This is a genomic window from Rhizobium sp. GR12 (genome assembly GCF_036596185.1).
GTDB lineage: Bacteria > Pseudomonadota > Alphaproteobacteria > Rhizobiales > Rhizobiaceae > Agrobacterium > Agrobacterium nepotum.
The window spans coordinates 1-57,671 of the sequence record NZ_JASXTH010000006.1; the positions used below are offsets into that span (position 1 = coordinate 1).

Annotated in this window: 48 protein-coding genes and 1 riboswitch (1 of these 49 running past the window's edge); of the genes, 30 read left to right on the plus strand and 18 right to left on the minus strand. The window is 59.1% G+C overall.

Features of this window, described 5'->3' with window-relative positions:
* Positions 1-137 precede the first annotated feature (137 nt).
* The 5 genes from QSK43_RS11675 to QSK43_RS11695 all read left to right on the plus strand — a co-directional run bounded on the left by QSK43_RS11675 (position 138) and on the right by QSK43_RS11695 (position 7,877).
* On the plus strand, positions 138-1,088 hold the full coding sequence (locus QSK43_RS11675) for a phosphoribosylaminoimidazolesuccinocarboxamide synthase (protein ID WP_332303578.1): 951 nt from the start codon (positions 138-140) through the stop codon (positions 1,086-1,088).
* A 2-nt stretch (positions 1,089-1,090) separates the two neighbouring features.
* Positions 1,091-1,738 carry a TetR/AcrR family transcriptional regulator gene (locus QSK43_RS11680; RefSeq protein WP_332303579.1) on the plus strand — a complete coding sequence of 216 codons (648 nt, stop codon included), beginning with the start codon at positions 1,091-1,093 and terminating at the stop codon, positions 1,736-1,738.
* Between the two features lie 198 nt (positions 1,739-1,936).
* Positions 1,937-3,139 (plus strand): efflux RND transporter periplasmic adaptor subunit, encoded by a 1,203-nt coding sequence (locus QSK43_RS11685; RefSeq protein WP_332303580.1) that lies wholly within the window; start codon positions 1,937-1,939, stop codon positions 3,137-3,139.
* A 53-nt stretch (positions 3,140-3,192) separates the two neighbouring features.
* Positions 3,193-6,282, plus strand: a complete 3,090-nt coding sequence (locus QSK43_RS11690; RefSeq protein ID WP_045019805.1) for an efflux RND transporter permease subunit — start codon at positions 3,193-3,195, stop codon at positions 6,280-6,282.
* 149 nt (positions 6,283-6,431) lie between these two features.
* Positions 6,432-7,877 (plus strand): efflux transporter outer membrane subunit, encoded by a 1,446-nt coding sequence (locus tag QSK43_RS11695; RefSeq protein ID WP_332303581.1) that lies wholly within the window; start codon positions 6,432-6,434, stop codon positions 7,875-7,877.
* A 108-nt stretch (positions 7,878-7,985) separates the two neighbouring features.
* Here QSK43_RS11695 and efp read toward each other — a convergent pair whose 3' ends face one another.
* Complete coding sequence (efp, locus tag QSK43_RS11700; protein ID WP_045019803.1) at positions 7,986-8,555, minus strand: elongation factor P; 570 nt, start codon at positions 8,553-8,555, stop codon at positions 7,986-7,988.
* 251 nt (positions 8,556-8,806) lie between these two features.
* Between efp and epmA the strand changes: the two genes are divergently transcribed.
* From epmA to QSK43_RS11715, 3 genes are all read left to right on the plus strand, one after another.
* Entirely contained in the window at positions 8,807-9,871 is a 1,065-nt protein-coding gene (gene epmA, locus QSK43_RS11705) for an EF-P lysine aminoacylase EpmA (RefSeq protein WP_332303582.1), read from the plus strand.
* A complete protein-coding gene (locus QSK43_RS11710; RefSeq protein ID WP_332303583.1) occupies positions 9,868-10,932 on the plus strand; it encodes a lysine-2,3-aminomutase-like protein in 1,065 nt (354 codons plus the stop codon). Before epmA ends, QSK43_RS11710 begins: the two co-directional genes overlap by 4 nt.
* A 378-nt stretch (positions 10,933-11,310) precedes the next feature.
* On the plus strand, positions 11,311-11,499 hold the full coding sequence (locus tag QSK43_RS11715; protein ID WP_045019798.1) for a hypothetical protein: 189 nt from the start codon (positions 11,311-11,313) through the stop codon (positions 11,497-11,499).
* A gap of 241 nt (positions 11,500-11,740) precedes the next feature.
* On the opposite strand, the gene QSK43_RS11720 is transcribed toward QSK43_RS11715, so the two are convergent.
* Both QSK43_RS11720 and QSK43_RS11725 read right to left on the minus strand, forming a co-directional pair.
* Positions 11,741-11,977 carry an Lrp/AsnC ligand binding domain-containing protein gene (locus tag QSK43_RS11720; RefSeq protein WP_003516842.1) on the minus strand — a complete coding sequence of 79 codons (237 nt, stop codon included), beginning with the start codon at positions 11,975-11,977 and terminating at the stop codon, positions 11,741-11,743.
* A gap of 116 nt (positions 11,978-12,093) precedes the next feature.
* Positions 12,094-13,005: a LysR family transcriptional regulator gene (locus tag QSK43_RS11725; protein ID WP_332303584.1), complete on the minus strand. Its 912-nt coding sequence runs from the start codon at positions 13,003-13,005 to the stop codon at positions 12,094-12,096.
* 130 nt (positions 13,006-13,135) lie between these two features.
* Between QSK43_RS11725 and QSK43_RS11730 the strand changes: the two genes are divergently transcribed.
* The 4 genes from QSK43_RS11730 to modC all read left to right on the plus strand — a co-directional run bounded on the left by QSK43_RS11730 (position 13,136) and on the right by modC (position 17,368).
* The gene (locus tag QSK43_RS11730; protein ID WP_332303585.1) at positions 13,136-14,419 is read left to right on the plus strand and encodes an NAD(P)/FAD-dependent oxidoreductase; all 1,284 of its coding nucleotides are present in this window, start codon (positions 13,136-13,138) and stop codon (positions 14,417-14,419) included.
* Between the two features lie 322 nt (positions 14,420-14,741).
* Positions 14,742-15,533 (plus strand): molybdate ABC transporter substrate-binding protein, encoded by a 792-nt coding sequence (modA, locus tag QSK43_RS11735; RefSeq protein ID WP_332303586.1) that lies wholly within the window; start codon positions 14,742-14,744, stop codon positions 15,531-15,533.
* Between the two features lie 54 nt (positions 15,534-15,587).
* Positions 15,588-16,295, plus strand: coding sequence for a molybdate ABC transporter permease subunit (gene modB / locus QSK43_RS11740; RefSeq protein ID WP_332303587.1), 708 nt, complete (start codon positions 15,588-15,590; stop codon positions 16,293-16,295).
* Positions 16,292-17,368: a molybdenum ABC transporter ATP-binding protein gene (gene modC, locus QSK43_RS11745; RefSeq protein WP_332303588.1), complete on the plus strand. Its 1,077-nt coding sequence runs from the start codon at positions 16,292-16,294 to the stop codon at positions 17,366-17,368. Before modB ends, modC begins: the two co-directional genes overlap by 4 nt.
* On the opposite strand, the gene QSK43_RS11750 is transcribed toward modC, so the two are convergent.
* The 6 genes from QSK43_RS11750 to thiC are packed head-to-tail and all read right to left on the minus strand — an operon-like array spanning position 17,337 to position 22,574.
* Positions 17,337-17,732 (minus strand): winged helix-turn-helix domain-containing protein, encoded by a 396-nt coding sequence (locus QSK43_RS11750; RefSeq protein ID WP_332303589.1) that lies wholly within the window; start codon positions 17,730-17,732, stop codon positions 17,337-17,339. The two genes, modC and QSK43_RS11750, sit on opposite strands and share 32 nt — an antisense overlap.
* A 3-nt stretch (positions 17,733-17,735) precedes the next feature.
* Entirely contained in the window at positions 17,736-18,740 is a 1,005-nt protein-coding gene (locus QSK43_RS11755) for a P1 family peptidase (RefSeq protein ID WP_332303590.1), read from the minus strand.
* Between the two features lie 60 nt (positions 18,741-18,800).
* On the minus strand, positions 18,801-19,574 hold the full coding sequence (locus QSK43_RS11760) for a thiazole synthase (RefSeq protein WP_332303591.1): 774 nt from the start codon (positions 19,572-19,574) through the stop codon (positions 18,801-18,803).
* 4 nt (positions 19,575-19,578) lie between these two features.
* Positions 19,579-19,776: a sulfur carrier protein ThiS gene (gene thiS, locus QSK43_RS11765; protein WP_332303592.1), complete on the minus strand. Its 198-nt coding sequence runs from the start codon at positions 19,774-19,776 to the stop codon at positions 19,579-19,581.
* Complete coding sequence (gene thiO / locus QSK43_RS11770) at positions 19,745-20,749, minus strand: glycine oxidase ThiO (RefSeq protein WP_332303593.1); 1,005 nt, start codon at positions 20,747-20,749, stop codon at positions 19,745-19,747. The genes thiS and thiO overlap by 32 nt, the downstream gene beginning before the upstream one ends.
* A 1-nt stretch (position 20,750) precedes the next feature.
* Positions 20,751-22,574 carry a phosphomethylpyrimidine synthase ThiC gene (gene thiC / locus QSK43_RS11775; RefSeq protein ID WP_332303594.1) on the minus strand — a complete coding sequence of 608 codons (1,824 nt, stop codon included), beginning with the start codon at positions 22,572-22,574 and terminating at the stop codon, positions 20,751-20,753.
* 95 nt (positions 22,575-22,669) lie between these two features.
* Positions 22,670-22,781, minus strand: a riboswitch (TPP riboswitch).
* A 182-nt stretch (positions 22,782-22,963) separates the two neighbouring features.
* Between thiC and QSK43_RS11780 the strand changes: the two genes are divergently transcribed.
* The 5 genes from QSK43_RS11780 to QSK43_RS11800 are packed head-to-tail and all read left to right on the plus strand — an operon-like array spanning position 22,964 to position 28,758.
* Positions 22,964-23,215 carry an acyl carrier protein gene (locus QSK43_RS11780; protein ID WP_332303595.1) on the plus strand — a complete coding sequence of 84 codons (252 nt, stop codon included), beginning with the start codon at positions 22,964-22,966 and terminating at the stop codon, positions 23,213-23,215.
* On the plus strand, positions 23,215-24,396 hold the full coding sequence (locus tag QSK43_RS11785; protein ID WP_332303596.1) for an acyl-CoA dehydrogenase family protein: 1,182 nt from the start codon (positions 23,215-23,217) through the stop codon (positions 24,394-24,396). Before QSK43_RS11780 ends, QSK43_RS11785 begins: the two co-directional genes overlap by 1 nt.
* A gap of 4 nt (positions 24,397-24,400) precedes the next feature.
* Positions 24,401-25,309, plus strand: coding sequence for an amino acid--[acyl-carrier-protein] ligase (locus tag QSK43_RS11790; protein ID WP_332303597.1), 909 nt, complete (start codon positions 24,401-24,403; stop codon positions 25,307-25,309).
* 6 nt (positions 25,310-25,315) lie between these two features.
* Positions 25,316-26,299: a DUF1839 family protein gene (locus QSK43_RS11795; RefSeq protein WP_332303598.1), complete on the plus strand. Its 984-nt coding sequence runs from the start codon at positions 25,316-25,318 to the stop codon at positions 26,297-26,299.
* Positions 26,296-28,758, plus strand: a complete 2,463-nt coding sequence (locus QSK43_RS11800; protein WP_332303599.1) for a glycoside hydrolase family 2 protein — start codon at positions 26,296-26,298, stop codon at positions 28,756-28,758. Before QSK43_RS11795 ends, QSK43_RS11800 begins: the two co-directional genes overlap by 4 nt.
* Here QSK43_RS11800 and QSK43_RS11805 read toward each other — a convergent pair.
* On the minus strand, positions 28,726-30,546 hold the full coding sequence (locus tag QSK43_RS11805) for a serine aminopeptidase domain-containing protein (RefSeq protein ID WP_332303600.1): 1,821 nt from the start codon (positions 30,544-30,546) through the stop codon (positions 28,726-28,728). The genes QSK43_RS11800 and QSK43_RS11805 overlap by 33 nt on opposite strands.
* Before the next feature lie 345 nt (positions 30,547-30,891).
* Between QSK43_RS11805 and QSK43_RS11810 the strand changes: the two genes are divergently transcribed.
* The 4 genes from QSK43_RS11810 to QSK43_RS11825 all read left to right on the plus strand — a co-directional run bounded on the left by QSK43_RS11810 (position 30,892) and on the right by QSK43_RS11825 (position 37,063).
* Positions 30,892-33,609, plus strand: a complete 2,718-nt coding sequence (locus QSK43_RS11810) for an ABC transporter ATP-binding protein (protein WP_332303601.1) — start codon at positions 30,892-30,894, stop codon at positions 33,607-33,609.
* Between the two features lie 43 nt (positions 33,610-33,652).
* Entirely contained in the window at positions 33,653-34,108 is a 456-nt protein-coding gene (locus tag QSK43_RS11815; protein WP_045019763.1) for a cyclic nucleotide-binding domain-containing protein, read from the plus strand.
* A gap of 190 nt (positions 34,109-34,298) precedes the next feature.
* Positions 34,299-35,159 (plus strand): MBL fold metallo-hydrolase, encoded by an 861-nt coding sequence (locus QSK43_RS11820; protein ID WP_332303602.1) that lies wholly within the window; start codon positions 34,299-34,301, stop codon positions 35,157-35,159.
* A 209-nt stretch (positions 35,160-35,368) separates the two neighbouring features.
* A complete protein-coding gene (locus QSK43_RS11825; RefSeq protein WP_332303603.1) occupies positions 35,369-37,063 on the plus strand; it encodes an adenylate/guanylate cyclase domain-containing protein in 1,695 nt (564 codons plus the stop codon).
* Between the two features lie 37 nt (positions 37,064-37,100).
* On the opposite strand, the gene QSK43_RS11830 is transcribed toward QSK43_RS11825, so the two are convergent.
* A complete protein-coding gene (locus QSK43_RS11830; protein ID WP_332303604.1) occupies positions 37,101-37,583 on the minus strand; it encodes a class I SAM-dependent methyltransferase in 483 nt (160 codons plus the stop codon).
* A 34-nt stretch (positions 37,584-37,617) separates the two neighbouring features.
* Positions 37,618-38,958: a nucleotide sugar dehydrogenase gene (locus QSK43_RS11835; protein WP_332303605.1), complete on the minus strand. Its 1,341-nt coding sequence runs from the start codon at positions 38,956-38,958 to the stop codon at positions 37,618-37,620.
* 127 nt (positions 38,959-39,085) lie between these two features.
* Here QSK43_RS11835 and QSK43_RS11840 point away from each other — a divergent pair, with 127 nt between their 5' ends.
* Positions 39,086-40,183 (plus strand): glycosyltransferase family 4 protein, encoded by a 1,098-nt coding sequence (locus tag QSK43_RS11840; RefSeq protein WP_332303606.1) that lies wholly within the window; start codon positions 39,086-39,088, stop codon positions 40,181-40,183.
* Positions 40,180-40,923 (plus strand): polysaccharide deacetylase family protein, encoded by a 744-nt coding sequence (locus QSK43_RS11845; protein ID WP_045019752.1) that lies wholly within the window; start codon positions 40,180-40,182, stop codon positions 40,921-40,923. Before QSK43_RS11840 ends, QSK43_RS11845 begins: the two co-directional genes overlap by 4 nt.
* On the opposite strand, the gene QSK43_RS11850 is transcribed toward QSK43_RS11845, so the two are convergent.
* Positions 40,915-41,877 (minus strand): glycosyltransferase family 32 protein, encoded by a 963-nt coding sequence (locus QSK43_RS11850; protein ID WP_332303607.1) that lies wholly within the window; start codon positions 41,875-41,877, stop codon positions 40,915-40,917. The genes QSK43_RS11845 and QSK43_RS11850 overlap by 9 nt on opposite strands.
* A 211-nt stretch (positions 41,878-42,088) precedes the next feature.
* Between QSK43_RS11850 and QSK43_RS11855 the strand changes: the two genes are divergently transcribed.
* From QSK43_RS11855 to QSK43_RS11885, 7 genes are all read left to right on the plus strand, one after another.
* On the plus strand, positions 42,089-43,981 hold the full coding sequence (locus tag QSK43_RS11855; protein WP_332303608.1) for an ABC transporter ATP-binding protein: 1,893 nt from the start codon (positions 42,089-42,091) through the stop codon (positions 43,979-43,981).
* Positions 43,978-45,879 carry an ABC transporter substrate-binding protein gene (locus QSK43_RS11860; protein ID WP_332303609.1) on the plus strand — a complete coding sequence of 634 codons (1,902 nt, stop codon included), beginning with the start codon at positions 43,978-43,980 and terminating at the stop codon, positions 45,877-45,879. The genes QSK43_RS11855 and QSK43_RS11860 overlap by 4 nt, the downstream gene beginning before the upstream one ends.
* 1 nt (position 45,880) lies before the next feature.
* Positions 45,881-46,879, plus strand: coding sequence for an ABC transporter permease (locus QSK43_RS11865; protein WP_332303610.1), 999 nt, complete (start codon positions 45,881-45,883; stop codon positions 46,877-46,879).
* Positions 46,876-48,051 carry an ABC transporter permease gene (locus QSK43_RS11870; protein WP_045019744.1) on the plus strand — a complete coding sequence of 392 codons (1,176 nt, stop codon included), beginning with the start codon at positions 46,876-46,878 and terminating at the stop codon, positions 48,049-48,051. The genes QSK43_RS11865 and QSK43_RS11870 overlap by 4 nt, the downstream gene beginning before the upstream one ends.
* A gap of 72 nt (positions 48,052-48,123) precedes the next feature.
* A complete protein-coding gene (locus tag QSK43_RS11875; protein WP_332303611.1) occupies positions 48,124-49,332 on the plus strand; it encodes a glycosyltransferase family protein in 1,209 nt (402 codons plus the stop codon).
* 43 nt (positions 49,333-49,375) lie between these two features.
* Positions 49,376-50,623, plus strand: coding sequence for a glycosyltransferase (locus tag QSK43_RS11880; RefSeq protein WP_332303612.1), 1,248 nt, complete (start codon positions 49,376-49,378; stop codon positions 50,621-50,623).
* Positions 50,620-51,771: a glycosyltransferase family protein gene (locus QSK43_RS11885; RefSeq protein ID WP_332303613.1), complete on the plus strand. Its 1,152-nt coding sequence runs from the start codon at positions 50,620-50,622 to the stop codon at positions 51,769-51,771. The genes QSK43_RS11880 and QSK43_RS11885 overlap by 4 nt, the downstream gene beginning before the upstream one ends.
* Here QSK43_RS11885 and QSK43_RS11890 read toward each other — a convergent pair.
* The 5 genes from QSK43_RS11890 to QSK43_RS11910 all read right to left on the minus strand — a co-directional run.
* Complete coding sequence (locus QSK43_RS11890; protein WP_332303614.1) at positions 51,737-52,477, minus strand: copper homeostasis protein CutC; 741 nt, start codon at positions 52,475-52,477, stop codon at positions 51,737-51,739. The genes QSK43_RS11885 and QSK43_RS11890 overlap by 35 nt on opposite strands.
* Positions 52,478-52,540: 63 nt before the next feature.
* Positions 52,541-53,746 (minus strand): MFS transporter, encoded by a 1,206-nt coding sequence (locus tag QSK43_RS11895; protein WP_332303615.1) that lies wholly within the window; start codon positions 53,744-53,746, stop codon positions 52,541-52,543.
* Between the two features lie 65 nt (positions 53,747-53,811).
* On the minus strand, positions 53,812-55,245 hold the full coding sequence (locus QSK43_RS11900; RefSeq protein ID WP_332303616.1) for a M81 family metallopeptidase: 1,434 nt from the start codon (positions 55,243-55,245) through the stop codon (positions 53,812-53,814).
* Between the two features lie 12 nt (positions 55,246-55,257).
* Positions 55,258-57,177 carry a beta-N-acetylhexosaminidase gene (locus QSK43_RS11905; protein WP_332303617.1) on the minus strand — a complete coding sequence of 640 codons (1,920 nt, stop codon included), beginning with the start codon at positions 57,175-57,177 and terminating at the stop codon, positions 55,258-55,260.
* 45 nt (positions 57,178-57,222) lie between these two features.
* Positions 57,223-57,671, minus strand: partial view of an SDR family oxidoreductase gene (locus QSK43_RS11910; RefSeq protein ID WP_332303618.1) — the 3' portion only. Its footprint extends 334 nt past the window's final position; 449 of the gene's 783 nt are visible here — the last part of the coding sequence; its start codon lies beyond the right edge, outside the window — the gene reads right to left on this strand; it ends in the stop codon at positions 57,223-57,225.

The following is a 57,671-nucleotide window of genomic DNA, read 5'->3' on the forward strand; positions in this document are numbered from 1 at the left end:
TGATCCACAAGGGCCGTGGAGGCCTCCTTTATGTGGCGACTGGTCCTGTTCAGTGAAACATGCAATAGGAACGGACAAGAGTTTCAGAAGACTTGGGGTGTCCGATGCCCCCTATAAAGCCTAGAATTGGAGAACCCGTGCGCATTCTCGATGAAGCCGTCATTCCCGAGCTGCCGAATTATTACCGTGGCAAAGTGCGGGAAAACTACGATCTGCCCGACGGCAACCGTATTATCATATCCACCGATCGCCTCAGTGCATTCGACCGCATCCTTACCTGCGTTCCTTATAAGGGACAGGTATTGACCCAGACGGCGCGCTACTGGTTCGAGCAGACGAAGGACATCTGCCCCAACCATGTGGTCAGCTACCCCGATCCGAATGTCGTCATCGGCAAGAGGCTTGAAATATTGCCGGTAGAGGTGGTGGTTCGCGGATATCTGGCCGGCACTACCGGCACATCCATCCTGACCCTCTATAAGAAGGGTCAGAGACAGATGTACGGCATGAGCCTGCCGGACGGGATGAAGGACAACCAGATCCTGCCCGAAGCCATCATCACGCCAACGAGCAAGGCCTTCGATGGCGGCCACGACGAGCCGCTGACGCCCGCCGAGATCGTCGAGAAGAAACTTCTGACGCAGGAGCAATGGGACACGCTATCCCGCTACGCGCTGGCACTGTTCAGGCGCGGGCAGGAGATTGCCGCAAAGCAGGGCCTCATTCTCGTCGATACGAAATATGAATTCGGGACGGATGAAAACGGCACGATCATTCTGGCCGACGAAATCCACACGCCTGACAGCAGCCGTTACTGGATGGCTGAAACCTATGAAGAGAGCTTCCGCAACGGCGCACGGCCGGCGAGCTTCGACAAGGATTTCGTGAGGGCCTGGGTTGCCGAACGCTGCGACCCCTATAAGGACGAGGTTCCCGAAATTCCGCAGGAACTCGTATTGCAGACGTCCAAGGTGTATATTGATGCATACGAACGCATCACCGGACAAAGCTTCGTTCCCGACGATAGCGGCGAGACGCCGCTCGCAAGAGTACGCCGGAATCTGGAGCAGTTTTTCCCCGGAGTCTGACCTTGAGCAAAACGATCGAACAGGTGAGAAAGAACGACCTTCCCGTCAAGCGCCGGCCTCGCCGTTCCGCCGAAGAGACGCGGCGGGATATTCTCGCCAAAGCCGAAGAGCTTTTTCGGGAGCGCGGGTTCAATGCCGTGGCGATTGCCGATATCGCTGCTGCGCTCGGCATGTCGCCGGCCAACGTCTTCAAGAACTTCAACTCGAAGAACGCGCTCGTCGATGCCATCGGATTCGAGCAGATCGGTGCATTCCAGCGGGAAATCCACCCGCTCGACAAAAGCCATGCACCGCTTTCAAGGTTGCGCCATCTCGCCCGCACCCTGATGGAGCAGCACCATCAGAACCTCAACGACAATCCTTATATATTCGAGATGATCCTGATGACGGCCAAGCAGGACATGAAGTGCGGCGACTACTACAAATTCGTCATCGCGAACCTGTTGGCCGAGATTATTCGCGACGGTGTGGATGAGGGTGTCTACGCCGCCGCCGACATTCCCGTTCTGGCCGAAAACGTGCTCCACGCCCTGACCAGCGTCATCCATCCCGTCCTCATCGCCCGGGAAGATATCGGCAATTTGGCAACACGTTGCGATCAACTGGTCGATTTAATCGAAGCGGGATTGCGCAACCCACTTGCTAAGTGACGATTCTCAACTTACGTCACCTTCTCGCAATTGCTTGCGAAGCGTGAAAGCCTGCGCTTCTATGCGAATGGCGGTCCGAACAGATTGAGCGAAGAAGGTCCCCATTTGGACTTTCGCCTGTCGTCTGTTTCCCGGACGCGCATCCGCCGAGCGATATTGCGCTTATAGTTGAATGCGACCGATACGCAGGGAAGAACAATGAGCCGACGTATTTTACCCCTATTTGCTTCTCTGTGCATGACCGCAGTTCTCGCGGGATGCAGCGATGGCGGCGAGAGCAGCCAGACCGCCGGCCAGAGTGCCGAGCGCCCGCCGTCTCCGGTCAGCATCATTCTGATGAAGACCAGCGAATATCCCCTGACCACCGTTCTTCCCGGCCGCGCCAGCGCGTTCCAGACAGCGGAAATCCGACCGCGCGTCACCGGCATCATCCGCGAAATCCCCTTCAAGGAAGGTAGCGAGGTCAAGCAGGGCGACGTTCTCTACCAGATAGAAGACAACACCTATCTGGCGGAAGTGGCGCAGGCCAAGGCAAGCGTGGCAAAGGCCGAAGCAAGCGTTCCGAGCGCCCAGGCGAACCTTGCCCGTTACCAGCGACTGGTCAACAGCGGCGCAACGCAGATCGAATATGAAAACGCAAAGGTGACGTTGCTTCAGGCCGAAGCCGATGTGGCCCAGACCAAAGCCGCGCTGGAAACGGCTGAAATCAACCTCGATCTCACCAAGGTCCGCGCGCCTTTCGACGGCATCGCCAGCGCAACCGCGTTCAGCATCGGCAACGTGGTGACAGCAAACCAGACGACGGCTTTGACGACGCTGCGCCGTATCGATCCGATCTACATCGATCTGATGGAATCCAGCATCAATCTCCTGCGTCTCAAAAAGGCGATCTCCTCCGGCCAGCTCGGTGGCGACACCAAGGAAACCGGCATTCACCTGACGCTGGAAGACGGCACCGAATACAAGCACGACGGCAAGATCGACATGTCCGACATGGCGGTGAGCGAAACCACGGGCACCTTCTCCATCCGCGCCCTCTTCGACAATCCGGACGACCTGCTGCTTCCCGGCACCTATGTTCGCGCCACACTGACCATCGGCAAGGAAATGGGGTTCCGCATACCGCAGCGCGCGGCGAGCCGGAACGCCAATGGCGAACTGACCGCAAAGTTCGTCTCCGCGGAAAACAAGGTGGAAACACGCACCTTCGCGTCCAGCCAGCAGTCGGGCAACGCCTGGCTGGTGACGGAAAACGTCAAGGATGGCGACAAGCTCATCGTCGACGGCTTCCAGTGGATTGCCGACGGCGCGACGGTCGCGCCAGTGGAAGTGACCATCGACGATCGCGGTATCGTCGTTCTGCCGCAGCAAGCTCCGCCTGCCGCCGCCCCCTCGAAATAAACATGAGCACCAAACCCTTGGTTGAAGCTCGTAAAAGGTAAGGCAGGACTGCCATGGCCCATTTCTTCATCAGGCGCCCCGTTTTTGCATGGGTTATCGCCATCGTCATCATGCTGGGCGGCGCCTTGGCAATCGTGACGCTCTCCATCTCGCAATATCCCGATATTGCGCCGACGACGGTTCGTGTCAGCGCGACCTATAACGGCGCCAGCGCCGAAACGGTCGAAAAATCGGTGACGACCATCATCGAGGACGGTATGACCGGCCTTGACGACCTGACCTATATGACGTCGTCATCCTCGACCGGCAGCGCCGAAGTAACGCTGACCTTCGGCAACAGCATCCTGCCTGATATCGCGCAGGTTCAGGTGCAGAACAAGCTGCAGCTCGTCCAGTCGCAATTGCCCGATACCGTGCAGCAGCGGGGCATCCAGGTCAGCCGTTCGACATCGAGCATTCTGATGGTGGGCGCGCTGATCTCGACCGATGGCAAGCGCAATTCGGCCGACCTCGGCGACGTGTTTTCCTCGCGTGTCGAAGACCAGATCAAACGCCTCGAAGGCGTAGGCAGCATCAACGTCTTCGGTTCCGAATATGCGATGCGCATCTGGCTGGATCCGTTCAAGCTCAACAAATACCAGCTGACCACGGCCGACGTCACCGGCGCCATCGAAAGCCAGAACACCCAGGTTTCGGTCGGCGCCCTCGGCGCAGTACCCGCCGTCAAGGGTCAGCAGCTGAACGTGACGGTGACGGCTCAGAGCCAGCTCACCACTGTTGCCGATTTCGAATCGGTCATTTTGAGAGTCGAGAAGGACGGCGCAACCGTTCGTCTGAGCGACGTGGCGCGCATCGAAATCGGCCAGGAAACCTATGGCGGCGATTCCCGTTCGAACGGCCGTCCCTCGGCCGGTTTTGCGGTCAACCTCGCCACGGGCGCCAATGCGCTCGATACCGCAGCGCGCGTAAAGTCGGCGCTTACCGCCGTCGAAGGCTCGCTGCCCGAAGGCGTCTCGATCGAATATCCCTACGACACGACGCCCTTCGTACAGCTGTCGATCGAGAAAGTCGTACACACGCTGATCGAAGCGATTATCCTCGTCTTCGTCGTTCTGCTGGTGTTCCTGCAGAATCTCAGAGCCACCTTCATTCCGATGATCGCCGTGCCCGTCGTGCTTCTCGGCACGTTCGGCATCCTCGCACTGACAGGATATTCAATTAATACGCTCACCATGTTCGCCATGGTTCTGGCAATCGGCCTTCTTGTCGACGACGCCATCGTCGTCGTCGAAAACGTCGAGCGCATCATGTCGGAAGAGGGTCTGTCGCCGGTCGAGGCAACCGAAAAGTCGATGGGTGAAATCACCGGCGCGATCATCGGCATCGCGCTCGTGTTGACGGCCGTGTTCATTCCGATGGCCTTCTTCGGCGGATCGACCGGCATCATCTATCGCCAGTTCTCGATCACCATCGTTTCGGCCATGCTGCTTTCGGCAGTGGTCGCCATCGTTCTGACACCGGCGCTTTGCGCCACGATGCTGAAGCCCATCGACCATACCAAAAAGCAGCGCGGTCCGGGTGCCTGGTTCAACCGCGGCTTCAGCAACACAACGAACGGCTATGTTTCCTCCATCGGCTACCTGCTGAAGCGGCCCCTGCGCGTGACGATCCTTTTCCTGATCGTCGTCGGCGGCTGCGCCTGGTTCTTTACCAAACTGCCAAGCTCGTTCCTGCCGCAGGAAGACCAGGGCGTGCTTCTGACTATCATTCAGACGCCGACGGGTTCGAATATCGAACGGACCAACGAGGTGGTGAAACAGGTCGAGAACTACTTCCGTGAAAAGGAAGCCGCCAATGTCGAATCGGTTTTCGGCGTGCTTGGCTTCAGCTTCAGCGGTTCCGGCCAGAACAACGCGATCGTCTTCACCAAGCTCAAGGACTTCACCGAGAGAACCGCACCCGATCAGCATGCCGGCGCCATCGTGCAGCGTGCGATGGGTACGTTCTTCGGTTTTCGCGATGCACAGGTGTTTCCGCTTCTGCCGCCTGCAATTCAGGGCATGGGCACATCGAGCGGTTTCTCGATGTATCTCGTGGATAGCGGCCGTAACGGCACCGAGTCACTGACTGCCACCTCCAAGGAACTGATCGCGCTTGCCACGAGCAATCCGAAGATCAGCTCGCTCAGAAGCGACAGCCAGGACAACGAAACGCAGATGAAGATCATTCTCGATCAGGAAAAGATGGGGGCCATGGGCGTCGATCTATCCTCCGTGAACCTGATGTTGTCGACGATCTTTGCCGGACGTGATGTCAATGACTTCACCCTGAACGGCGAACTCAAGCCGGTCTACGTCCAGGGTGATGCGCCCTACCGCATGCAGCCGGACGACCTGAAATATTGGTATGCCCGCAATACCAGCGGCGAGATGGTACCTTTCTCCTCCTTCAGCGAGGTGAAATGGATCAACGCGCCGCCGTCACTGGCACGCTACAACGGCACAGGCGCAATCTCGCTTGAAGGCACCGCCGGCGCAGGCGTGGCTTCCGGCGAAGCTATGGACGAGATGGAACGCCTGACGGCAAGCATGCCGGGCGGTTACACTGTGGCATGGCAGGGCATCTCCTATCAGGAACGCCTTTCCGGCTCGCAGGCGCCGATGCTGTACGCGCTGTCGGTTCTCATCGTGTTCCTTTGCCTGGCTGCCCTTTATGAAAGCTGGTCGATCCCGTTCTCGGTCATTCTGGCCGTCCCGGTGGGTGTCCTCGGCGCATTGACTGCGGCCCATCTCTTCGGCCAGACGAACGACGTCTACTTCAAGGTGGGATTGCTGACGACCATCGGCCTTGCCGCGAAAAACGCGATCCTGATCGTCGAATTCGCCAAGGAGAGGCAGGAGCACGGGTTAAGTCTGGTGGAAGCGGCACTGGAGGCGGCGAAGCTGCGCCTGCGCCCGATCATCATGACCTCGCTCGCCTTCATCCTCGGCGTCGTACCTCTCGCGATAGCAACCGGGGCGGGTTCCGCCGCGCAAAATGCAATCGGTATCGGGGTGCTGGGTGGTATGCTTTCTGCAACACTGCTCGGAATTTTCTTCGTTCCGTCCTTTTTCGTCATCATTCGTCGCCTTTCAAGGCGTTAACAAAACAAAAATGGGCTGTGCCTACCGTTAATACGCTGCTAGAAATGTTGCCGATTTGGTAAATGCACGTTTCTACGGCATATCGACCGCGCAGCCCATTTGTCAGTAAGCCGCGCTCGGTAAGCCAACTAGAGAATTGGGAAAATTACATGCTGTCTATTCGCGCTACTCTTCCCCTGACAATGCTGCTGCTCTCGGGCTGCGTTGTCGGACCCGACCACAAGACGCCGGAAGTTCAATTGCCGGGAAAGTTCGCGGAAGCCGGAAAAACCAGTAATGGCGACATGAGCACCGTCGCATGGTGGACAGCCTTTAACGACAGCCGCCTGAACGGTTACGTTTCCACCGGTCTGACCCAGAACCTGACGGTGATGCAGGCGATCGAGCGCATCAATCAGGCCGAGGCCCAGGTTGTTTCGGCCGGTGCAGGCTCCCTGCCGAGCCTGACGGCCAGCGGCAGCCACACGACAAGCGAAACCAAGGGCAGCTATCGTGACGTTCCGGTCACCAACGCGTCTTCCGGCAGCCTCAGCGTTTCCTGGCTGCTCGATCTCTTTGGTCGTTACCGCCGAGCCACGGAAAGCGCCAACGCATCGCTCGATGCCGCTTACTCCACCGTCGATGTCCAGCGCCTGACGCTGATTTCTTCGGTAGCCGCAGCCTATATCGACGTGCGTTATTATCAGGAGCGTCTGGCGATTGCCCGCCAGAACCTCAGCTCCCGCCGCGAAACGCTGGATCTGACCAAGCTGCAGCTTGAAGCAGGTGCGGCCTCGCGTCTCGATGTCGTTCAGTCCGAAGGTCTGGTCAATTCGACGCTGTCCGACATACCCGGCCTCGAAACCAACTTCCGCAAGGCGGCGCATCGCATTGCAACGCTGCTTGGCATGCCGGCTTCGTCGCTCATTGCCGAACTGCAGAAGGGCGCGCGCCAGCCTGTCGCCCGCAGCATTCCGCGCACCGGTATTCCGGCCGACCTCGTTCGCAACCGCCCGGACATCCGTGTCGCCGAGCGTGAACTTGCAGCAGCCGTTGCAAAGATCGGCGTTGCCGAAGCTCAGCTTTATCCGAGCATCGAGCTTGGCGGTGCGATCACGCCTAGCTACAACTTCGTCAGCGGCGGCGGCAGGGGCTCGGCAAACGGCTGGTCCTTCGGTCCGAGCCTCGTTCTTCCCATCCTCGATGGCGGCAGCATCCGCGCCAATATCGATCTTGCCAACTCCCAGGCGCGTGAAGAATATCTCGTCTGGAAGCAGACGGTTCTGACAGCCGTGGAAGAAGTCGAAAACGCTCTGGCCGCCGTCAATCGCGACCAGCGCACGGCCGACGCCTTGCGCAGGACCGTGGCATCCTATCAGGAAGCCCTGCAGCTTTCGACCGCCAGCTATCGCGACGGCGCGTCCTCGCTGCTCGACGTTCTCGATGCGCAGCGCCAGGTGTCCACCGCACAGGCAAACCTTGCACAGGCCGTGCAGCAGACGGCGCAGGACTATGTCTCCCTGAACGTCGCTCTCGGTGGCGGTTATGCCGTTGGCCAGACCACTGTTCCGAAGAAGCCGGCAGGCCCGGTCCGGACCGCTGCAAAGAGCATGTAAGCCACAAGACAAATGAAAAAGCCCGCGTCTCGACGCGGGCTTTTTATTGTTACAGGCACAAAAAAAGCACCGGTCATCCGGTGCTTTTTGTTTAACCAGCCATCAGGCTCAGTTCTTGGCGCGCTCGACGTAGGAATTGTCTTCCGTCGCGATGACCACGCGGACGCCAGCGTCAACATGCGGCGGCACCATGGTACGGATGCCGTTGGAGAGAATTGCCGGCTTGTAGGAAGAAGAAGCCGTCTGACCCTTCACAACCGGTTCCGTTTCCACGATTTCCAGCGTCACGTGGCGCGGCAGTTCGACAGCCAGCGGATTGCCTTCGTGAATGGAAAGAACGCAGGTCATGCCTTCCTGGAGGTAGGCTTTCTGATCGCCCATCGTATCGACATCGACCACAACCTGATCGTAGTTTGCCGGGTTCATGAAATGGAAGCCTTCGCCGTCCTGATAGAGGAACTGGAAGTTCAGGTCTTCGACGAAAGCGCGCTCGACCTGCTCGGTGGTGCGCCAGCGCTCGGAAACCTTCGTGCCGTCAACGATGCGGCGCATATCCACCTGCGTGACCGGCGTGCCCTTGCCCGGGTGAAAGTTCTGCGCGGTAAGAACGACGTAAAGCTTGCCGTCCACGTCGAGAACATTGCCCTTGCGGACGGATGAGGCGATAACCTTGACCATATGACTTCCTTGTAACTCGATGAAATGCGTCGTAAAGGACTGCGCGGCAGCACCGGCCCCGGCAGACGTTTTGTCTTTTTTCTGGGGCGCAACTACCTTAAATCCACGCGAATTGCCAGCCTTCTACAGCAATTCGCGGAAGAGTGCCTAGCGGTTTTCCGCCCGGAATTGCTTTAAATGATGCGATCAGGCGTTTTGCGGGCCGTTTATCCGCGAGAAGCGCCGCAGGTGAGACGGAAAAGAAAAGAGAGATGGGCTCAAGCAACGAGACAATGTCGCCATGGTGGACGCCCGATGTCCATGCCGACCGCCGCCCTTTCCTGCTTGGACGCAATGCGATCCAGTCGGCGTTCCGCGGACATTTTGCGCGCGCCGATTTTCTAGAAGTCGACACCGCCACGTTACAGGTTTCTCCCGGTAACGAGGCACATCTGCACGCCTTCGCCACGCAGGGCCTGACGCCGGCCGGCGACGCCGCCCCGCTCTATCTCCACACCTCACCCGAATTCGCCTGCAAGAAGCTGCTCGCGGCCGGTGAAGAACGCATTTTCTGTTTCGCCCATGTTTACAGAAACCGGGAAAGAGGCCCGCTGCATCACCCGGAATTCACCATGCTGGAATGGTATCGGGTCGGTGAGACCTACGAGACCCTGATGAAGGACAGCGCCGATCTTCTGGCGCTCGCCGCTGAAACGGCCAAGACGAAGAACTTCACCTATCGCGGCCGCAGCGTTGATCCGTTCCTGGAGCCGGAACGCCTGAGCGTCGCGGAAGCCTTCGAGCGTTATGCGGGAATTGACCTTCTGGCGAGCATCGGCCGAAACGGTGAAACGGACGAGCGGCATCTCGCCGCCAGCCTCACCAATGCCGGCATCCGCGTGGCCGATGACGACACCTGGGCAGATATGTTCAGCCGCGTCATCGTGGAGCGGGTGGAACCCGAACTCGGCTTCGGCCGCGCAACCATTCTCGACGAATATCCGACCAGCGAAGCGGCCCTTGCCCGCAAGTCGCCGCGAGATGCGCGGGTGGCGGAACGTTTTGAGCTTTATGCCTGCGGCGTGGAACTTGCCAATGCCTTCGGCGAGTTGACCGACGCCGCCGAGCAGAGACGACGTTTCGAAATGGAGATGGCCGAGAAGCAGCGGGTTTACGGCGAGACCTATCCGCTGGATGAGGATTTTCTGGCGGCACTGGCGATCATGCCTTCGGCAAGCGGCATAGCGCTCGGCTTCGACCGGCTGGTGATGCTGGCAACCGGCGCTCCTCGCATTGATCTCGTCATGTGGGCGCCCGTCGCGGAATATGGCCGATGACAAGGCTTGAAACCATCAAGACACCCGAAGCGCTTCTCGAGGCAGGTCTGATCGAGGCCGAGGCGCTCGAGGAGCTGCGCGCAGTCACGCAACGTTATGCGCTCGCCATCACCCCAGCAGTTGCCGGCCTGATGGACAACCGCGATCCGCAGGACCCCATCGCCCGGCAATTCGTGCCGGACCCGGCAGAACTCGTCCATCTCCCTGAAGAGCGGGACGATCCGATTGGCGATGACGCCCACAGTCCCGTGCACGGCATCGTTCACCGTTATCCGGACCGGGTTCTTTTGAAGGCGGTGCATGTCTGCCCGGTTTATTGCCGTTTCTGTTTCCGCCGCGAAATGGTCGGGCCGCAGGGCAACGGCATGATGAGCCCGGAAGAGCTGGACGCCGCATTCGATTATATAAAAGCCAACCCGGCCATCTGGGAGGTCATCCTCACCGGCGGCGATCCGCTGGTGCTCTCGGCGCGGCGACTGTCCGACCTGATGAAGCGGCTGCAAGACATACCGCACGTCAAGATCGTTCGCTTCCACACCCGCGTGCCGGTCGTCGACCCCGATCGTATCGACGGACCGCTGATCGAGGCGCTGAAGGCCAGCGGCAAGACTACCTATGTCGCCCTGCACGCAAATCACGCCCGGGAACTGAGCGAAGAAGCCAGAAGCGCCTGTGCGCGATTGATCGACGCCGGTATCGCCATGGTCAGCCAGACCGTGCTTTTGAAGGGTATCAATGACGATCCGGCAATTCTCGCCGAGTTGATGCGCGCCTTTGTCGAGAACCGTATCAAGCCCTATTACCTGCACCATCCCGATCTTGCGCCTGGAACAAGCCATTTCCGGCTGACGATTGAAGAAGGGCAGCGAATCGTCTCCGCCTTGCGGGGACATGTCTCCGGTCTTTGCCAGCCGAACTATGTCCTCGACATACCGGGCGGTCACGGCAAGGCCATGATCGGCAGAAATGCGGCCGAAAAAACCCGTGATGGCTGTTACTCCGTCTCCGACTTCAACGGAAACGATCATATTTACCCGCCGCCAGCATCTGACGACGATTAAAAGAAGCGTAAAAAGCCTGATGCGTCGGGCTTTTCGAGGCGGCCTCGCACAAAAACAAAAATTTCACATTTCCGCCCCTCTCCTGTCATCATACAGAAAAATATTCTACCTATAACAATCAGCATTGATTTTAGTGGTGGTCTGGATTATCAGTGTGGAACTGGAGAGCGATTCTCCTGATTCTGGGCCAACACCAATACAGGGAGTGTGTCATGTCAAAATATATTCGCATCAACGCAACCCTAGGTCTTGAGTCCTGGAATGCTGGATTTAAATCCATGTGTTCCCGCTGCTGTCGAATGTGACCTGACGGTCTCAATTTTCTGAAAATCAGTTCGACAATATGCTGTGTTAATTAGCCACAGCGGGAGTATATCTATGCAAAAGCAAGTTATTGAATTCGCTGGCGAACCCGTCGGCATCGTCATACCGGACAACGACCGGCTGAAGTTCATCGCGGTGAAGTTCCACGTTCACGATCTGGACGAACAGAAGTTCGACAGCGCCGATGATGTGCGGATTGCAATTCGCGATCTCGTGCGCAACCGGAACCTGGCCGCGGCCTGATGCGGGAAACCCATCACCCGCTCACAGACCCGTCAAAACCAAAGCGCGCCGAATATTGCAACCCGAACACCGGGTCGATGGCGCGCTTTTCTCTTGCCTGACAATCCTTCCAGCGGATGACATAAGTCATCCATGACGCAAGACGCGCTGAGCTGAAAAAGCGCCTCCGAAGCACCCTCCCCAACCACCAAATAAGACGTCTCGATTGGCCGGATGCGCGGTCGAAGGCTCGAAATGTGCGTCAGAACGCGGTGAAGGTCAGCGTCGTCAGCGAGCGGACGATGCCCGGAATGTTGACGATGTTCTGGTTGATGAACTTGCCGATATCCTCTTCCTGCGGAAGATAGATTTTCAGCATCAGATCATATTCGCCGCTGGTGGAATAAAGCTCCGAAACCAGTTCGGTTTTGTAGATGGCGTCGGCGACATCGTAGGTCTTGCCGGGCTCGCATTGAAGCTGAACAAAAATGGGCTTCATGGACATCTCCCGTATTGGAACTTGCGGTGTGTGGCGCTGCGCCACACGTCATGGCGCACTATTGGCTGAGCCGTGCCGGTCTTGCAAGACCGGCCACCGGTTTACGCCGAAAAGTCTCATCCGTTACCACCTGTCCGAATAGCGGCCTGAGAAACGATCCAGCTTCGGAAACTTTCAAGCGGAGCATAACCGGCACGATCAGGCATGCAGGCGAGATAATAGGCCTCTTCGCTCTCCACCTCCCCCGTGACCGCCGCCACAAGCCGACCGCTTCGCAACTCCTCCTCGATCATGAAGGATGGAATGAGCGATGCCCCTACCCCGGCGCTCGCCGCCTCGGCAATCGTCGTGAACTGATCGAAAAGCATGCCGTGTACGTTGTCGAAACGCACATCATGGCTGCGAAACCATTGTTCCCAGGCATCCGGCCGGGTCGTCATATGCAGCAGCGGCACATGCAGCAAATCGCCCGGCTGCGAAAGTCCGTACCGCTCCTTGAAAGCCGGGTTGCACACCGGAACGACTTTTTCATGCATCAGAAACACAAGCTCGGTTCCGGGCCAATGCGGCAATCCGAAATGGATCGCCGCATCGACGGTATCGGTGCGGAAATCAAACAGCGACGAACGGGTCAGAAGATTGACCGAAATGCCCGGATGTCGGGCGATGAAATCGGGAAGGCGCGGCACAAGCCAGCGCGCACCGAAGCTTGGCAGAACACCGAGATTGAGCGTGCCACCATCGGGATTGGCGCGCAGATTGAGCGACGCCGTCGATATGCGCCGCAACGCCTCACGGATTTCCCGCGCATAGCCCTCTCCAGCCCGGGTCAGCCGGATCGTCTGCCGCTCGCGCAGAAACAGTGCCACACCAAGCTGCTCTTCAAGCGCAAGTATCTGTCGGCTGACAGCCCCCTGCGTCAGCCCCAGTTCTTTTGCAGCGGCTGTCACGCTGCCCGCGCGCGAGGCGGCTTCGAAAGCCGCAAGCAGAGACAGCGAAGGTAAAAAACGGCGAGGCGGAAGAACCATATTCCCTCACGGAATGAACTCTTGACGATATGTCGATATTCAACAGGCACGGCCGCTTGTAAAGTCTCATAAACAAGGGCTTGTCACTCATACGAAAAACAAATGAACTCGCCCGGAACATGGTGGAACGATGTATAACGACCCCCGCTCGCACGGCCTCTGGGAAAAGACCGCGCCGCAGCTGCCTGCAACGCCGGCGCTGGAGGGTGCTGCGGTCGCCGATGTGGTGATTGTCGGCGGCGGTTTTACCGGACAATCCGCCGCCCTTCATCTTGCCGAAAAGGGCGTGGACGTCGTTCTTCTCGAAGCAAAGGAGATCGGCTTCGGCGGCGCAGGCCGCAATGTCGGTCTCATCAATGGCGGCATGTGGGTCATGCCGAAGGAGCTGCCCGGCGTGCTGGGTGAGACTTACGGTGAACGGCTTCTCGACCTTCTGGGCGACGCGCCGCTTCTCGTGCGTGAGCTGGTCGAAAAACACGAAATCCCCTGCGAGATCGAAAAAAACGGCACGCTGCATTGCGCCGTCGGTGAAAAGGGCCTCGCCGAAATTCGCGAACGCTGCGAACAATGGGCTGCGCGGCGCGCGCCCGTCCGCGTTCTCGATGCCGACGAAACGGCAAGACGCATCGGCAGCACCGGCTATTCCGGCGCGCTTTTCGACACGCGCGCCGGCACACTCCAGCCGCTTGCCTATGTTCGCGGTCTGGCCGCCACCGCGCAAAAGGCGGGCGCGCGTTTGCACACCGCAAGCCCTGTCGTGGCGACCGAACGCGTCGGCGGAAAATGGGTGGTCAAGACGCCGCAGGGATCAGTGACCGCCAACTGGATCGTCGTCGCCACGGAAGCCTACAGCACCGGGCCATGGCAAATTGTCCGCGATGAGCAGACCTACCTGCCCTATTTCAACTTCGCCACCAGACCGCTCAGCGACAACCTGCAAAAGAGCATTCTGCCGGGCCGCGAAGGCTGTTGGGATACGAAAGAAATCCTATCGTCGTTCCGCATGGACAAGGCAGGCCGGCTGGTCTTCGGCAGTGTCGGCGCCTTGCGCGGTCCGGGTGCCGCCATTCACCGGGCCTGGGCGAAACGGTCGCTGAGGCGGCTTTTCCCGCAACTCGGCGAAACGGAATTCGAATGTGAATGGTACGGCCAGATCGGCATGACCGACAATGCCGTGCCGCGTTTCCATAAATTCGCAGAAAATGTCGTCGGTTTTTCAGGCTATAACGGCCGAGGCATCGCGCCCGGCACGGCCTTCGGCAAGGTGATTGCGCACCATATTCTCGGCGATATCGCTGAAAACGAGTTGCCTCTGCCCCTGACGGAACCAAAAGCCCAGGCCTTCCGTGCAGTGAAGGAAGCCTATTATGAGGCGGGCGCGCAGATTGCGCATTTCGCCGGTGAACGCTTCTGATCAGAAACGCAGAAACTACCATCGAAGACGCTTAAGTTAGTGGTGTGGACGGAAAAGCTCCCTCCGTCATACCGGGCTCGACCCGGCATCCAGCCATGGCGCGTCTGCGCCATGAAAAGAGTCTCACGCGATCAGGACTTGGTCGCGCTGGACCCCGGATCTAGTCCGGGGTGACGGAACCTGAATTCAGCGGCTTCGCACAAGTTGATCCGCCCATAGGCCTCTGCTTTTTCCAAGCACATCGATATATTCTTGAAAATATAATGATTGCTCTATAGGCATCGATATATTCATCAGAATATCTCGAACCGGGGGACACACCATGAGACTCTTGCGTCGCACCTTCTTCAAAACCATCGCCGCGGCTACATCCTTCTGGGTGGCGGCGTCCCTCGCGGCCGTTCCCGCCCATGCCGCCGAAAAAATCACGATCTTTGCCGCCGCGAGCATGAAAAACGCGCTTGATGCCATCAATGCCGAATGGGCAAAGGAAAGCGGCAATGATGCAACCGTGTCCTACGCCGCAAGCTCCGCCCTCGCCAAACAGATCGAGCAGGGTGCGCCGGCGGATATCTTCATTTCCGCCGACCTCGCCTGGATGGACTATGTTGCCGACAAGAAACTGATCGAGGCTGAAAGCCGCTCCAATCTGCTCGGCAACCGCATCGTTCTCGTCGCCCCGGCCGACAAGGCGAAACCGGTCGACATTAAAAAGGGCTTCGATCTTGCCGGGCTGGTGGGCGACGGTCGCCTCGCCATGGGCGCGGTCGATTCCGTTCCCGCCGGCAAATACGGCAAGGCGGCGCTGGAGAAATTGGGCATCTGGCCCTCCGTAGAGAAGAAAGTCGCCGGCGCGGAAAGCGTGCGCGCCGCCCTGCTGCTCGTATCGCGCGGCGAAGCACCCTATGGCATCGTCTATCAGACCGACGCCGCTGCCGATCCCGGCGTCAAGATCGTCGGCACCTTCCCGGAAGACAGCCATCCGCCGATCATCTATCCGGTCGCCATTCTCTCCGAGGCGAAATCGCCGGCGGCAAAATCCTATCTGGACTTTCTGAAGTCCGAAAAGGCGGCCCCCTTCTTTGAAAAGCAAGGCTTTACCGTTTTGAAATAAACTGCGCATCGCGGGCCTCCGATCTGGGGCCGAAAGAGATGACGATAGCGAGATATGGCTTTGCATTGGTGGACACTCAGCCCTGAAGAATGGATGGCAATCAGGCTCAGCCTGTGGGTGTCCTCCATTGCCATGCTCTTCAGCCTGCCCTTCGGCATTCTGGTGGCCATGGCGCTGGCACGCGGCCGCTTCTGGGGCAAGTCGTTGCTCAATGGCATCGTCCACCTGCCGCTCATCCTGCCGCCCGTCGTCACCGGCTTTCTGCTGCTCGTCCTCTTCGGCCGCAGGGGCGCTATCGGCCAATTTCTCGATAGCTGGTTCGGCATCGTCTTTTCCTTTCGCTGGACAGGGGCCGCGCTCGCCTGCGCCGTCATGGCGTTTCCCCTGATGGTCCGCTCCATCCGCCTCTCCATCGAAGCGGTGGACCGCAAGCTCGAAGAAGCGGCGGGAACGTTGGGCGCAAGCCCGCTATGGGTGTTCTTGACCGTCACCCTGCCCCTGGCCCTGCCCGGCATCATCGCGGGCATGATCCTCGCTTTCGCCAAGGCCATGGGCGAATTCGGTGCGACCATCACTTTCGTGTCCAATATTCCCGGCGAGACCCAGACGCTGTCCGCCGCCATCTACACCTTCACACAGGTTCCCGGCGGCGATGCCGGTGCATTGCGGCTGACCATCGTTTCCGTCGTGATTTCCATGCTCGCTTTGCTCGTCTCGGAGTTTCTGGCCCGCATCATCGGAAAACGGGTGAGCATGGAATGACGCTTTCAGTCACCACCCGCCACCGCCTCGGCCCCTTCGAACTCGATGCATCCTTTACCTCCGAAGGTGGCGTCACAGCACTTTTCGGACGCTCCGGATCCGGCAAGACCTCGATGATCCGCATCATCGCGGGTCTGTTGCGACCGGATGAAGGACAGGTCTCGCTGGATGGCAAATTGCTGGCCGATAGCCAAAAACGACTATTCCTGCCCGCACATAAACGCTATTTCGGCTATGTTTTTCAGGAAGCGCGGCTGTTTCCCCATCTCAGCGTGGCCCAGAACCTGAACTACGGCAAATGGTTCGCCATGGAAAAGGCGGCAGGAGCGGATGAAAACCGCATCGTCGACATGCTGGGCATTGGCCATCTTTTGCAACGTCGCCCCGACAAGCTTTCCGGCGGAGAAAAACAGCGCGTCGCCATCGGCCGCGCACTTCTGTCTTCACCCAGGCTGCTCTTGATGGATGAACCGCTCGCCTCGCTGGACGAGGAACGAAAGGCCGAGATCATTCCCTATCTCGAACGGCTGCGCGACGAGACGAAAATCCCGATTGTCTATGTCAGCCACTCCATTCAGGAAGTAGCCCGCCTCGCCGACCGCATCGTGGTGATGAAGGACGGCAAGGTGGAGGCGCAGGGAAAGGCGGCCGACGTGCTGTCGCGGCCGGACTTCAGCGGCCATCTCGAACGGCGCGAAGCGGGCAGCATCCTTTCCGGCCACATCGAAAGCTTCGATGAACGGCACGGGCTTGCCGCCGTAAGGCTCAGCTCGGCACTGCTGCAGGTTCCGGCAAAAAAAGCAGCGCCCGGCACACCCGCGCGCGTGCTGATACCGGCGCGCGATGTCATGCTCGCCACGACAAAGCCGGAAGGCCTGAGCGCGCTCAATATTCTCGAAGGTCATATTGCCGGCATCTCAGCCAGCGCAGATGGGATGGTCATCATTCAGGTGGATTGCGGCGGCGATCTCATCCAGTCGCGCATCACCGATCTGTCGCGCGAACGTCTTCAGCTGGAGCCCGGAAGGCCGGTGCATGCGATCATAAAGTCGGCGGCTCTCGATCCCTATTGAAGGCGGCATCCGGATTACGGTTGGCCTCCAGCCAGTCGATATCCTGACGCAGGACCTCGTTCATCCGCCTTTCCATGCCGCGATAACGTTCCAGCAATTCAATGCCGAATGTCGTTAGCGCAGCGCCGCCACCCTGCTTGCCGCCCCGCTGCGATTCGATCACCGGCTGCCTGAACATATGGTTCAGCGCATCCACGAGCAGCCATGCACGACGATAGGACATGTCCATCGCCCGCCCGGCGGCCGAGATCGATCCGGTCTCGACTATCAGTTCCATCAATTCGATCTTGCCGTGCCCGAGACGCTCTCCGGGTGGAAAATCGATACGGAGAACCGGGTTCAGTGGCGGACGTGTCTCGCTCATCGTTCAAAGGCCCCGGCCATGAAGATCACGATAGGCCTTCTGCGCACCTTCCACCGGCAGGGCCGTCGCCTCGTAGACGCCACGCGCCACCGCGCGCGCCATCACGATGGTGGCGAGATGGCAGAGTTCCGCGAAATGAACGCCGCCCTCAAGCGGCTTCTCGCCGGTCGCAGCCGCAAACATGGTGTCGCCGTCGCTCGGCAAGTGGGCCGGCAGCACGGCGCGCGCCAACCCGTCATGCGCCATGATGGAAAGGCGATGCGCCTGTGCTTTGGTGAGGACTGCATCTGTCACCACCGCACCGATGGTCGTCGCCGTCAGGGTCACGCCCTTCAGACGTAGCGCCGTATCATCCGCCGTGAAACGGGCGGGAAAACCGCAACCACCGAACTCGCTCTGCATTTCAAAAGGCGCGGACCAGAAATGGCGGCTGGTTCCGACAGTTGCGGAACCGAGCGCATTGACGGCGACGATGGCCGCCACCTTGTAGCCGCCGGAGCTGACAGCGCTTGCCGAACCGAGCCCGCCCTTGAAGGTGGCGGTCGTCGCCCCCGTTCCCGCACCGACCGTTCCAAGCTCGAAAGGCTCGGCACGCGCCGCCCTGAAAGCCGCATATCCCATCTCGCGATAGGGGGAATGCAGACCCCAGTCCTTATCGCCGCCATTCAACAGATCCATCAGGATCGCCTGCGGCACGATGGGGACGCGGGTGGAACCGACTTGCAGGCCGCGCCCGATTTCGCGAAGCCCAGCCTGAACGCCGCCCGCCGCATCCAGCCCGAAGGCCGAACCGCCTGACAGTACGAATGCATCCACCGTTTCCACCGTCATTGCCGGATCAAGCAGGCCGGTATCACGACCGCCGGGCGCCCCGCCGAGGACCGAGCCGGAGGCGACAGCGGGCTTTTCGAAAACGATTGTCGTGACGCCGGAGCCGAGTGCGAGATCGGTCACATTGCCAACCGAAACGCCGTCGATATCCGTCAGAAGATTGTTGCGTGCCGCCATGCCGTTCCCCTTTCTTCCGGTATCCCGCCGCCACCGGGTACTGTCAACGCAAAAGGTGAATCACGAAAACACCGCCGTGCCAATCACTGGTGTAGAGGGAATGGCCATATCCCTCGGTTCCAGTGGTCCGGCCTGATAAGCCTGATGACCAGCCTCTATGGCACGGGCGAAAGCCTCCGCCATGCCGACCGGGTCGCCCGCGCCGGCAACCGCCGTGTTGAGCAGAACGGCATCGTAACCAAGCTCCATCACTGTCACCGCATGCGAGGGCCGGCCGATACCGGCATCGACGATCAGCGGCACGTCAGGAAAACGCGCCCGCATCGATTTCAGCGCCGTCAGGTTGAGCGGCCCCATGGCGCTGCCGATCGGCGCGCACCAGGGCATCAGCACCTTACAGCCGGCATCCAGCAGCTTTTCAGCGACGACAAGATCGTCCGTCGTATAGGGAAAGACCTCGAAACCATCGTCGGTGAGAATTTTCGCCGCCTCGACAAGCGCAAAGACATCGGGCTGCAACGTGTCGTGATGGCCGATGACCTCCAGCTTGATCCAGTTGGTGTGAAAAACCTCACGCGCCATCTTCGCAGTCAGCACCGCTTCTTTCACTGTATGGCAACCGGCCGTATTCGGCAGGATGTAACGATCCAGCTCGCGGATCAGCTCGAAAAACTGGCCGCCCTTCTTGCCGCCCGCCGTTTCCCGGCGCAGCGAAATCGTCAGAATATCCGTATTGCTGGCCCGCACCGCATCGGCAAGCACGGCGGGAGACGGATAACGCGCCGTACCCAGCAGAAGGCGGGACGAAACCTCACGGCCATAAAGCGTCAGCATGGCCTCAACCTCCCTGCATCGGGGAGAGGATTTCGACCCGGTCGAACGCCTTCAATTGATAATCGGCGCGCGCTTCCGAATGCACCAGATCACCATTGACCGCCGTCGCCAGCCAGTCGCCCTCGTAATCGAGGCTGGCGAGCAGGCCCGCCAGTGTCTCGGTGACGAGATCAAGCTCGTCGCCATTCACCAGAAGTTTCATGATCCTGCTCCTTTCCAGAGAGATTTTGGCAGACGATTTCAGCCGCCTGCCGCGCCATAGCCGGCGACAGCAGGAAGCCGTGCCGGTACGCGCCGTTGATGAAGACGTTTCGACCCTCTTGCGTGATTTTCGGCAGATTGTCGGGATAGGCCGGGCGCACGCCCGTTCCGGTTTCGATGATTTCAGCTTCCGCGAAGGCCGGATGCACGGCATAGGCGGCATTCAGAAACTCCATCATCGAGCGGGCGGAAATGGCCCCCGCATCCTCCGTCTCGATCATCGTCGCACCCACCATGAAACGGCCGGGCTCGCGCGGCACGATGTAAAGCGGAATACGCGGATGCAGCAGCCGGACGGGGCGAGACAGGGAAACCTCTGACGTGGCGAGGTAAAGCATTTCTCCCCGCACGCCGCGGAGGTTGGGCACCACACCCACCGCCGCAGGGCCAGTGCAATCCACCACCCGGTCGAAAGGCTGTTCATCCACCGGGACGCCCATATGAAACCGCACACCCATGCCGCAAAGCCGCTCACGCAGCGACTTCAGCGCAAGGCGCGGATCGAGATGCCCCTCGCCCGCAAAATACAGCCCGGAGCGAAACCGCCCGGCAAGATCGGGCTCCAGAGCGGCGATTTCGCACTCATCCACCCAACGGTATCCACTGGTTCTGGATGCGAAACGTGAAAGCTCCGCTCGGTCACGGGCAGGCGCGACAACCAGCGTGCCGTTTCGGACGACAAGGCCGGGTGTCGCTTCGTCCCACCAGTCGAGCGCCGTCTGACCCAGCGTCAAAACCGGCTCTTCCGCGCTTTCACGCTCACACCAGGGCGCCAGCATGCCGCCGGCATAAAAGGATGCGCCGCGCGAGGCTTCGGCATTGCGCTCCGAAACCTCCACAGTCACGCCGCTGCGCGCCAGTTCGAAGGCCGCCGTCAAACCGGCGACCCCCGTTCCCTTGACAAGAACACGCATGCTACTGGCCGTCTGCCGGGGCCGCGAGCGGCATATAAAGCTCGCCACCTTCCTTGAAGCGCGCGGCCATGGCCTCCAGCCCCTCCTTCTGCGCCTCGGCGCGGATATCGTGGGAAATCCGCATCGAGCAGAATTTCGGCCCGCACATGGAGCAGAAATGCGCGACCTTGTGCGCCTCCTTCGGCAGGGTCTCGTCATGGAAGGAGCGCGCCGTCTCTGGATCCAGCGACAGGTTGAACTGGTCCTCCCAACGGAACTCGAAGCGAGCGCGTGACAGCGCATCGTCACGCACCTGTGCGGCGGGATGACCCTTGGCGAGATCGGCCGCATGGGCGGCAATCTTGTAGGTGATGACACCCACCTTCACATCGTTACGATCAGGCAGGCCGAGATGTTCCTTCGGCGTGACGTAGCAGAGCATCGCCGTGCCGAACCAGCCGATCATCGCGGCACCAATGCCGGAGGTGATATGGTCGTAACCCGGCGCGATATCCGTTGTCAGCGGCCCGAGCGTATAGAAGGGCGCCTCGCCGCAGGTCTTCAACTGCTTGTCCATATTCTCCTTGATCTTGTGCATCGGCACGTGGCCGGGGCCTTCGATCATGACTTGGCAGTCTTTTGCCCAGGCAATTTGCGTCAATTCTCCCAAGGTTTCCAATTCCGCAAATTGCGCCGCGTCATTGGCATCGGCAATAGAGCCGGGCCGCAGACCGTCGCCCAGCGAGAAGGAAACGTCATAGGCCCGGCAGATGTCGCAAATCTCCTCGAAATGCTCATAGAGGAAGCTTTCGCGGTGATGATGCAGACACCACTTCGCCATGATCGAACCGCCGCGCGAGACGATGCCGGTGACGCGGTTGACGGTGAGCGGGATGTAATGCAGCCGCACGCCGGCGTGGATGGTGAAATAATCGACGCCCTGCTCCGCCTGTTCGATCAGCGTATCGCGGAACACTTCCCAGTTCAGATCCTCGGCAATGCCGTTGACCTTCTCCAGTGCCTGGTAAAGCGGCACCGTGCCGATCGGCACCGGTGAATTGCGGATGATCCATTCGCGGATATTGTGGATGTTGCGCCCGGTCGAAAGGTCCATGACTGTGTCGGCGCCCCAGCGGATCGCCCAGACCATCTTCTCCACCTCTTCCGCCATGGAGGAGGTGACTGCGGAATTGCCGATATTGGCGTTGATCTTCACCAGGAAATTGCGGCCGATGATCATCGGCTCCAGTTCCGGGTGATTGATGTTGGCGGGGATGATGGCGCGGCCCGATGCGACTTCCTGACGGACGAATTCCGCCGTCACATAGTCGGGAATCTGCGCACCGAAACTCTCGCCATCGCGGATCAGCGTCTCTTTCGCCGCCTCACGCCCGAGATTTTCCCGGATGGCGATGAATTCCATTTCCGGCGTGACGATACCCGCCCGCGCATAGGCAAGCTGGGTCACGGCCTTGCCCGCCGTGGCCTTGAGTGGCTGGTGGCGCACGGAAAATTCGGGCGTCAGGCGCTCGCCGGTCGCAAAGCCGTTATCCTCCGGCTTGACGTGTCGCCCGTCGTAAGCCGCGACATCGCCGCGCGCCACAACCCATGTATGGCGCAGGCGCGGCAGGCCTTTTTCGATCAGAACGTCATGCATGGGATCGGTATAGAGGCCCGACGAATCATAGACCGTCACCGGTGGTTCGCCCGCCGTCGGGTGGACGGCGATTTCGCGCATCGGCACGCGAATATGCGGATGCAATATTCCGGGCTTGTGAATTTTCGTGGAGGCGGGATGCGGCCCGGTTGTGACAGTAAGCGGGATATTCTTGGCAACGATATTCATCATGAGGCTCCAAAGTTTGACAGTGGAGACCCAGTTCGAGCCGGAATGATGGAAAATACCGACGTGTCGACAAGCGCCCGTAACACGCAATCCGACCCTCGGTCTTTGCACCGTCCCTACGCCAGTATGAACTGGATCAGGTTCAACGGGTCACTGCGCATAAAAGCAGAATCTCAGCCCCTTGACGGGACACCCCTGGTGAATGGCCACAGCAAAAAACACCGCCCGACATTTGTCAAGAGCGCCCATGAACTCTTGGCAAAGATGCGCGGATGGCGCATGCTGCCGTTAGTTGTAATTAACCTAATGGTTTAGGCGAATATTATCGTTTGCAACGTAACGATAAGCATAGACCATCCTGATGTGAAATTCGTGGGAGATACGTCGGAATGAATGCGACTATTCGTGAAATACTGGCAAAATTCGGCCAGCTTCCACCCCCTGTCGATACGATTGCAAATGAAGCGGATCTTTATGCGGCAGGCCTTTCTTCCTTTGCTTCGGTGCAATTGATGCTGGGTATCGAGGAAGCTTTCGATATCGAATTCCCGGACAACCTCTTGAACCGTAAGTCCTTTGCAAGCATCAAGGCCATTGAAGACACCGTTAAGCTCATTCTGGATGGTAAAGAGGCAGCCTGATGAATGTGACCGTAGCGCCGCAGGATGAAACGCTGTCCGCGCGCGCAGGCCGTGTCGCGGCTATTGCCGCCAAACACACGGATGAGGTGGATGTTACCGGCCGCTTTCCTGGGGAAGCCGTCAACGCACTGAAACAGGAACGTTTGCTGGGTATCCAAGTCCCGTCCTCCCTTGGCGGCGAAGGCGCATCCATACAGCAAATCGCCGATATCTGCGCCCGGCTTGGCCAGGCCTGTTCGGCAACGGCAATGATTTTCGCCATGCACCACATCAAGGCCTCCAGCCTTGTGGAACATGGCGAGGCGAGCGCATGGCATGCGGGTTTCATGAGCCGCATCGCCAACGAACAGCTTCTGCTCGGCTCGGCCACCACCGAAGGCGGTATCGGCGGCAATCTGCGCAACTCCATCTGCGCGATCGAAGTCGAAGGCGATTTCTGTCGGCTGGAAAAGGACGCTACCGTCATTTCCTATGGCAGCAATGCGGATGCCATTCTCATCACCTCGCGCGCTCACAAGGATGCCGCGCCCGCCGATCAGGTGATGACCGTATTCCTGAAAAATCAATACACGCTCGAAAAAACCCATGTCTGGGACACGCTCGGCATGCGTGGCACCTGTTCGGACGGCTTCCTGTTCCGCGGCGAGGCGCCGGCGGCGCAAATCTTCCCCAAACCATTTGCGGAAATCGCGGCGCAATCCATGCTTGCAAGCTCCCATCTCCTGTGGAGCGCCGTCTGGTACGGCATCGCGTCCGACGCCGTGCTGCGCGCCCAGTCCTTCGTGAGAACAGCGGCACGCAAGTCGCCCGGCGTCGCTCCACCCGGCGCGATCCGACTTGCGGAAGTTTCCACCAAGTTGCAGGTGGTCAAATCCAACATCATCGCCGGCATCAAGGCTTACGAGGACACCAAGAGCGATCCGGACAAGCTGATGTCCATGGCGTTTGCGGTCGCCATGAACAATGTGAAGATCTGCTCTTCGGAAACCATTCTGGAGATTATCGACCATGCCATGCTGATCTGCGGCATCATGGGTTACAAGAACGGTACGCCCTATAGCCTTGGCAGGCACCTTCGCGACGCGCATTCCGCTCGCCTGATGATTTCCAACGATCGCATTCTCGGCAATTCCGCCAATCTCCTGCTGGTTCACAGGCAGGACACCAGCCTTTTGGGATAACACCATGGACATGCAAACATCGTTTCTCGATCGACTGTTCGAAGAAGGCCTGCTGATTGAAACCGGTGTGGATGGTCTTTATGGGCGCAGCGGCCAGTTCGAGGACGTCATCGCCGCATTCGAACGGCTGATCGACCGCACGGGCGGCGCTGACGGCGCCGAAGCGATCCGTTTTCCGCCGGGCATCAACCGTGCCTATTTCGAAAAGAGCGGTTACATGAAAAGCTTCCCGCAACTGGCGGGTACGGTCCACTCATTCTGCGGCTGCGAACTCGATCATGTGAGTCTGTTGAAATCCATGGATGAGGGCGAGGACTGGACCAAGGACCAGAAAGCCACCGACATCGTGCTGACGCCGGCGGCCTGTTACCCGCTTTACCCGACGATTGCCAAACGCGGCGCCCTGCCCGCCGGCGGCGGGCTTTACGATATCCAGTCCTATTGTTTCCGCCATGAACCCTCCAAGGACCCGGCGCGCCAGCAGCTTTTCCGCATGCGCGAATATGTGCGCATGGGCACGGAAGCCGACGTCACCGAATTCCGACAGACATGGATGGACCGCGGCGTGGCGATGATGGAAGCAGTAGGCCTCGAGGTGACGATCGATGTGGCCAACGATCCCTTCTTCGGCCGCGCCGGCAAGATGCTGGCCAACAATCAGCGCGATCAGAATCTGAAGTTCGAGTTGCTGATCCCCGTTACCTCCGCCACCAATCCGACGGCCTGCATGAGTTTCAATTACCATCAGGACGCCTTCGGCCAGAAATGGGACCTGAACCTGGACAATGGCGACGTGGCGCACACCGCCTGCGTCGGCTTCGGCCTTGAGCGCATTGCGCTGGCGCTCTTTGCGCATCACGGTCTGGATGTGAAAAAATGGCCTGCTAAGGCTGTGAAAACGCTCTGGGGCTGACCATTCATGCGGCAGATTTTTCCGGGCCTCGATCCCAAAAACTATGTGCAGCATCCGCTTCATTCGTCCGACAGAATGTGGCCGGAGACCAATTGCTACATCGATTTGTGGATCGAGGTACTCGCCTCGAAAGGGTTGCCGCCGGAAGCCATGTTCGGTTTCACCCTGACGCAGGATTTTGAGGGCGACCAGTTCACCTTCTTCAAGGTGCCGCTGGAAGATCTCGAAGCGCTCTATGGCGTTCGCGCCACGGAGCTTGCGATCTTCGACCGGGTGGAAAACCACATCGAGGCCCAGCTGGAACGCGGCCGTATCTGCCTGATCGAGATGGACAGCTTCCATATGCCCGATACCCATGGGGTGGGCTACCAGAAGGAACATGGCAAGACCACCATCGCCATCAACCGGCTTGATCTGACAAACCGGGAACTCGACTACTTCCACAATGCCGGCTTCTTCCATTTGTCGGGTGAAGACTTTGACGGCCTGTTCCAGCATCATCTGGCGGAAACCGATCCGCCCTTCCTGCCCTATACGGAATTTGCGAAATTCGCAGACGGCAATCCTTCACAGGCGCATATCCGCAAGACGGCCGAACGGCTGCTGAAGTTTCATTTTTCGAGGCGGCCGTCCGCCAACCCGGTCAGGGCTTTTGCAGCCGTATTTCCGGCCCAGGTGGAAAAGGTCGCCGACAGGCCCTTCGGCTTTTTCCATAAATATGCCTTCAACACGCTGCGCCAACTGGGCGCCAATTTCGAGCTGGCGGCAAGCCACCTCGAATGGCTGGACAAAGACGGTTTTTCTGAAGCCAGGGACCACGCGCTGCGCATATCCGAAGTCGCCAAGACCGTGCAGTTTCAGCTTGCCCGCGCCGTCACGCGCCGCAAGTTCGATACGCTCGCCTCCGTGCTCGATCCGGCTGCGGAAGCATGGGATGGCGTGATGGACGCCCTTGCGGCAAAATTGTCGAACGCCAGCGAGGCCGCGTGAGGACTTATCTTCCCGGCGAAAGCGAAAAGTTGCTGAGCGAAGGCTGGACGCTGACATTGACGCCGGCCGATGCCTGCGAGACGCCCTCCGATATTCCCGCAGCCCTTGAAAGTCTTCACGTATCCGTTCCCGGCACGGTGGCGCAGGCCCTGGAACTGGCCGGGAAATTCGACCGTTTCAACCCGACACCCCTTAACGACAGGGATGCCTGGTATCGCCTGACGATGATTTCCGATGCGCGGGAGCGGGCGATCCTGCGCTTCGACGGTCTGTCGACAATTGCGGAAATCTTCTTCAACGGCGAACTGATCGCCGCCAGCCAGAGCATGTTCGAGAGGCTGGAGGTTCCAGTCCAGCTGACAGGCGCGGACGAACTGTCGATCTGCTTCCGGGCGCTTTCGCCAAGGCTCGAAAAAACCGGCCCCCGCGCCCGCTGGCGGCCGCAGATGATGAACACACAGGGGTTGCGAATGATCCGCACCTCGGCACTCGGATATATGCCGGGCTGGTGCCCGGAAATTCATTCTGCCGGTCCATGGCGGCCCATCAGCCTGATAGGGCAGGAAAGCGTGCTTTGCACGGCCCGGTCCTCACTCGACGAAACCGGCACGGGAACGGGAACGGTCAACATCACCCTCGAGACAAGCCGCGACCTCCAATCCGCGCGGCTCACCTGCGCCGGATACAGCGCCGATCTTTCCAGGGACGAAAACGGCAAGCTCTCAGGCAAACTCAACATACCCGGCGTCGAGACCTGGTGGCCGCACACCCACGGCAGACCGGCGCTGCACGAAATCGTCCTGGAACTGGACGGTAAGCAACATCGGCTCGGCCGCACCGGCTTCAGAAATCTGGAGATCGATTATGGCGAAGATGGCAAGGGTTTCGGCCTCAGGGTAAACGGGCAATCCGTTTTCTGTCGCGGTGCGGCCTGGACGACAGCTGACATCGTGCGCCTGCCCGGAACAAGGCCGGACTATGAGCCGTGGCTCAAAAAAGCTGCCGAAGCCGGCATGAACATGATCCGCGTCGGTGGCACCATGGCTTATGAGACGCCGGAGTTCTTCGCGCTTTGCGACGAACTCGGCATCATGGTGTGGCAGGACGCCATGCTCGCCAACTTCGATTATCCGGCAAAAGATGATGCCCTCCGGCAGCATATCGTCACAGAAATCTCGCAGTTCCTCGAGGCGACAGCTCTTTCGCCTTCGCTCGCCATTTTCTGCGGCGGTAGCGAAATGTACCAGCAGGGCGCGATGCTCGGCCTGCCGGAACAGATATGGAAAGGAACGCTCACCGAGGACATTTTGCCGGACGTGCTGGCCGGGAAAAGGCCCGATGCGGTCTACGTGGCAAACTCCCCCTCGGGCGGAACATTGCCCTTTTTCCCCAATGCCGGGATCGGCCATTATTATGGCGTGGGCGCCTATTGCCGGCCGCTGGAAGATGCCCGCCGGGCCGACGTGCGCTTTGCCGCCGAATGCCTCGCCTTCGCCAATATTCCCGAACAGGACACGCTGGACAGACATCTCCCGGCACTGGCGACGCATGATCCGCGATGGAAGGCCCGCACGCCACGCGATCGCGGTGCCTCCTGGGATTTCGAGGACGTTCGCGACCACTATCTGAAGCTGCTTTACGACGTCGAACCGGACGTGTTGCGACGCGAGGATGGCGGCCTCTATCTCGACATGTCCCGGGCCGTTACCGCCGAGGTCATGGAAGCGACCTTCGCCGAATGGCGTCGTGACGGCTCCTCGTGCCGGGGCGCATTGGTCTGGACCCTGCAGGATCTCGTTCCCGGCGCGGGCTGGGGCCTCATCGATGCCACCGGCAGGCCGAAATCGGTCTGGCATGCGCTGAAAAGAGCGTTTCGACCGATACAGGTCAGTCTTTCCGATGAAGGAACCAACGGGCTGGACATTCATCTCGTTAACGAAACCGGCGACGGCCTGGAAACCATGCTGGAACTGACCTGCCTGCGTGACGGCACGCAGCCCGTCGTCCACGCCAAACGGCCGCTGACGCTTTTGCCGCGACAGGGCCAGACAATTGCCGCAACCGAGCTGTTCGGTGCTTTCTTCGATACGACCTATGCCTACCGGTTCGGCCCGCCATCCCATGATGTGACGGTGGCCCGGCTTCGCGAGGTTGCGACCGGGCACGTCATCGCCGACGCATTCCATTTTCCACTCGGCCGGAAAAAGGCGCTGCATGCCGCCAATCTTCAGGTGGGGGTTAGCGAGGAAAAAGGTAACTGGTCGCTAGAGATCGGTACGGACCGGCTGGCGCAATCGGTTCATGTCGCGGCGGAAGGTTACAGCGCCTCGGAAAACTGGTTCCATCTCGTCCCCGGAGAGACCAGAAAAATCAGCCTTCTGCCGGAGACAGCGGCACCCGAAACGCCGCCTTCAGGCGACGTGATGTCACTGGGTTCCAGCCGGCGATTTTCCTTTTAGAGCCAGCCGCATCACCGCATCGATATAGGCTCTTTTCGCTTCGGGCGTCGAAAGATTGTGATCGGCATCGGGAATAATCGTCAGCGATACATTCCGGTAGGCTGATAGCCCCCTGCCATCGGCATCGAAATAATACTGGAAATGTTCGAGCCCGTCGTCATTGTCGCTATAGAGCAGGCTGATGGCTGTACCTTTTGCCTTCAACTTTTCAAAAGCGCTGTAGACGGCACGCCCTTCCTCGCTGCTGCTGCGGAAAAGCCTTGCCGTTTTTGTCGAAAGCTTTTTGAGTGTCGCCTTGGCGATGTTCAGCCCGGCGCTCATCACATCGACATCGCCGCTGAGGAGGCGCTTGAATGTGGCCCCCTGGCGAAAACGTTGGCTGTATTCTCCAAAGGAACGCGGTCGTTTGTGCAGCGCCTCATCGACCGAGCGGCCTTTCCGCCAGTGGAAGACAACCGGGTTGACCGCAACCACAGCGCCGATCCGGTCGTCAGCAAGCGCACTGTTGAAGGCAAGATAGGCGCCGCTGCACCGCCCCGCCGCAATGAAAGGTCCTTTGCCGCGCCGGCCGAGAAAATCAAGCGCGGCGGCCACGTCGTCATTCTGTGCGACATCGTAAAGGACCTGATCGGGTGCGTTTTCGACGGGAGGGCTGTCGGCGATATTGGCCGCGTCGAACCGGAGAGAGGCGACACCCCCACGCGCAAGCGCGCGGGCCGTCTGCACGGAAAGCCTGCCCCAACCCGCATGCCGGTCATAAGCTGCGCCGAGAAGAAGGACCGAAGAGACCGCCTGCCGATCGTCCGGCACGCAGAAAACCCCGAAAAGCCGCCCGCCTTTACCAAACTGCACCGGCTGCTCGAAAAAACCGCGACCGCGCTGCGAGGGATTGATGGTAAAATCTTCCTGTTGATCCACCGCATTCCCGGCACGGGTTTTCGACAGGACCCAGTCATGAAGCCGGTTCACCACATCACCGGATATTTTCGAGAGCGTCGGGCTGGAGACGAGATCGTCATAACCCGAAAACTCCGCCTCCTCCACCTCAACCCCGATCGTGGTGAGACGTTTGGCGAAATCGCTGTCGGTTACCCGGCCCGGTCTCGACAGAACCAGAATGTTGCGCGCTGGAGCGGCATCCAGATTTGCAAGATTGATCTTCTTGATCCCGTCGGCAACATTTGCCGGCATGGCCATGCCCGCAATTGCCCCCGCCTCCGCCATACGCTGGCCGGGGCGAAGACCAAGGCCGTCGTCGATCATGGACGACCACATTGCCAGCTCGCGAAGATAGGCGCGGCCGGAGACGACGGGGGCCAGAAGCGCCATGGAACCGGCAGCCGCCGCATCGGCAAGCGCCTGCACGACGATCGGGCAACCGAGTCCCTGGGCGAGGACCACCACCCCGGAACAACCGGAAAGCCGCTTCAGATAATCGAACGCTGCCCGCGTGTCGGCAAGCCAGTCCGCAGTCCGGCCCACGTCTTCCGGATCGAGTGCATCACCTGCGCCATGATAATCGAACCGCAGGCTGGCGACGCCGGACGCGGCCAGCCGCTCGGCCAGAACCCGCTGGAACTTGCGGCTGCATAGCTCCTCCATACCCCAGGGACTGACGAAAAGAACCGCATGATCCCGCTTGATCTCCATGCGCGCCGGATGGAAAATACCCGTGCACCCCTCAAAAGAAACCGGATGCGCAATCGCTCCATCCGATGCAACGCCGAAAAGCGACAACGTATCTGGAGAAGGTTCACTACTCGCACGCTCTGAAATATCTATCGCCATTGACCTTGCAATCATTCGCCAGTGTCTGGATCAACCATCCAGGGGATCACTATACCGAAGTGTTTTAACGCCTGTTCCATAGTAAAAACAATAACATTAGAGAATTCTAAAAATACCGTCGCGTTTATATCGATTGTAACGCAGGCGCTGTGAAAACAGATGCGGGTGACAGTGGGCAAGCCCTGGCACGGGCGCTATTTTGCTCGAAACCGCTTGAATATACTGATAAATAGCGAGTCACATACCTATTTGCAGGAGGGGACTGCGCCATCCGGCAGCCTGACCGTCTCGACACCGCGCAAACCAACACGCCGGGCCCGGCCCGACAGGTCATAGAAGTTTTATATGGAACAAAGCCTTACGCGTTACATCTGGTCGCATACGAGGCGGCAGCAGCTCTTCATCCTGCTGATCGTCGCCCTGTCCATGATCCCCTATTTCCTTGCCTTCGATCTGCCCAAGCAGATCGTCAACGGACCTATTCAGGGGGACGGTTTCGAAGGCGCGAACGCAACACAGATGTTCATGCATCTCACGGTCGATATTCCCTATTGGGGAACCGTGACGCTCTTCCCCGGCCTCGAACTCAACCGCATGTCGATGCTGATGGCTCTCAGCCTGACATTCCTTGCGCTTGTCGTCATCAACGGGCTTTTCAAATATTACATCAATACCTTCAAGGGCCGCCTTGGCGAGCGGCTTCTCCGGCGCATCCGCTTCGAACTTATCGACAGGATCCTGCGGTTTCCGCCCACGCATTTCAAGCGGGTCAAGGGTGCCGAAATCTCCAGCATGGTGAAGGACGAGGTCGAGCCGCTGGGCGGATTTACCGGTGATGCCTTTGTGCAGCCGGCGCTTCTCGGCGGTCAGGCGCTCTCAGCGCTCTTCTTCATTCTCGTGCAGAATTTCTGGCTGGGCCTGATTGCCGCCTTCATGGCCGCCATACAGGTGGGCATCATCCCCAAAATGCGCCGCCGCCTCATCGAACTGGGCCGGCAGCGGCAGCTAAGCGCGCGCCAGCTTGCCGGACGTATCAGCGAAATGGTTGACGGCATCGGCACCATCCACGCCTATGACACTTCCAATTTCGAACGCGCCGATGCCTCGCACCGGCTCGGCGACATCTTCAAGATCCGTTACGATCTGTACCAGTGGAAGTTTTTGGTCAAATTCATCAACAACTTCCTCGCACAGCTCACGCCATTCTTCTTTTATGCGCTCGGCGGTTATCTCACCCTCAAGGGCAGCCTCGATGTCGGACAGCTGGTCGCCGTCATCAACGCCTATAAGGAACTGCCCGGACCGCTGAAGGAACTGATCGACTGGGATCAGGCGCGTCAGGATGTCCAGGTGAAATACGAACAGGTCTTCGAACAGTTCGATGCGTCGAACATGATCGACGACAAGGTGCAGAAACTGTCACCGGGGTCCGTCGCGGCAATTACCGCACCGATCGTCGTTGCCAATCTGACGCTGGAGGACGATAGCGGCAGCAGGCTTCTGGAGCAGGCATCGCTGAAGATCGAACCGGGCGAGGTGATCGCCATCGTCGGTGGCTCGGGAGCAGAGGCGCTCGCGGACGCAATCGGCCGCACGCTCTGGCCAATCTCCGGCAAGGTTAGCATCAACGACGTCGACATATTGGAACTGCCGGAATCGCTCACCGGACGGCGCATTTCCTATGTGTCCTCGGACAGCTATTTTTTCCACGCCAGCCTCAAGGACAATCTGCTTTACGGACTCAAGCACGCGCCGCTTGTCGAGAAGCAGTACGAAGGTGCGGCGCTGGAACACCGCAAGTGGGAAATCCGGGAAGCCAAGCTGGCGGGCAATCCGACGATCGACATCAACAGCGAATGGATCGACTACGCTTCAAGCCCTGCCGGTGACGGCAAGCCGGAAAACCTTATCAAGGCAATTCTGGCTGTCCTCGACAGCGTAGAACTCTCGCAGGATATTCTGGAATTCGCGCTGCGCTCGTCGATCGACCCCCTGACCGACCTGCATCTTGCCGCCCGCATCGTGGAACTGCGGCATGTCCTGCGCGCCGAACTGGAAAAGGAGAACCTGAGCGGCCTCATCGCGCCTTTCGAGCTGGAGAGCTACAACAGCGAGGCGACCGTGGGCGAGAACCTGTTGTTCGGCACCATGCGGGACTCCACCCAGACGATCAGGACCGTCATCGAAAGCGACTATTTCCGTTCGCTGATGCGCGAGACCGGCCTTGTCAAAACCCTGTTCGAGATGGGGTACACGATTGCCGAAAACATCGTGGAAATCTTCGCCGACCTGCCGGGAGACCACCCCTTCTTCCAGCAGCTCACCTTCATGACGCCCGATGACATTCCGATCTATCAGCAAATGCTGCAACGTCTTCAGAGCCGGAGTTTCGACGAGGCCAATGAAAGCGAAAAGCGCGCGATGCTGCGGCTGAGTTTCTTCTACATCGAACCGCGGCAGCGTTTCGGCCTGCTGTCACCGGAAATCATGAACCGGATCGTCGAAGTCCGGCACATGTTCCACGAAAACCTGCCCGACAGCCTGAAGAACGTGATCGAAATCTACGATCCGACCAAATATATGAGCGCCACCAGCCTTCTGGATAATATTTTGTTCGGCAAGGTCAGCCACCGTTACACCGATGCATCACGGCGCATCACCCGCATCGTCGCCGAGGTCATGCGCAAGCAGGGCGTCTACGAGCGTGTGCTGGCGGTAGGTCTTGATTTCAACCTCGGCGCCGGCGGCAAGCGGCTCGGGCCGCTCCAGCGGCAGAAGCTCAATCTCGCAAGGGCGCTGATCCGCAAATCCGACTATTATGTCTTCAACCGCCCCCTTCCCGGTCTCGATCCCCGACAGCAGGAAGAGATTGTCGAGCGGGTCATCACATTCCTGAAACAGAACAACAATAACCCCTCGATCATATGGGTCCTGTCGAATGCGACGCTCTCGCGCATGTTCGGCCGGGTCATCGTCGTCCATCAGGGCCTCATCACCGCCGACGGAAGTTACGAGACTCTGGCTGAGGAAAACGGTACATTCAAGGATATGGTCGCAACATAACTCCAAGAACGCGACCGAGGTGGAACAATAACAGGGTAAGGCAATGCTGTTTAAAGACGAAATTCAGATGTTGAAAAGGGTTCCGTTTTTTTCGGAAATGGAGCCGTCCAAGCTGAAATTGCTCGCATTCGCGTCCGATCGGGTGTCCTACCACGCTGGCGACGTGCTGTTCCGGCAGGGAGATGTCGGCGATGCGGCCTATGTCCTTCTGACCGGAAAAGTGGATGTTCTGGTCGATTCTCCCTCGGGCACGCTAAGAGTGGCCGAAATGACCGGCAATGCGATCGTCGGCGAAATCGCCATTCTCTGTGATAGCGTCAGGACCGCGACCGTGCGCGCCTCCACCAATGTGGAAGCCCTGCGGATCGGCAAGGAACAGTTCTTCAAGCTCATGTCCGATTTCCCTGACATCACCATCAAGGTCATGCGCGTTCTCGCCGAACGTCTCACGCAGACGACGACGGAACTGAGCAAAGCGCGCACAAGCGCCAGAACATGAGCCGCAATTTCTTGCTGCTTTGATGGGCGATATTGGAAAAATAAATGTCGCACCATTGCAATATAAATGAAATGCTGACTGAATAAGGGTAAGGGCGTCCGCCAGAAAAAGAGCGGATATAAGAAACTGTAGAGACAACGGGCTTCATGGGAGGAAAGCGTGCAAGATTCCGTTGTTATTGGGGTGTGTCATGGCGTTCGATTCCGACACAGTAAGTCGGGAAAGTAATAGAAATTTTCGGGTAAAAATCTGGGGTGCGCGGGGAACGCTTCCTGTTTCAGGTGAAAACTTCCGAAAATACGGCGGCAATACCATCTGCATCGAGGTACGATGCGGAGATCATGTTCTTTTGTTCGACGCGGGTTCGGGGCTGCATCCTGCAGGTCTGGCGTTGCGTGCGGAAGGTATAACCGGCGCAAACCTGTTTTTCTCCCACTGCCATTACGACCACATTGTCGGTTTTCCCTATTTCAAGCCTTTCTACAACAGCTCCAACGATGTCGCCATCTGGTCGGGTCACCTCGCCGGCACCATGACTACACGGGAAATGCTCAGGGATTTCATGAGCCCGCCATGGTTCCCCGTGCCGCTGGAAGTTTGCTGCGCAAAAATTGCGACACGGGACTTTATGCCCGGCGATACTCTTGATGTTCTTCCGGGCCTCTCGGTCAGAACCGGAATGCTCAATCATCCCGGCAATGCGGTCGGATACCGGCTGGACTGGGAAGGAAAATCCCTCGCCATCATCACCGATACCGAGCACGAGCCGGGCAGCATCGATGAAACCGTGCTCGACCTGATCAGGGACGTCGATCTCTTCCTCTACGACGCCATGTTCACCGACGACGAGATGAGCCTTTATCGCGGTTACGGTCATTCCTCCTGGCAACAGGCGATCCGTCTTGCCAAGCAGGCAGGCGCAAAAAATGTCGGCTTCATCCACCACGCCCCAAGCCGCAGCGACGAGGAACTGGATAACATCGAAAAACAGGCGAAAGCCCAGTTCAGCGGCGCATTCGCGGCCATGGACGGCCAGATCATCGAACTTTGATCCGCAACTTCGCTCCGACGAAGGTTTGACCTGTCCGACAGTTTTTCAAAGCCCTGATTTAATCCTTCGCCATGCGGGCATTCGAACACGCACAATTGACCGATGCCGGTCGATTGCTCCACGATATTGCCACGAGATGCCCCGCACTAAAGACGCCACGGTACAATCAATGATGATTCTGCGCCGAATGACCACCTGATGGGATTTGTATGATCCGTTTCTTTTCGGAAACCAACCTGAGACGCGCCCGGATTTTATCCGGCCTCATCATATTTGCTTTCGTATTTTCCCATCTTTTCAATCACTCCCTTGCGCTCATCTCCATCGACACTGCCGAACGGGCACGAAAATGGTTCAGCCTGATCTGGCTCAATCCCGTCAGCAGCCTGCTGTTTTACGGCTCGGTTTTAGTGCATGTCTGTCTTGTTCTGCGTTCGCTTTATCAGCGCAGAACGCTGCGCATGCCGCTTCGCGAGGCGCTTCAAGTCATTTTCGGCCTGTCGATCCCGTTTCTGATCATCAGCCATGCCGTCAATATCCGTGTCTCGCACATGCTCTACGGTATCGACGTGGGCTATTACACGGTCGTTCGCCGGCTCTGGATCAACAGCCCCATGGGAGGAGCGTGGCAAAGTCTCGCCTTGGTTGTCATCTGGATTCACGGATGTATCGGCCTCTATTTCTGGCTGCGTTATCGGGACTGGTATCCGAGAATTGCCGGAATATTCATGACGGTGGCGGTGATGCTGCCGCTGCTAGCGCTTCTGGGTTTCAGCGATGCGGGCCGCTGGCTGGAGGAGGTGGATAGAAAATACGCGCTTCCTCCCGGGCTCGTCGATAACCTCGTACAAAGAGACGACATTCCGCTGCAACGGGAGATGGAGACGCAAATCCGCTTCATCACCCGCGCGACAGAGACGCTTTTCGCGAGCGCGATAATGCTGGTTTTCGTATTGCGCGGTGCGCGCAGTTGGCGGCAGAGATCAACCGCCATCGAAATCCGTTATGAACATGGCGTGCAAGCGCGTGTCCCGGCCGGGCTCAGCATTCTGGAGGCCAGCAGGCTCGCAGGCATTCCGCATTATTCCGTATGCGGCGGCAAAGGGCGCTGTTCAACCTGTCGGGTGAGGGTGGTCGGCAGCAATGGCACGCTTCCGCCTCCCGGAGACATCGAGCAAACTACGCTGCGGCGCATCCATGCCGATTCAGACGTACGGCTCGGCTGTCAGTTACGTCCCACCCACGATATTCAGATTGCGCTTCTCGTCTCGCCACCCCAGCAAAGCGACCTGCCAACGGACGCGCAACCGGCCCGACCCGGCAAGGAAGAGGAAATCGCCATCCTCTTTTGCGATCTGCGCAATTTCACCACGCTTTCCGAAGCCAAGCTGCCTTACGATGTCGTGTTTCTTCTGAACCGCTACTTCACCATCGTCGGCCAGGCCGTTGAACAGGCCGGCGGCCATCTCGACAAATTTATTGGCGACGGCGCCATGGCCCTCTTCGGCCTTGGCGACAACGCGGAAAATGCCTGCCGCAATGCCATGAGGGCGGCCGCAATCATCTTGCGGGAGCTTTCAATCCTGAACGAAGGGCTGGAGAAACAATTCGCCGTGCGGCTGGAAGTGGTGGTCGGAATTCACGCCGGGCCGACGATCGTCGGCGTCATGGGGTATGGCGCGGCGAAAACCCTGACGGCCATAGGCGACACCGTGAACGTGGCAAGCAGGCTGGAAACCAAGGCCAAGGAATTCGGCGCGGCCATCGTCGTTTCCGAACCCGCTATCATTCAGGCGGGGCAGGAGATTGCCGATCTGCGCAGCGAGGAAATCGCCATTCGCGGGCGAAACTCGCAAATGAAGGTTTTCCTGCTCTCGAAGGAAGAGAGCGAACGATATCTGTAAGGCAGTCCCGGCGCGCTTGACGCTGAGCTACCCGGTTTCAAATCTTGCGATAGAGAAAATAGCGGTCGGTCGGTACGCTTTCCGGCACCGGCAGCGGCTTCAACAGGGGATGATCGAGAGGCAGGCCGCTGATAGCCACGCCGCCTTTCGCCAGCATGCCGGCAGCAAGCTGAGGCAGCCATGTCAATGTAATCGCATCCTTCTCCGGATAGCCCGTGCCGATATCGGCATGTACCATGGCCGCTTCCACACCGATGAAGGCCGGAGCGGTTTGCGATATTTCGCCGATCACGAGATCTTCCTGCGGCGGAACGGATGAGGCATGTGCGCCCATGGCCCTGTCGAAGGCAACGATGCGGCGTTCTGGAAACAGTTCCCGCAAATGATTGAACGTGCGCCCGTTTCCAAGGCCGATTTCCATGATCGCGCCTTCGTCAGGCAGATCGAGATCGGCCTCGACATGGTTGAGGATATCCCGCTGCGCGGTCAACCGGCGAATGAAACTGTCCAGTCTGCTCATGTTCCGTCCATTCATGAATGCCTGAAGAAGGCGATCAGGCCTTGATGATGTGTTTTGCGGCAATGTCCCGCCGCGCAAAGACATTTCGTGTGTCGATGATCAGCGGTGACCACTCGCAAAGTGCGGCATAGTCCACATTGTCGTGATCGGTCGCTACGAGAACGGCGTCGAAAGCGCCGATTGTCTGCCTGTCCCATTCCACGGATTTCATGCCCATCAGGTGGCTGTATTCCCGGGTTTTCGGGATTTCGGCCACGTGAGGATCGAAATAGGCCGCTTGGCCGCCTCGTTCGTGAATAAGCTCGATGAGTTTAAGCGAAGGGCTTTCGCGAATATCCGGCACATTTTTCTTGTAGGCGAGACCGACGACCAGCACCTTCGAGCGGCTGAGCGCCTTGCCGGAATGAATGTCGAGCGCTTCCGCCACCCGTCCGATGACATGGCGCGGCATGCCGGTGTTGATTTCACCTGCGAGTTCGATGAACCGCGTCGGCAATTCATACTCCCGCGATTTCCAGGTGAGGTAGAACGGGTCGATCGGTATGCAATGACCGCCGAGGCCCGGACCGGGATAAAACGGCATGAAACCGAACGGCTTGGTTTTAGCCGCGTCGATCACCTCCCAGATGTCGATACCCATGGCCTCGTAGACGACTTTGAGTTCGTTGACGAGCGCGATATTGACGGCGCGGAAGACGTTTTCGGTGATTTTCACGGCCTCAGCCGTGGCATTCGTCGAGACAGGGACGATCTTCTCGACCACCGAACCGTAAAAGGCCGCCATCAGTTTTCCCGCCGCCTCGCCATCGCCGGCGACGACTTTCGGAATGGTCGAGGTCTCGAAATCTCGATTGCCGGGATCTTCCCGCTCGGGCGAAAAGCCGAGGAAGAAATCAGCACCGGACACGAGCCCGGTGCCTTCCAGAATGGTCTTCACCACCCCGTCGGTCGTGCCGGGATAGGTGGTCGATTCCAGAACCACGAGCTGCCCTGGCCGCAGATGCGCGGCAATGTCCCGACAGGTCTTTTCAACATAGGAAAGGTCCGGTTCGCGATATTTCGTCAAAGGCGTCGGCACGCAGATGGCGATCACATCGCATTCGGCCAGTCTGGAAAAATCGGAGGTGGCGACAAAGCCGTCATTGCGCCGGACACTTGAAAGCACCTCGTCCGAGACGGCCTCGATATAACTGCGGCCCGCATCGATCGCGGTAATTTTGCCGGGATCGATATCGAAACCGACAACCTTGAAGCCAGCCTTGGCGATCGTCATGGCGAGCGGCAGGCCGACATAGCCAAGGCCGATCACGCCCGCTTTGGCGCTCTTGTTTTCGATGCTGGAAAGCAATTTCTGGGAGACAACTGGAGAAGTCAAAGCGTGTCACGCTCCGCGCATGTGCAAAAGATGCCTTTCAGTTGGGCAAGAATGGGCGGACTGTCAAGGCTCGGCCCTTTCAAATTCCGGTTGACGCCGGAACAGTCGTCAACGCACAACCGTCGGCATGAAGATCGCCTTTTATTCGCCGCTCAAATCACCCAACCATCCCGTTCCTTCCGGAGACCGGTTGATGGCCCGCCTGCTGATTCAGGCTATGACGATGGGCGACCATGACGTTTCCGTTGCCTCCGAACTGCGCAGCTTTCTGAAACAGGCGGATGATCCGGCTCGCACCTTGCTCGCCGATGCGGCCGAACGCGAGATCGAAACCATCACTGAGCGCTGGCAGCGGCAGGGCGCGCCAGACCTCTGGTTTTGTTATCACCCCTATTACAAGGCCCCGGATTTGCTCGGGCCGGAGCTTTGCGGACGTTTTGATATCCCCTATGTCACCGCCGAAGCGTCCTATTCCCCCAAGCGCAATGGGATGGGCTGGCAGACGGTTCAGGACGCGTTGCTGGCCGCCTTGAACGCCGCGTCGGTCAATATCTGTTTCACCGCGCGGGACCGCGAGGGGCTTTCGCGTGCATCGCCAACCCTTAACCTGACGATGTTGCCACCCTTTATCGATGCCGACGCCTTTCTCAAGAACACACCCCGCTCCACGCCCGGAAAACTCATCACCGTCGCCATGATGCGGGCGGGCGACAAGCTCGACAGCTATCGCGCACTCTCTCAAGCGCTTGCCCTCTTGCCGCAAGATCTGCACTGGACGCTTGATATCGTCGGCGATGGGCCGGAACGCGCGGCCGTGCAAGCCATGTTCAGCTCTTTTCCCGATCACCGCCTCGTCTGGCACGGTGAAAAAACCGCACCAGAGATCGCAACGCTTCTTTCCAGGGCATCGCTTTATGTCTGGCCGGGGCACGGCGAGGCCTATGGTCTTGCCTATCTCGAAGCGCAGGCGGCTGCCCTTCCCGTTATCGCCGAAGAGGTGGCCGGCGTTCCCGAAGTGGTAAAATCCGGAACCACCGGATTACTGACACCAGAAAATGATACAGCCGCCTATGCCGCAGCAATTGAAACGCTGCTCGGCGATGACAGGCGGCGCGAAGAACTGGCGAAAGCGGCCCGCCAGTTCGTCAGGAATGAACGATCTCTGGAAAACGCCGCAAAACAGCTGAACCATATCCTGTTACAAGCAAAGGCACGAACATCATGAGTCTGGAGAAACTCGTTGCGGCACTGGACGAATGCGGACGGCGCGGCGTAACGGCCGATCTCTGGCTGAGAGATGACGATGCGGTGGAGCCGACACCGGCACTCGACACGCTGCTTGATCTTTGCGGCAGCTTTTCCGCTCCGGTCACGCTCGCGGTCATTCCCGAGACGACGACCGACAAGCTCGCGCGGCATCTGGACACGGCCGACATTGCCCAAGTCGCCGTCCATGGCTGGTCGCATACGAATTATGCCAGAGAAAAAGAAAAGAAGCAGGAACTCGGAGCGCACCGCGACCTGCCCATCGTTCTCGACGAGTTGCAATCCGGGCTGGAAAAACTCTACGATCTGCATGGCGCGCGTTTGGTGCCCATGCTGGTTCCGCCGTGGAACCGCATAGATGCCAGCATCCTGGAAGGGTTGACGGGCCTCGGATATCGCGCCCTTTCGGTTTTCGGTCCGGAGAAAGAGACGGCACCGCCTTGCCTGAATACCCATGTCGACGTGATCGACTGGCACGGCAGCCGTGGCGGCCGCGATGACGACATCCTTTTCACAGAGACCGCCGCCCGCATCCTGCGGACTGCGGAGGACGGTGGCACGACCGGCATCCTCAGCCATCATCTCGTGCATGACGACAATGTCTGGCGCTTTCTGAGACGGCTTTTCGAGGTGACCACTGAACATCCCGCCGCCCGCTGGCGTTCCTCGGCGGACCTTATTCTTGAGGTATCACCATGATTTCCAGGCGATCAGCAAACCACCTGTCCCAGTGGCAAGTTCCTGCCTGACAGCCTCCACCTCCTGAAACGACGCGCGATCGGCAAGTGACGCGGCAACAAACGCTGCCGGGGCGAGGCTGATGCTTCCAGCCCGGGCGAGGACGGTAAAGATCAGCGGGCCGGTCGACCACCAGGCGGGCGCACGCGGCATCTCCTCGATGATCCCCGGAAAAGCCTCCAGCATCCTGCGGAACACCGGATGGCCAGCCGGGGCGGCGATGAAGGAGTTGGCGAGAAGCATGCTGCCCTGCCCGGTGTCGCGCGGGGTCTGTTCGTCAAACGCGGTCAGCCCCGTCAATGGCAGGACAGCATCGAAACTCACATCGTCCCGAGCCGGATACCAGTCGCAATCGAGATAGATGCCGCCAAATCGCTCCAGCACGATATAACGGGCCACATCAACAGCGCCGGGATAATCGCCCTTGTCCAGCATCGTCCGGAAGACATCGTTGGCGAACACGCCCTCCCGCTCAAGATCGGCTTCCCGCCAGAGGCGATATTCGTAACCATGTGAGGCGGCATGGGTGGCCCAGGCTTCAACCGACACGGGTGGGGCTTTTTCCCCGATCCATATCTGATGAATGATCCTTGGCACGTCCTCCCTGCTTTTCAGGTTGATCGCGCGGCGTTCTTCCGGGGAAAATTGTGCGTATTTTGCCAGCACCTGTGGTGGCGGAACCAAGGTATATTGATAGCCGATCTTCGCGACCATATCGCCTTCTGCCTTGGCGAGACGCAGCCGCGCCGCATGCAGCCTGCGCGGCATGCCGAGAACCGTTCTCTCACCCATCAGGTGCCCGTCTTTTACTGCAACCAGAGATAGGAGAAGCGCATTCGCTTCCCCATATTGGCCTTCATTTTGCAACTGCCGGGCTCTATCCAGCTGGGCATCGTAATATTTCTTGTCGGACATGAATCCTCACTCGGAAACGCTCCTTAACATATCGCCAAACACGAGCCATCAGGCAAGCCATGGCGTTTTGGAAGCCGGCTTTGAATTTGCTGCACATTTCGATGTTTCAGGAGCGTAGACAGACAACAGACCCTACGATAACGTGCCTTTAAGCCCTCCTGAGAAAATTGTCACAAGGCAACGATAAAGAGACGGCAAGGAACCCTTTGGCATGAGCGTAGGCGCAGATTTGCTCCGTATTGAAAATCTGCGGGTCTCGTTTTCTCTTATGGGTGGCACTATTGATGCCGTAAGGGGTGCCAGTCTTCGCATTCTTCCCGGAAAAGTCACGGCGCTGGTCGGAGAATCCGGCTCCGGGAAATCCGTGATCGGCCAGACGATCATGGGTATCCACCCCAAGACGGCGCGCGTCGACGGTCGCGTGCTGTTCACCGATCCCGCAAATGCCGCCGCCGGTCCCGTCGATCTGCTGCAATTGCCGAAGGACGGCCGGGAAATCCGCTCGATACGCGGAAACCGCATCGGACTGATTTTTCAGGAACCCATGACGTCTTTTTCGCCGCTGCATACGATCGGCAACCAGATCGACGAGGCGCTGAGAATCCACAGCATCCTGTCGCCGGCCGAGCGCACGGAAAAAATGCATGAAACGCTAGACCTCGTAGGGTTTTCCAACCCGAAGAAGGTCGTGAACATGTATCCCTTCGAATTGTCGGGCGGCATGCGCCAGCGCGCGATGATCGCCATGGCGCTGATCTGTCGCCCCGCCCTGCTGATCGCCGACGAGCCGACGACAGCGCTTGATGTGACCATACAGGCGCAAATCCTCAAGCTCCTGCGCGATCTCCAGAGCCGGATGAACATGAGCATGCTGCTCATCACCCACGATCTTGGCGTGGTGGCGAACATCGCCGACGAAGTTGCCGTGATCTATCAGGGCGAGATCATGGAAGCCGGCACGGTCGACGATATATTCAAGTCGCCAAGCCATCCCTACCTCAAGGGCCTGATGGCCGCCGTGCCGCATTTCGATATGAAGCCCGGTGAGAGACTGAAGGCGCTGCGCGAAATCACCGTCGATCACGAAAGCCTCGTCGGCAAAAAAACTGCCGCAGTGATCAAAACCCCCGGCCCGCTTTTGACCGTGGACAATATCAGCAAGACCTTCACGACCCGGAAATCCAGCTGGTTCCGCAGCGGCGACGCCAACGCCACCAAGGCGGTCAACAGCGTCAGTTTTGAAATCCGTCGGGGCGAATGTCTTGGGCTGGTCGGCGAAAGCGGCAGCGGCAAGACGACCGTCAGCAAAATCCTCATGCGCGCCGTTCGCCCGGATGAAGGCTCCGTGACCTTTCACCGGCCGCAGGGCGATATCGATGTCCTCAATGCCAAAGATGGCGATCTGAAAGAATTGCGGTCGAAGATCCAGATGGTCTTTCAGGACCCGATCTCTTCGCTTTCACCGCGCATGACCGTGGGCAATATCCTGAGCGAACCGCTTGAAATCCATGGACGCGGCGACGCGAAATACCGGGCGGAGAAAGTCCGCAATCTCGTCAAGGCCATCGGCCTTGGAGAAAGCGCGCTGAACCGTTATCCGCACAGTTTCTCGGGCGGGCAAAGACAACGTATCGGCATTGCCAGAGCGCTGGCGCTCGGTCCCGAACTGTTGATCTGCGACGAACCAGTTTCCGCCCTCGATGTCTCCGTGCAGGCGCAGATTCTCAACCTGCTCAAGGACTTACAAAAAGACCTCGGGCTTACCTACCTCTTCATCTCGCACAATCTCGCGGTGGTGGATTATATGGCCGACCGCGTGGCCGTGATGTGCGAAGGCCGCATCGTTGAACTGGCACCGCGGGAAGCCATGATGCGGTCTCCGGTGCATCCCTATACCAAATCGCTGCTGGCGGCCGTGCCTTTCCCCGATCTCGACCGTCCACTCGATTTCCGCACCATCGGCAAGATAAGCGCGACGGGCAAATTCGACTGGGGCAAGCAATTCCGCGACGAGGGTAATGGCGAGATGATCTCCGCAGATCTTGGCGAAGGCCATTTCGTTCTTGCGAACGGCAATGCCGACATCCGGGAGCTTCGCCCTTGATCACGCGCCGCACCACCCTTGCCTTGCTGGCTTCCGTTTTTTTGCCGGCCCATGCGCGCGCCGCCTATACCGATCCCGCCTATTTCAAGGAAAAGCGGGAAAAGGGCGAGTTGCCTGATATAGCGGAGCGCCTGCCGAAAAATCCGCGCGTCATGGATATGAAAGCGCTTGGCCGGGAGCCGGGAAAACACGGCGGCTCGGTGCGTATGCTGATCGGCGGCCAGCGTGATATCCGGCTTATGCCCATCAGTAACTATGCCCGTCTTGTCGGTTATGATGAAAAATTCGAGCTTCATCCGGACATTCTGGAAAGCTACGACGTTCAGGAAGAACGCATCTTCACCTTCAAACTGCGCGAGGGCCATAAATGGTCCGATGGCAGCGATTTGACCTCCGAGGATTTCCGGTATTTCTGGGAGGACGTCGCTCTCAACAAGGAAATCCATAAGGGCGGTCCGCCGATCGAGCTTCTGGTCAACAACAAACCGCCTCTGATCGAAGTCATCGACCGGCTGACGGTGCGTTATACCTGGGAAGGTCCAAACCCCGATTTTCTGGCGAAGCTCGCAGCGGCCTCGCCGGCGCGGCTGTTCCTGCCCGCCGCTTATATGAAGCAGTTCCACGCCAAATATCAGACTGCGGAAAACCTCGCCAAGCTCATCAAGAAAAACAAGGCGGATGACTGGAGCGGGCTACATATCAAGATGTCGCGGCAGGTCCGCCCGGAAAATCCCGCTCTGCCGACGCTCGACGCATGGCGAAACACGACTTCGCCGCCGGCCGAACAGTTCGTCTTCGAGCGCAATCCCTATTATCACCGCGTCGACGAAAACGGCTTGCAGCTGCCCTATCTCGATCGGTTCCTGCTGAATGTCACCTCCTCCGACATCATCTCGGCCAAAACGGCGTCGGGTGATAGCGACCTGCAATATTTCGGCCTCGATTTCGCCGACTACACCTTCCTGAAGGACGCCGAAAAGCGCTTCCCCTTGAAGGTGAACCTCTACAAGCGATCCCAGGGGTCGCGCATCGCGCTTTTGCCCAATCTGAATTGTGCCGACCCGGTATGGCGGAGCTGTTTCCAGGACGTGCGCGTACGCCGCGCCCTGTCGCTGGCGATCAACCGGCACGAAGTCAACATGGTCTGCTTTTATGGGCTGGCGAAGGAAAGTGCTGATACCGTCCTGCCGGAAAGTACACTTTACCGGCCGGAATTCGCAGAGGCCTGGAGCGCCTTCGACCGGGCGACGGCCAACAGGCTGCTCGACGAAGTGGGTCTTGAGAAACGCGACAGCGCCGGCATCCGGCTCCTGCCGGACGGCCGACCGGCCTATATCATCGTCGAGACAACAGGCGAAAGCACGCTCGATACCGATGTGATGGAGCTGGTGACGGATCATTGGCAGCATATCGGCATTGCGGTTTCCGTCCGTCCCACCCAGCGCGACGTCTTCCGCAAGCGCGCCATGGGCGGCGAGGTGCTGATGTCGGTCTGGATGGGCATGGACAATGGCGTGCCGACACCGGACATGCTGCCTTCCGGCCTTGCGCCCACCGGCGACGACCAGTTGCAATGGCCGGTCTGGGGCGTGCATTATCTTTCCGGCGGGCGCGAGGGCAAGGAGCCCGATCTGCCGGAGGCGGCGCACCTGCTCGATCTCCTGAAAAAATGGCGCCGAAGCGTCACCGAGGCAGAACGCGAGGCCATCTGGCTGGAGATGCTGGAAATCTACACGCAGCAGGTATTTTCCATCGGCATCGTCAACGGCGCCCTGCAACCCGTCGTCCATGTCAAACGCATGCGAAACGTGCCGGAAAAGGCGCTCTTCGGCTATGAACCCACATCGTATCTCGGTATCTACATGCCGGATGCCTTCTGGTATGACGGAGACGCCTGATATGCTGCGGTATATTCTCAAGCGCATCCTCGTCATGATCCCCACGCTGATCCTGATCTCGATGCTGGTCTTCACCATCATCGAATTGCCGCCGGGCGATTATTTCGAAAGCTACGTCGCCGAACTGCGCGCCATGGGCGAGGCGGCAAACCTTGCCGAAATCGAGGAGTTGCGCGTCCGCTACGGCTTCGACCAGCCGGCGCCGATCCGTTATTTCCGCTGGGCGACCGGCATGCTGGTCGGAGATTTCGGTTATTCTTTCGAATATCAGCTGCCGGTGAACGAGGTGGTGGGAGACCGCCTGTGGCTGACGGTTCTGGTGTCTTTCGTCACCATCATCGTCACCTGGATCCTTGCCTTTCCGATCGGCATCTACTCCGCCACGCATAAATACAGCTGGGGCGACTACGGCCTGACCTTCCTCGGCCTGCTCGGCATCGCCATTCCCAACTTCATGCTGGCGCTGATCCTGATGTATTTCGCCAATATCTGGTTCGGCATCTCCATCGGCCATCTGATGGACCGGGAATATCTGAACCAGGCGATGAGCTGGCCGAAGTTCAAGTCGATCCTCGAACATATCTGGATACCCGTCCTCATCATCGGAACGGCGGGCACGGCCGGCATGATCCGCCGCCTGCGCGCAAACCTGCTGGACGAATTGCAGAAACAATACGTCGTGACCGCGCGCGCCAAAGGGCTTCACCCCTTCAAGGTGCTGATCAAGTATCCGCTGCGCATGGCGCTGAATTTCTTCATCTCGGACATCGGCTCGATCCTGCCCGCCATCATTTCCGGCGCTGAAATCACCGCCGTCGTCCTGTCGCTCGAAACCACCGGTCCCATGCTCATCCGGGCGCTGCAGAGCCAGGATATGTATCTGGCCGGTTCGTTCCTGATGTTCCTTGCTTTCCTGACGGTGATCGGTGTTCTGGTCTCGGATATCGCCCTAGCCATACTTGACCCAAGAATCCGCTTCGGAGGTGGTAACGTCAAATGACTTCATCCATCCCGACATCAGGCGAAGCGCTGCCCCATTATGTCTCGACGGCGCCGTTCGACCCGTCGCTCATCGAACCCAACACATCCGGAATGGCGGCCTTCAGCAAGGCGTCGCAACTGCGGCTCATGTGGTGGCAGTTCCGCCAGCACAAGGTTGCCGTCTGGTCCGGCGCTTTTCTGGTGCTGCTTTATCTTTCGATCCTAATCAGCGAGTTCCTTGCGCCGTACAATCTCCACACCCGCAATATCGAGCATATCTACGCCCCACCCCAGGGTATTCACCTCTTCAATGACGGCAAATTTGTCGGCCCCTTCGTTTATGGCCGGGAAATGACGCTCGACATGGACAATCTGAGGCGTGTCTACCGGGATGTGCCGACGGACATCCAGCCATTGCGTTTCTTCTGCAAGGGCGACACCTACCATTTCTGGGGCATGTTCGAGGGCAAAACCCATTTCGTATGCCCGGCCGAGGGCGGAGAAATGTTCCTGCTCGGCACCGACCGGCTGGGCCGTGACGTGCTGTCGCGGATCATTTATGGCGCGCGTATCTCGCTGACCATCGGCCTTCTCGGCGTCGCCATGAGTTTCGTTCTCGGCATTGTGATCGGCGGTCTGGCAGGTTATCGCGGCGGCACCTTCGATCTCATCGTCCAGCGTATCATCGAAGTCCTGCAATCCATTCCGAGCATTCCACTCTGGCTCGCACTTGCGGCGATCATGCCCGTGACCTGGAGCCCGATCCTCGTTTATCTCGGCATCACCATCATTCTCGGCATGCTGGACTGGACGGGACTGGCGCGCGCTGTACGCTCGAAATTGCTGGCGCTGCGCGAGGAAGACTATGTTTTGGCAGCGCAACTGATGGGCGCGGGCACGCCGCGCATCATCGGCAGGCACCTTATCCCCGGCTTCATGTCGCATCTGATCGCGTCGGCAACGCTGACGATACCGGGCATGATTCTCGGCGAAACCGCATTGAGTTTTCTTGGTCTCGGCCTCAGGCCGCCGATCACAAGTTGGGGAATTCTGCTCACGGAGGCGCGCAGCGTCAGCGTCATTGCGCTATATCCGTGGCTTCTCATCCCGACGATTCCGGTTGTTCTCGTCATTCTGGCCTTTAATTTCTTCGGTGACGGACTACGTGATGCTGCAGACCCCTTCAGATAAAATGGAACACCCTTTGATAAACTGCTCTTCCGCCATCGCCTTTTTTGTGAAAGGCAAAAAGAGGTGTGGCCCATGACCTCCCGTTTGAACGATGCACGCATCCTCATGTACAGCCACGATTCCTTCGGCCTCGGGCATCTGCGGCGTTGTCGCACGATCGCGCATGCGCTGGTGGAGGATTATCGCGGCCTCAATGTTCTCATCATTTCGGGTGCGACCATTGCCGGCGCCTTCGATTATCGCACCCGTGTCGATTTCGTGAAAATCCCGAGTGTCATCAAGCTGCGCAACGGCGAATACACCTCCATGGACAGGCATATCGACCTTCAGGAAACGCTGAAGATGCGCCGCTCCATCATCTATCATACCGCCGAAAGTTTCCAGCCGGACATCTTCATCGTCGACAAGGAGCCCATGGGCCTTCGCGGTGAAGTGGAGGAAACGCTTACCTACCTCAAAAGCCAGGGAACCAAGCTCGTCATCGGCCTGCGTGACGTCATGGATTCGCCGCAGCTGCTTGAGGCGGAATGGAAGCGCAATGACGTGATGACCAAGATCGGCAAGTTCTATGACCATGTATGGGTCTATGGTCCGCCGGATTTCCACGACCCGCTGACGGGGCTAGACGTTCCCCAAACCGTTCGCGACAAGATGGATTTCGTCGGCTTCCTGCAACGCTCCAAAACGCAGGCGGAAACCGTGGCGCACCGACCGGTAGGTGACTATCTTCTCATCACCACAGGCGGCGGCGGTGACGGCAGCGAATTGATCGACGACGTCATCAATGCTTACCGCCACGACAGGGAACTGACGCACAAGGCGCTGGTGGTGCTGGGCCCCTATATGCCCGGGGATCAGCGCCAGCGCTTCATGAGCAGTGTTGCCGATATTCCGCATATAGAGATCATCGAGTTCGACAACCGCATGGAAGACCTCGTCGCCGGCGCTCAGGCCGTCGTGTCGATGGGCGGCTATAACACCGTCTGCGAGATATTGTCCTTCGATAAACCGGCGCTTGTCGTGCCGCGCACGGTGCCGAGGGAAGAGCAGCTTATTCGTGCCACGCGGGCGGCGGAACTCGGTCTCTTCGACATGCTTTTGCCGGAAGACGCCGAAAACCCCGCCAAGATGGCTGCGGCTCTCAAAACGCTGCCGAACCGTGCGCCGCCCTCCGTCAATTCGCGGGATCTGAAGCTCGACGGTCTGGAAAACATATCGAAACGGATAGCCGAATGGCTGCCGACCGAGGGCGAAAAGGTGCCGATCACGCTGACCGCGTGACCGGCACCCCGACCATCACCGCTTCAAAAGAGACACGCGCAACGTGACCGACACAAAAAAAATCGTGGTGCTCCTCAAGGGCTATCCGCGCCTGTCCGAGACTTTCATCGCTCAGGAACTTCTGGGGCTCGAAAAGGCCGGGCTGACGCTTGAACTCATGTCCATGCGCCGGCCGACCGATAAAAAACGCCACCCCGTCCATGATGAAATCCGCGCACCCGTCACCTACCTGCCGGAATATCTGCATGAAGAGCCGTTGCGCGTTCTAAAGGCGCTGTGGGCCTGCCGCAAAAAGCCGGGCTTCGCCAAGGCACTCCGTCGGTTTTTCAGCGATCTGTCGCATGATCTCAGCCGCAACCGTTTCCGCCGTTTCGGACAGGCAGCCGTGCTGGCGCATGAATGGCCGGCCGATGCCGAATGGCTGCATGTTCATTTCATTCACACACCCGCCTCGGTCGCCGCCTATACCCACCTTATCACCGGCACCCCGTGGACGATTTCGGCCCACGCCAAAGATATCTGGACCTCCAGCGACCGTGATCTCGCCGCAAAGCTGGAAAGCGCCCGCTGGGCCGTGACCTGCACCGCCAGCGGCTTTCAGCACCTTCGCACCCTTTCCGGCCTCAAGCAGAATGTGCACTTAAGCTATCACGGGCTTGATCTCACCCGCTTCCCGCATTTCGACGTGCCGCGCCCGCAAAGAGATGGATCGGATGCCCATGATCCCGTCAGGATTTTAAGCGTCGGCCGGGCAGTCAAGAAAAAGGGTATCGATATTCTGTTGCAGGCTCTGGCCTCGCTTCCGCAGGAAATCCATTGGCGTTTCACCCATATCGGCGGCGGCGACGAGCTTGCCGCACTGAAGAAACTCGCTGACGAACTTGGCATCGCCGACAAAATCATCTGGACCGGCGCCATGGACCAGAAGCAGGTCCTGGAGAATTACCGCGAGGCGGATTTGTTCGCCCTTGCCTGCCGCATCACCAGCGATGGCGACCGCGACGGTCTTCCCAATGTACTGGTAGAGGCCGCCAGCCAGGCCCTGACCTGCATCTCCACCAATATCTCCGGCATCCCGGAATTCTTCGTCGACGGCGAAAACGGAATGTTGACGGAACCGGAAAATCCCGCCGCCTTCGCTGAAGCCCTGCGCGCCGCCACTACCGATCCGCAATTGCGCCAGCGTCTGGGTGGTGCCGCAGAAAACCGTGTCCGAACCGCCTTCGACCATCGCACCAGCATTGTCGAATTGAAGGCCCTGTTCGAGACCGAGTGGAAAAAAACACCATGACCGATACGGAAAAGCGCCCTTCCGTCTTCTTCTACGTCCAGCACCTTCTTGGCATCGGCCATATCGCCCGCGCCAGCCGCATTGCCAACGCCCTTCAGGTGGATGGTTTCGATGTCGTTCTGGTGACGGGCGGCACCCCGGTTCCGGGTTTTCCGGGCGAGGGCATCCGCCATGTCGAATTGCCGCCGATCGCCGTCAGCGACGGCAGCTTTTCCGGCCTTGCCGACAGTTCCGGCAAACCGGTGGATGACGCCTTCAGGAAGCTCCGCACAGACATGCTGATCGGAGCCTATCACGGCGCGAAACCGGATATCGTCATCATCGAGGCTTTCCCCTTCGGCCGCAGGCAGGTGCGTTTCGAATTGCTGCCGCTTCTGGAAGAGATCGAGGAAAGCGAACCGCGCCCGCTCGTCATGACGTCGCTGCGCGACATTTTGCAGGAAAAAACAAAACCGGGCCGGGACGAAGAAACCGTGTCGCTGGTGAAGAAACATTTCGACGCGGTGCTGGTCCATGGCGATCCGGATTTTGTCCGGCTCGAAGAGACCTTCCCCCTCGCTGGCGAGATCAGCCAGCGCATCGTCTATACCGGGCTCGTTGCGCCCCTGCCACCGCCGCAACCGGCGGAGAAATTCGATATCGTCGTTTCCGCAGGCGGCGGCGCAGTGGGCGCAGCACTCATCCGGGCCGCACTTAACGCTGCTCCGCTGCTGGACGACATCAAAAGCTGGTGTCTCGTGACCGGCCCCAACATGCCGCAGGCGGATTTCGATGCGATCTCGGCGCAGGCAGCGGATAATGTTTCCGTCTTCCGTTTCCGCAAGGATTTCGCAAGCCTGCTTGCCGGGGCGCAACTTTCGGTTTCACAGGCCGGCTACAACACGGTCTGCGATATTCTTCAGGCAAAATGTCGCTCGCTCCTGATCCCCTTCGCGGCAGGTGGCGAAACGGAACAGAGCGCCCGCGCCGAACGCTTGTCGCGGCTGGGACTGGCACGGGTGCTGGAGGAGAAAGATATCTCCGCGCAATCCATGGCCGATGCCATCAAGGCGGCATTGGCCCTGCCGGGACCGGACACGATCCACCTCGATCTCGACGGCGCGGCTGGGACGGCTAGAGCGTTGCGCCACCTTTTTGATGAGCGGTGAGGATCGTCTTCAATTCGCGAACCGCCGCCTCATCGGTGCCCTTGCGCCCCGCGCCTGTAAAACCAAGCTTCGCCACCCTGCTTTCCGGATCATAAAACGGAACGGCGGAACAGGATGCGTGGATTTCCGTGATGGAAAAACGGTCCAGCAATGTCTGTACGATTGGCGGGCGCACACCGGCACCCGGCATGATGACGATCCGCCCGGCGGCCATTTCGGATAATCGCGCCAGCGTTTCGATACCCTCGAGCGCCGAACGCGCACCGCCGGAGGTCAGAATTCTCGGGAAACCCAGCGCGATAGCCGCCTCCAACGCTTCATCCATGTCGGGAACAACATCGATAGCCCGGTGCAGCGTCACATCCAGCCCATCGGCGTGACGACGCAATTCTTCGAGCAGGGGAATATCAAGCGAGCCATCGCCAAGCGATGCGCCAAGCACCACTCCGGAAAGCCCTGCCGTGCGCGCCGCATCGATATCGCGTTTCATCACATCGGCCTCATCGCGCGTGAACACGAAATCACCGGCGCGCGGCCTTATCATTACGCTCACCGGCATATCGTAAGCCGCCGCCCGGTGCATGAAACCCGCAGACGGTGTCACGCCGCCGCCGGACAGCGCCGCGCAAAGCTCGATCCGGTCGGCCCCGCCCCTGACCGCCGCTTCCAGACCGGCTACATCGTCCACGCAAATCTCGAGAATCATCGTAACCTCTTTCATTCAAGCAGGCCCTGTTTACGCGCCGGACTATCTTTTCGGTTCGACGCTCTATCTGCGACGGCCCGTCCCATCAAGCGCATAGAGCATGTAAACGCCACCGAGACCCACGATTGCTCCCATAATGGAAGTTCCCGAATAGGTCGTGACGAGCGTACCCACGGCAAAAATCAGCGCACCCAAACCGGCGCCAAGGAAGATGTTGACGGCGATCAGCGAGCTTCCGAGCCCCGGCCGATCCGCGATCAGTTCCTGCAGATAGGTGATCGGGATACTGATGATGGCAGCAGCGCCCAGCGCGCTGATGACGGTCTGGGCATAGATATGCCAAGGTGCTGTGGCGAGCCCCTGCAGGATCAGATAGATGGCATAGAGCAACGCTCCCGCCGCAAGCGTCAGCGTTTGCGGCACCTTCTTCTCGATCCAGCCCCACAGGAGAATGAAAACGATCTCCAGCGCTGCGACGATGCCCGCCACGATGCCGATATCCGCCACCGTACCCTTAGCTTGGCCCGTTATGATGAGCGAGCGAATGGAATCATTGAGATGCAGCATCGAGCAGATCAGGGCGATGGCAATGATCCGCAGCAACACTCGCCGCGAGCCGATTTCCGCGAGCGAGGCGCGAAAACCGAAACGGGCCTGCACGTTCACCGATGCCGGCGTGGCCGTGCGCGGCAGGCAAAAGGCCACAAGCAGAAAACAGACAAGCGCACAGATGCCCGAGAACAGGAAAGCCAGCAACATATTGCCTGAATTCACCAGGAAAATACCGACGATGCCCGGCACCAGCACCCAGGACAGCGAGATCGTGGCCCGCATGATCGAATTGACGGCGATCATGTCACCCATCGAAAGATTGCGGGCATCGGCGCGCACATGCGCGAAGATCAGCGAGTTCATCGCCCCGAAAATCGGCAGGAGAACCAGCTTGGCGCTCACGAAGGCCGTGGCATTGCCGACGAGATAAACCAGCATATAACCGCTGACGCCGAAGAGCGCGATGAGCAGCATAGGTTTGCGATATTCGCCCAGCCTGTCGGCAACGATGCCCATCAGCACGCTGGCGCTGACATTGATGATGGCGGCAAACAGCATCAGCAGCGAATAGACGGTGTTGCTCAGCCCGATTTCGCGAATGCCGATGACCGCCTGATAGGGGGCGGTCGCGGCATTCGAAAACCCGAAGAACAGAATGGCGAGCGCCCCGATGCGGATCGACGGATTGTTGATAACGATGGAAAGAGCCGACGGCATGAGGGTTCGCCTGAGATGATCCAGTACATGGCCGGATCGCTGGATGGAATGCTATCGAACCGCTGTCATCGCCAGCGGGCCGAAAGGATGGGTTGCGGCATATAATCGAAATGCGGCTTCCATGGGTAAAAATCTCCGGACCGGCGGCGATTGGGAAGGTTTTCGATATCCTGATTGATAACCCCCTCCGTCAGCGCCATGAGATTGGGATTGGCGATCGGCGCAAGCTCCGGCGATAGATAACCTGACTTGACGACCAGCAAACTCACTGCTTTCGGATCGAAACCGAGACGGGTGAAATCCGAAATCATGTGATAGGGCCTGCGCCGCGCGGCCAAAATGACCGTGATGCCGCCGGTGACGACCACCGCCTGCCGCTGATCCGTAGCACTTGAATCGTCCAGTTTCAGGACCTTGGCTTCCACGGTAACGGATGGGCTGCGTGAATCGAGACTGCCGCCGATCTTCAGGGAAAGCGTTGCGCCCTCGCCCGCTGCAAAGCAGGCTTCGACCGCCGGCCGGTCGGTGATGCCGCCTATCAGCGCGTCCTGCCAGCTGCGCGCAATCAGCGCAGCCAGAACATCGGCGCGATCACCCACCCCGCCGCCGGTCGGATTATCGCCCGAGTCCGCGAGAATGATCGGGCTGGTGGTCGTCTTTGCCGCAATATCCAGGATGGCGTCGAGCGGCTCGGTCACGGGGCCGAAACGAAAATCCTGCCGGGCATTCCAGTAGGATTGCGCGATCTCGGCAGCAACCGCCTGCGCGGCCTCTCTGTCCGTTCCTGTCACAACCGCGCAGGCCGTCGCCCTTGGTTCGTCGGCCCAGACGTAGCCGATCATGAAATTCGCATCCCATATGCCGGGCCGGGCATCATGGTTAGGCAGGACGGCATAGAGGCTTTTGGCGGGCTCATCTTCCGTAGATGTCTTTTCACCCGGCAGCAGAACAGGGATTTTCGCCCATGCCACACCGGGCTTCTCACCTGTTTTCAGCGCCTTGATCAGCATCCTCCACGCCCGCACCATCGTCTCGCGCACATCGATATGCGGCGCAGTTCGGTAGCCGGCGAAAATATCAAGCTGGTCGATAATCGTCTGGCTAACATTGCCGTGCAGGTCGTAGCTGGCCGAAACGATCACATCCGACCCGACGACGGCCCGGGCGCTGGAAATCCAGTCACCTTCCGCATCGTCCATGCCTTCGACATTCATCGCGCCGTGCATGGCAAGATAAAGCCCGTCCAGCGGCAGGCAAGCTGTGAGACGCTCGAGGAATTCCTGCTTGAACGCATCATAGGCGACACGCGAGATCGGTCCGCCCGGCACCGCCCGCGCATGCAGAAGCGGCAGCACTTCCGCCCCGCCTTCTCCGGCAAAATTGAAGTACTCGGCCTCCAGCAACTCCGCGCCGCGAAAAACGCGAAAATCTTCCTGTTTCATCAGCACCGGCGAATAGGTGCTGCATTCGGTATGAATACCACCAACGGCAATACGCATCTGGTCTTCCTCTCAATAAACCGGGCTGAGCGGAACGATGGCGGAAAAACGCAGCCAGTCCTTCTGCACTTTCGGGGTCCATGCCGCCTCGGCAATGGCCGGCAGTCTTGGGAAAACCAGATGGTTGAAATAGGCGCGATTGAGGAAATGCTCGGACCAGATGCAGGCCTGAACGCCCTTCATCCGCTCCTTCAACTCCTCTGGAAAGTCGCCGACCGCCTCGTAGGCATAAGTGTGGGAAGGCGGAACGGTGCCGGCCCAGCTTGCGCCCGGCTCCTGCCATGCTTCATCCTGCACCATGTCGAGATAATAGGCCTGCCCCGGCGTCATCACCACGTCGTAGCCCTGGCGTGCAAGCTCGAGGCCCACTTCCGGCTTCTGCCACGCCATCAGCAATGTTCCCTTGGGATCGACGCCGCCGCCGTGCGAAACCTCGTCCCAGCCGGCAAGCTGGCGGCCGCGCTCATGCAGCATCGCCTGAATACGTTTCATGAAATAGGACTGAATACCGAAGGTGCCGTCGAGGCCTTCTTTTTCCATCAGCGCCTTGGCAAGCGGCGAGGCAAGCCACGAACCATCCGCCACCTCATCGCCGCCGATATGGATCAGCCGCGAGGGGAAGAGTTCCACCATCTCGTCGAATATCTTGCCAAGGAACTCATAGGTCGGCTCGATAGCCGGATTGAGCGCGTTATTGGGATATCCCTGCACCGAGCGGTAGCTGTCCGGCGCTTCCTGCCCATCCGTCAGCTCCGGATAGGCGACGAGTGCCGCCGTGCTGTGGCCGGGAATATCGACCTCCGGCACGATTTCGATGTTCAATGCCGCCGCATGCGCGACGACCATGCGAACATCATCCTGCGTGTAATAACCGGAAACCGGCTCAGCCCCATTGCCGAGCTGCGGCAGAAGCGGCGCATCCGGCCCGCGTGTCGCGCCGACGGTCGTCAGCAGCGGATAGGCCTTGATTTCAAGCCGCCACGCCTCGTCATCCGTGAGGTGCCAATGGAACCGGTTCATGCGCAGCCATGCAAGAATATCGATCAGCCGCACGACATCATCAGTCGGATAGAATTGCCGCGAGACATCCAGATGGCAACCGCGCCAGCTGTAACGCGGCGCATCGGCGATAGTGCCGGAAACCGGGAAACGGAATTTGGTATCAGTGCGCGCGCCGTGCAGCAATTGCGCCAGAACTGTCAGGCCATATTGCAGACCGGCAGCAGCCGAATATTCCACGACAACGGCTTCATCGGAGAAAGACAGGCGATAACCCTCCGCTTCCAGACCGCTATGGCGTTTGAAACGGAGCGGTTTTCCCTCGTGAACCGGCGCGAGGCTGAACGGCACATGGCCAACGGCAAAAAGCCTGCGGAACAGCGAAAGCACGGTTTCCACCGCAAGCACTTCCTCAGCCTCGGCGTCTTCCGCCGGGAAAAGCGCAACGGGAAAGGCCTCGCCAGGTTCGGCATCGATTTCGGCTGGCCAGGGCTGGATGGAGAAGGGCAGATCGAGCTTTCCTTCGGGAAGCAGCGCCGGCGCCGGCTCGCTATGACGTCCGTCGAGCATCAGATCACCGACATCTACGGCGCAATGCGTGCCGTCGGCAAGGCTGATATAGGCGGATTTCGCGCCATCCGTGCGATGGCGGGCGGGCCTGAGCAGGCCATCGACGGTGAAACGCCACGATTTGCCAGCCGCAAGCACAAAGCCGGGCGGCGGCGCAAATTCATGGAAATTGGCGTTGCGGCGCAGATAGACGGCGTTACCGCAAACGGGTTTATCGACGGTTCGTGTGAGCGACGTATAGACGATCCGGAAATCCTTCAGCGGCTCACGGGAAAGATTGAACAGGGTGAAGGTGAAGCCGCCAGAGGCGGAATCTTCGAGTGGATGCCATGAATTTTCGAGACGATAGTGTGCGAGTGTCATGATGCTCCCCTTGTATTGTGCATTGAACCCTCTGGGGGGCTCCAGTCAGTAATGTTCGGATTGCGAGAAAGTCCGGGCAAGCGGCGCCTGCCCCGCCATCAGCCCGCAATCGACGGGCAGGCAAACGCCACTGATGGCGGCGGCCTGCGGACCGGCCAGAAAGGCCACGGCGTTGGCCACATCCTCAGGCCTCACGATGCGCTGTAACGGATACCAGTGCTTCGCTTCCTCGAAGACTTGAGGGTTGACGGCTGCCCGCGCCTCCCAGGCCTGCGTGCGCACGGTGCCCGGCGCAACGGCATTGGAGCGGATGCCGAATTTTCCGTATTCGACAGCGATCAGCTTCGTCAGATGGATCAGCCCGGCCTTCGCCGCGCTATAGGCGGGGTGGCCGAACACCGCCATGCCGTTGACGGAAGCGATATTGATGACAGATCCCTCAGTCCGCTTCAGCGCATCTTCGAAAGCCCTGAAGCAGAGAAACGGCGCTTCCA

What these genes read in the sequence shown, in the direction of transcription:
- QSK43_RS11825 (WP_332303603.1), top strand. Translation starts at nt 35,369, where the DNA reads ATGATCCGTTTCTTTTCGGAAACCAACCTGAGACGCGCCCGGATTTTA.
- QSK43_RS11895 (WP_332303615.1), bottom strand. Translation starts at nt 53,746, where the DNA reads ATGCCGTCGGCTCTTTCCATCGTTATCAACAATCCGTCGATCCGCATC.
- QSK43_RS11695 (WP_332303581.1), top strand. Translation starts at nt 6,432, where the DNA reads ATGCTGTCTATTCGCGCTACTCTTCCCCTGACAATGCTGCTGCTCTCG.
- QSK43_RS11810 (WP_332303601.1), top strand. Translation starts at nt 30,892, where the DNA reads ATGGAACAAAGCCTTACGCGTTACATCTGGTCGCATACGAGGCGGCAG.
- QSK43_RS11815 (WP_045019763.1), top strand. Translation starts at nt 33,653, where the DNA reads ATGCTGTTTAAAGACGAAATTCAGATGTTGAAAAGGGTTCCGTTTTTT.
- QSK43_RS11715 (WP_045019798.1), top strand. Translation starts at nt 11,311, where the DNA reads ATGCAAAAGCAAGTTATTGAATTCGCTGGCGAACCCGTCGGCATCGTC.
- modC (WP_332303588.1), top strand. Translation starts at nt 16,292, where the DNA reads ATGACGCTTTCAGTCACCACCCGCCACCGCCTCGGCCCCTTCGAACTC.
- QSK43_RS11845 (WP_045019752.1), top strand. Translation starts at nt 40,180, where the DNA reads ATGAGTCTGGAGAAACTCGTTGCGGCACTGGACGAATGCGGACGGCGC.
- QSK43_RS11785 (WP_332303596.1), top strand. Translation starts at nt 23,215, where the DNA reads ATGAATGTGACCGTAGCGCCGCAGGATGAAACGCTGTCCGCGCGCGCA.
- QSK43_RS11865 (WP_332303610.1), top strand. Translation starts at nt 45,881, where the DNA reads ATGCTGCGGTATATTCTCAAGCGCATCCTCGTCATGATCCCCACGCTG.
- thiS (WP_332303592.1), bottom strand. Translation starts at nt 19,776, where the DNA reads ATGAAACTTCTGGTGAATGGCGACGAGCTTGATCTCGTCACCGAGACA.
- QSK43_RS11830 (WP_332303604.1), bottom strand. Translation starts at nt 37,583, where the DNA reads ATGAGCAGACTGGACAGTTTCATTCGCCGGTTGACCGCGCAGCGGGAT.
- QSK43_RS11760 (WP_332303591.1), bottom strand. Translation starts at nt 19,574, where the DNA reads ATGCTGACGCTTTATGGCCGTGAGGTTTCGTCCCGCCTTCTGCTGGGT.
- QSK43_RS11780 (WP_332303595.1), top strand. Translation starts at nt 22,964, where the DNA reads ATGAATGCGACTATTCGTGAAATACTGGCAAAATTCGGCCAGCTTCCA.
- QSK43_RS11905 (WP_332303617.1), bottom strand. Translation starts at nt 57,177, where the DNA reads ATGACACTCGCACACTATCGTCTCGAAAATTCATGGCATCCACTCGAA.
- QSK43_RS11855 (WP_332303608.1), top strand. Translation starts at nt 42,089, where the DNA reads ATGAGCGTAGGCGCAGATTTGCTCCGTATTGAAAATCTGCGGGTCTCG.
- QSK43_RS11805 (WP_332303600.1), bottom strand. Translation starts at nt 30,546, where the DNA reads ATGGCGATAGATATTTCAGAGCGTGCGAGTAGTGAACCTTCTCCAGAT.
- QSK43_RS11750 (WP_332303589.1), bottom strand. Translation starts at nt 17,732, where the DNA reads ATGAGCGAGACACGTCCGCCACTGAACCCGGTTCTCCGTATCGATTTT.
- QSK43_RS11720 (WP_003516842.1), bottom strand. Translation starts at nt 11,977, where the DNA reads ATGAAGCCCATTTTTGTTCAGCTTCAATGCGAGCCCGGCAAGACCTAC.
- modA (WP_332303586.1), top strand. Translation starts at nt 14,742, where the DNA reads ATGAGACTCTTGCGTCGCACCTTCTTCAAAACCATCGCCGCGGCTACA.
- QSK43_RS11870 (WP_045019744.1), top strand. Translation starts at nt 46,876, where the DNA reads ATGACTTCATCCATCCCGACATCAGGCGAAGCGCTGCCCCATTATGTC.
- QSK43_RS11685 (WP_332303580.1), top strand. Translation starts at nt 1,937, where the DNA reads ATGAGCCGACGTATTTTACCCCTATTTGCTTCTCTGTGCATGACCGCA.
- QSK43_RS11890 (WP_332303614.1), bottom strand. Translation starts at nt 52,477, where the DNA reads ATGATTCTCGAGATTTGCGTGGACGATGTAGCCGGTCTGGAAGCGGCG.
- QSK43_RS11755 (WP_332303590.1), bottom strand. Translation starts at nt 18,740, where the DNA reads ATGGCGGCACGCAACAATCTTCTGACGGATATCGACGGCGTTTCGGTT.
- QSK43_RS11795 (WP_332303598.1), top strand. Translation starts at nt 25,316, where the DNA reads ATGCGGCAGATTTTTCCGGGCCTCGATCCCAAAAACTATGTGCAGCAT.
- QSK43_RS11820 (WP_332303602.1), top strand. Translation starts at nt 34,299, where the DNA reads ATGGCGTTCGATTCCGACACAGTAAGTCGGGAAAGTAATAGAAATTTT.
- modB (WP_332303587.1), top strand. Translation starts at nt 15,588, where the DNA reads ATGGCTTTGCATTGGTGGACACTCAGCCCTGAAGAATGGATGGCAATC.
- QSK43_RS11690 (WP_045019805.1), top strand. Translation starts at nt 3,193, where the DNA reads ATGGCCCATTTCTTCATCAGGCGCCCCGTTTTTGCATGGGTTATCGCC.
- QSK43_RS11850 (WP_332303607.1), bottom strand. Translation starts at nt 41,877, where the DNA reads ATGTCCGACAAGAAATATTACGATGCCCAGCTGGATAGAGCCCGGCAG.
- efp (WP_045019803.1), bottom strand. Translation starts at nt 8,555, where the DNA reads ATGGTCAAGGTTATCGCCTCATCCGTCCGCAAGGGCAATGTTCTCGAC.
- QSK43_RS11710 (WP_332303583.1), top strand. Translation starts at nt 9,868, where the DNA reads ATGACAAGGCTTGAAACCATCAAGACACCCGAAGCGCTTCTCGAGGCA.
- thiO (WP_332303593.1), bottom strand. Translation starts at nt 20,749, where the DNA reads ATGCGTGTTCTTGTCAAGGGAACGGGGGTCGCCGGTTTGACGGCGGCC.
- QSK43_RS11875 (WP_332303611.1), top strand. Translation starts at nt 48,124, where the DNA reads ATGACCTCCCGTTTGAACGATGCACGCATCCTCATGTACAGCCACGAT.
- thiC (WP_332303594.1), bottom strand. Translation starts at nt 22,574, where the DNA reads ATGAATATCGTTGCCAAGAATATCCCGCTTACTGTCACAACCGGGCCG.
- QSK43_RS11725 (WP_332303584.1), bottom strand. Translation starts at nt 13,005, where the DNA reads ATGGTTCTTCCGCCTCGCCGTTTTTTACCTTCGCTGTCTCTGCTTGCG.
- epmA (WP_332303582.1), top strand. Translation starts at nt 8,807, where the DNA reads ATGGGCTCAAGCAACGAGACAATGTCGCCATGGTGGACGCCCGATGTC.
- QSK43_RS11900 (WP_332303616.1), bottom strand. Translation starts at nt 55,245, where the DNA reads ATGCGTATTGCCGTTGGTGGTATTCATACCGAATGCAGCACCTATTCG.
- QSK43_RS11840 (WP_332303606.1), top strand. Translation starts at nt 39,086, where the DNA reads ATGAAGATCGCCTTTTATTCGCCGCTCAAATCACCCAACCATCCCGTT.
- QSK43_RS11730 (WP_332303585.1), top strand. Translation starts at nt 13,136, where the DNA reads ATGTATAACGACCCCCGCTCGCACGGCCTCTGGGAAAAGACCGCGCCG.
- QSK43_RS11790 (WP_332303597.1), top strand. Translation starts at nt 24,401, where the DNA reads ATGGACATGCAAACATCGTTTCTCGATCGACTGTTCGAAGAAGGCCTG.
- QSK43_RS11885 (WP_332303613.1), top strand. Translation starts at nt 50,620, where the DNA reads ATGACCGATACGGAAAAGCGCCCTTCCGTCTTCTTCTACGTCCAGCAC.